The sequence below is a fragment of the Steroidobacter gossypii genome (assembly GCF_016801985.1).
GTDB classification, from domain to species: domain Bacteria; phylum Pseudomonadota; class Gammaproteobacteria; order Steroidobacterales; family Steroidobacteraceae; genus Steroidobacter; species Steroidobacter gossypii.
The window spans coordinates 1-55753 of record NZ_JAEVLS010000009.1; the positions used below are offsets into that span (position 1 = coordinate 1).

At 61.3% G+C, this 55753-nt stretch carries 57 protein-coding genes, 2 tRNA genes and 1 pseudogene (1 of these 60 cut by a window edge); 45 read left to right on the plus strand and 15 right to left on the minus strand.

The window, feature by feature from the left end; all coding sequences use genetic code 11:
* Positions 1 to 365: 365 nt before the first annotated feature.
* The 12 genes from mobC (at position 366) to JM946_RS28070 (ending at position 9918) form a co-directional block, all read left to right on the plus strand.
* On the plus strand, positions 366 to 917 hold the full coding sequence (gene mobC / locus JM946_RS28015; RefSeq protein ID WP_203170766.1) for a plasmid mobilization relaxosome protein MobC: 552 nt from the start codon (positions 366 to 368) through the stop codon (positions 915 to 917).
* A complete protein-coding gene (locus JM946_RS28020) occupies positions 898 to 1896 on the plus strand; it encodes a relaxase/mobilization nuclease domain-containing protein (RefSeq protein ID WP_203170767.1) in 999 nt (332 codons plus the stop codon). The genes mobC and JM946_RS28020 overlap by 20 nt, the downstream gene beginning before the upstream one ends.
* A gap of 299 nt (positions 1897 to 2195) precedes the next feature.
* Positions 2196 to 3851, plus strand: a complete 1656-nt coding sequence (locus tag JM946_RS28025) for a DUF262 domain-containing protein (protein WP_203170768.1) — start codon at positions 2196 to 2198, stop codon at positions 3849 to 3851.
* 370 nt (positions 3852 to 4221) lie between these two features.
* Positions 4222 to 4929 (plus strand): hypothetical protein, encoded by a 708-nt coding sequence (locus JM946_RS28030; protein WP_203170769.1) that lies wholly within the window; start codon positions 4222 to 4224, stop codon positions 4927 to 4929.
* A gap of 181 nt (positions 4930 to 5110) precedes the next feature.
* The gene (locus tag JM946_RS28035; protein ID WP_203170770.1) at positions 5111 to 5818 is read left to right on the plus strand and encodes a DUF2971 domain-containing protein; all 708 of its coding nucleotides are present in this window, start codon (positions 5111 to 5113) and stop codon (positions 5816 to 5818) included.
* Positions 5819 to 6341: 523 nt separating this feature from the next.
* Complete coding sequence (locus JM946_RS28040; protein ID WP_203170771.1) at positions 6342 to 6497, plus strand: hypothetical protein; 156 nt, start codon at positions 6342 to 6344, stop codon at positions 6495 to 6497.
* A gap of 48 nt (positions 6498 to 6545) precedes the next feature.
* Entirely contained in the window at positions 6546 to 6917 is a 372-nt protein-coding gene (gene tnpA, locus JM946_RS28045) for an IS66 family insertion sequence element accessory protein TnpA (RefSeq protein WP_203170772.1), read from the plus strand.
* Entirely contained in the window at positions 6914 to 7267 is a 354-nt protein-coding gene (gene tnpB, locus JM946_RS28050; protein WP_203168586.1) for an IS66 family insertion sequence element accessory protein TnpB, read from the plus strand. Before tnpA ends, tnpB begins: the two co-directional genes overlap by 4 nt.
* Before the next feature lie 92 nt (positions 7268 to 7359).
* Entirely contained in the window at positions 7360 to 8778 is a 1419-nt protein-coding gene (gene tnpC / locus JM946_RS28055) for an IS66 family transposase (RefSeq protein WP_203170773.1), read from the plus strand.
* A gap of 9 nt (positions 8779 to 8787) precedes the next feature.
* On the plus strand, positions 8788 to 8901 hold the full coding sequence (locus tag JM946_RS31845) for a transposase domain-containing protein (RefSeq protein WP_203170774.1): 114 nt from the start codon (positions 8788 to 8790) through the stop codon (positions 8899 to 8901).
* Between the two features lie 265 nt (positions 8902 to 9166).
* Positions 9167 to 9466, plus strand: a complete 300-nt coding sequence (locus tag JM946_RS28065) for a hypothetical protein (protein WP_203170775.1) — start codon at positions 9167 to 9169, stop codon at positions 9464 to 9466.
* A 26-nt stretch (positions 9467 to 9492) separates the two neighbouring features.
* Positions 9493 to 9918: a helix-turn-helix domain-containing protein gene (locus JM946_RS28070; RefSeq protein ID WP_269141140.1), complete on the plus strand. Its 426-nt coding sequence runs from the start codon at positions 9493 to 9495 to the stop codon at positions 9916 to 9918.
* A gap of 412 nt (positions 9919 to 10330) precedes the next feature.
* Here the strand turns inward: JM946_RS28070 and JM946_RS28075 are convergent, their stop codons facing one another.
* A complete protein-coding gene (locus JM946_RS28075; RefSeq protein WP_203170777.1) occupies positions 10331 to 12958 on the minus strand; it encodes an HD domain-containing protein in 2628 nt (875 codons plus the stop codon).
* Positions 12959 to 13192: 234 nt separating this feature from the next.
* Here JM946_RS28075 and JM946_RS28080 point away from each other — a divergent pair.
* The 3 genes from JM946_RS28080 to JM946_RS28090 all read left to right on the plus strand — a co-directional run bounded on the left by JM946_RS28080 (position 13193) and on the right by JM946_RS28090 (position 16240).
* Positions 13193 to 14358, plus strand: a protein-coding gene (locus tag JM946_RS28080) for an IS3 family transposase (RefSeq protein WP_203170778.1) whose coding sequence is annotated in 2 segments (ribosomal slippage) — positions 13193 to 13463 and positions 13463 to 14358 — 1167 coding nt in all. Because the reading frame shifts where the segments join, the coding sequence is not laid out codon by codon here.
* Positions 14359 to 14721: 363 nt separating this feature from the next.
* Positions 14722 to 15267, plus strand: coding sequence for a plasmid mobilization relaxosome protein MobC (locus JM946_RS28085; RefSeq protein ID WP_203170779.1), 546 nt, complete (start codon positions 14722 to 14724; stop codon positions 15265 to 15267).
* Positions 15254 to 16240: a relaxase/mobilization nuclease domain-containing protein gene (locus JM946_RS28090; RefSeq protein ID WP_203170780.1), complete on the plus strand. Its 987-nt coding sequence runs from the start codon at positions 15254 to 15256 to the stop codon at positions 16238 to 16240. The genes JM946_RS28085 and JM946_RS28090 overlap by 14 nt, the downstream gene beginning before the upstream one ends.
* A gap of 69 nt (positions 16241 to 16309) precedes the next feature.
* Here JM946_RS28090 and JM946_RS28095 read toward each other — a convergent pair whose 3' ends face one another.
* Entirely contained in the window at positions 16310 to 16621 is a 312-nt protein-coding gene (locus tag JM946_RS28095) for a helix-turn-helix domain-containing protein (RefSeq protein WP_203170781.1), read from the minus strand.
* Positions 16622 to 16687: 66 nt separating this feature from the next.
* Positions 16688 to 17011 carry a helix-turn-helix domain-containing protein gene (locus tag JM946_RS31440; RefSeq protein WP_203170782.1) on the minus strand — a complete coding sequence of 108 codons (324 nt, stop codon included), beginning with the start codon at positions 17009 to 17011 and terminating at the stop codon, positions 16688 to 16690.
* Between the two features lie 166 nt (positions 17012 to 17177).
* Between JM946_RS31440 and csrA the strand changes: the two genes are divergently transcribed.
* From csrA to JM946_RS28125, 5 genes are all read left to right on the plus strand, one after another.
* Positions 17178 to 17432 (plus strand): carbon storage regulator CsrA, encoded by a 255-nt coding sequence (csrA, locus tag JM946_RS31850; protein ID WP_203170783.1) that lies wholly within the window; start codon positions 17178 to 17180, stop codon positions 17430 to 17432.
* Positions 17429 to 17797: a helix-turn-helix domain-containing protein gene (locus tag JM946_RS28110; protein WP_203170784.1), complete on the plus strand. Its 369-nt coding sequence runs from the start codon at positions 17429 to 17431 to the stop codon at positions 17795 to 17797. The genes csrA and JM946_RS28110 overlap by 4 nt, the downstream gene beginning before the upstream one ends.
* Positions 17798 to 17879: 82 nt before the next feature.
* Entirely contained in the window at positions 17880 to 18206 is a 327-nt protein-coding gene (locus JM946_RS28115; RefSeq protein WP_203170785.1) for a hypothetical protein, read from the plus strand.
* A 335-nt stretch (positions 18207 to 18541) separates the two neighbouring features.
* Positions 18542 to 18874: a hypothetical protein gene (locus JM946_RS28120; RefSeq protein WP_203170786.1), complete on the plus strand. Its 333-nt coding sequence runs from the start codon at positions 18542 to 18544 to the stop codon at positions 18872 to 18874.
* 428 nt (positions 18875 to 19302) lie between these two features.
* Complete coding sequence (locus tag JM946_RS28125) at positions 19303 to 20952, plus strand: recombinase family protein (RefSeq protein WP_203170787.1); 1650 nt, start codon at positions 19303 to 19305, stop codon at positions 20950 to 20952.
* On the opposite strand, the gene JM946_RS28130 is transcribed toward JM946_RS28125, so the two are convergent.
* Positions 20931 to 21007: transfer RNA gene (locus tag JM946_RS28130), tRNA-Pro, on the minus strand. The genes JM946_RS28125 and JM946_RS28130 overlap by 22 nt on opposite strands.
* Positions 21008 to 21099: 92 nt before the next feature.
* Positions 21100 to 22068: an octaprenyl diphosphate synthase gene (gene ispB, locus JM946_RS28135; protein ID WP_203170788.1), complete on the minus strand. Its 969-nt coding sequence runs from the start codon at positions 22066 to 22068 to the stop codon at positions 21100 to 21102.
* Between the two features lie 365 nt (positions 22069 to 22433).
* On the opposite strand from ispB, the gene rplU reads away from it, so the two are divergent.
* The 3 genes from rplU to cgtA all read left to right on the plus strand — a co-directional run bounded on the left by rplU (position 22434) and on the right by cgtA (position 24196).
* Entirely contained in the window at positions 22434 to 22748 is a 315-nt protein-coding gene (gene rplU / locus JM946_RS28140; protein ID WP_203170789.1) for a 50S ribosomal protein L21, read from the plus strand.
* A 31-nt stretch (positions 22749 to 22779) separates the two neighbouring features.
* On the plus strand, positions 22780 to 23037 hold the full coding sequence (gene rpmA, locus JM946_RS28145; RefSeq protein WP_203170790.1) for a 50S ribosomal protein L27: 258 nt from the start codon (positions 22780 to 22782) through the stop codon (positions 23035 to 23037).
* Positions 23038 to 23158: 121 nt separating this feature from the next.
* Positions 23159 to 24196, plus strand: coding sequence for an Obg family GTPase CgtA (gene cgtA / locus JM946_RS28150; protein ID WP_203170791.1), 1038 nt, complete (start codon positions 23159 to 23161; stop codon positions 24194 to 24196).
* Between the two features lie 84 nt (positions 24197 to 24280).
* Here the strand turns inward: cgtA and rpsT are convergent, their stop codons facing one another.
* The gene (gene rpsT, locus JM946_RS30790) at positions 24281 to 24550 is read right to left on the minus strand and encodes a 30S ribosomal protein S20 (protein WP_203170792.1); all 270 of its coding nucleotides are present in this window, start codon (positions 24548 to 24550) and stop codon (positions 24281 to 24283) included.
* Between the two features lie 428 nt (positions 24551 to 24978).
* Between rpsT and murJ the strand changes: the two genes are divergently transcribed.
* From murJ to JM946_RS30795, 7 genes and pseudogenes are all read left to right on the plus strand, one after another.
* Positions 24979 to 26562, plus strand: a complete 1584-nt coding sequence (gene murJ, locus JM946_RS28160) for a murein biosynthesis integral membrane protein MurJ (RefSeq protein WP_203170793.1) — start codon at positions 24979 to 24981, stop codon at positions 26560 to 26562.
* A gap of 62 nt (positions 26563 to 26624) precedes the next feature.
* Positions 26625 to 27551 (plus strand): bifunctional riboflavin kinase/FAD synthetase, encoded by a 927-nt coding sequence (locus tag JM946_RS28165; protein ID WP_203170794.1) that lies wholly within the window; start codon positions 26625 to 26627, stop codon positions 27549 to 27551.
* 7 nt (positions 27552 to 27558) lie between these two features.
* On the plus strand, positions 27559 to 30366 hold the full coding sequence (gene ileS / locus JM946_RS28170; protein WP_203170795.1) for an isoleucine--tRNA ligase: 2808 nt from the start codon (positions 27559 to 27561) through the stop codon (positions 30364 to 30366).
* Between the two features lie 10 nt (positions 30367 to 30376).
* On the plus strand, positions 30377 to 30919 hold the full coding sequence (gene lspA, locus JM946_RS28175) for a signal peptidase II (RefSeq protein WP_203170796.1): 543 nt from the start codon (positions 30377 to 30379) through the stop codon (positions 30917 to 30919).
* Between the two features lie 2 nt (positions 30920 to 30921).
* Positions 30922 to 31899, plus strand: coding sequence for a 4-hydroxy-3-methylbut-2-enyl diphosphate reductase (ispH, locus tag JM946_RS28180; protein ID WP_203170797.1), 978 nt, complete (start codon positions 30922 to 30924; stop codon positions 31897 to 31899).
* A 159-nt stretch (positions 31900 to 32058) separates the two neighbouring features.
* Positions 32059 to 32517 (plus strand): annotated as a pseudogene (locus tag JM946_RS31855) (FkbM family methyltransferase); the annotation flags it as partial.
* A gap of 32 nt (positions 32518 to 32549) precedes the next feature.
* Positions 32550 to 32876: a hypothetical protein gene (locus tag JM946_RS30795; RefSeq protein ID WP_230980056.1), complete on the plus strand. Its 327-nt coding sequence runs from the start codon at positions 32550 to 32552 to the stop codon at positions 32874 to 32876.
* 21 nt (positions 32877 to 32897) lie between these two features.
* Here JM946_RS30795 and JM946_RS28195 read toward each other — a convergent pair whose 3' ends face one another.
* On the minus strand, positions 32898 to 33353 hold the full coding sequence (locus JM946_RS28195) for a type IV pilus modification PilV family protein (protein WP_203170800.1): 456 nt from the start codon (positions 33351 to 33353) through the stop codon (positions 32898 to 32900).
* 28 nt (positions 33354 to 33381) lie between these two features.
* Positions 33382 to 33933, minus strand: a complete 552-nt coding sequence (locus tag JM946_RS28200; protein WP_203170944.1) for a GspH/FimT family pseudopilin — start codon at positions 33931 to 33933, stop codon at positions 33382 to 33384.
* Between the two features lie 160 nt (positions 33934 to 34093).
* On the opposite strand from JM946_RS28200, the gene JM946_RS28205 reads away from it, so the two are divergent.
* The 4 genes from JM946_RS28205 (at position 34094) to JM946_RS31445 (ending at position 36748) form a co-directional block, all read left to right on the plus strand.
* The gene (locus tag JM946_RS28205; protein ID WP_203170801.1) at positions 34094 to 34588 is read left to right on the plus strand and encodes a Fur family transcriptional regulator; all 495 of its coding nucleotides are present in this window, start codon (positions 34094 to 34096) and stop codon (positions 34586 to 34588) included.
* Between the two features lie 95 nt (positions 34589 to 34683).
* A tRNA-Thr gene (locus JM946_RS28210) sits at positions 34684 to 34759 on the plus strand.
* A 64-nt stretch (positions 34760 to 34823) separates the two neighbouring features.
* Positions 34824 to 35957: a S1C family serine protease gene (locus JM946_RS28215; RefSeq protein ID WP_203170802.1), complete on the plus strand. Its 1134-nt coding sequence runs from the start codon at positions 34824 to 34826 to the stop codon at positions 35955 to 35957.
* A 59-nt stretch (positions 35958 to 36016) separates the two neighbouring features.
* Positions 36017 to 36748, plus strand: coding sequence for a lysophospholipid acyltransferase family protein (locus JM946_RS31445; RefSeq protein ID WP_203170803.1), 732 nt, complete (start codon positions 36017 to 36019; stop codon positions 36746 to 36748).
* Positions 36749 to 36795: 47 nt separating this feature from the next.
* Here JM946_RS31445 and JM946_RS28225 read toward each other — a convergent pair whose 3' ends face one another.
* Positions 36796 to 37887 (minus strand): cation diffusion facilitator family transporter, encoded by a 1092-nt coding sequence (locus JM946_RS28225; RefSeq protein WP_269141147.1) that lies wholly within the window; start codon positions 37885 to 37887, stop codon positions 36796 to 36798.
* A gap of 141 nt (positions 37888 to 38028) precedes the next feature.
* Here JM946_RS28225 and JM946_RS28230 point away from each other — a divergent pair, with 141 nt between their 5' ends.
* Complete coding sequence (locus tag JM946_RS28230) at positions 38029 to 38760, plus strand: glycosyltransferase family 2 protein (RefSeq protein WP_203170945.1); 732 nt, start codon at positions 38029 to 38031, stop codon at positions 38758 to 38760.
* A 449-nt stretch (positions 38761 to 39209) separates the two neighbouring features.
* On the plus strand, positions 39210 to 41870 hold the full coding sequence (locus tag JM946_RS28235; protein WP_203170805.1) for an EAL domain-containing protein: 2661 nt from the start codon (positions 39210 to 39212) through the stop codon (positions 41868 to 41870).
* A 131-nt stretch (positions 41871 to 42001) separates the two neighbouring features.
* Here JM946_RS28235 and nadC read toward each other — a convergent pair whose 3' ends face one another.
* Entirely contained in the window at positions 42002 to 42853 is an 852-nt protein-coding gene (nadC, locus tag JM946_RS28240) for a carboxylating nicotinate-nucleotide diphosphorylase (protein WP_203170806.1), read from the minus strand.
* Positions 42854 to 43049: 196 nt separating this feature from the next.
* The gene (locus JM946_RS28245; protein ID WP_203170807.1) at positions 43050 to 43664 is read right to left on the minus strand and encodes a urate hydroxylase PuuD; all 615 of its coding nucleotides are present in this window, start codon (positions 43662 to 43664) and stop codon (positions 43050 to 43052) included.
* 146 nt (positions 43665 to 43810) lie between these two features.
* On the opposite strand from JM946_RS28245, the gene JM946_RS31860 reads away from it, so the two are divergent.
* The 4 genes from JM946_RS31860 (at position 43811) to rnt (ending at position 46131) form a co-directional block, all read left to right on the plus strand.
* Positions 43811 to 43999, plus strand: a complete 189-nt coding sequence (locus JM946_RS31860; RefSeq protein WP_203170808.1) for a DUF1289 domain-containing protein — start codon at positions 43811 to 43813, stop codon at positions 43997 to 43999.
* Between the two features lie 29 nt (positions 44000 to 44028).
* Complete coding sequence (gene grxD, locus JM946_RS28255) at positions 44029 to 44352, plus strand: Grx4 family monothiol glutaredoxin (protein ID WP_203170809.1); 324 nt, start codon at positions 44029 to 44031, stop codon at positions 44350 to 44352.
* 100 nt (positions 44353 to 44452) lie between these two features.
* On the plus strand, positions 44453 to 45499 hold the full coding sequence (pyrC, locus tag JM946_RS28260; RefSeq protein ID WP_203170810.1) for a dihydroorotase: 1047 nt from the start codon (positions 44453 to 44455) through the stop codon (positions 45497 to 45499).
* Positions 45500 to 45537: 38 nt separating this feature from the next.
* Positions 45538 to 46131 carry a ribonuclease T gene (gene rnt / locus JM946_RS28265; RefSeq protein ID WP_203170946.1) on the plus strand — a complete coding sequence of 198 codons (594 nt, stop codon included), beginning with the start codon at positions 45538 to 45540 and terminating at the stop codon, positions 46129 to 46131.
* 82 nt (positions 46132 to 46213) lie between these two features.
* Here the strand turns inward: rnt and JM946_RS28270 are convergent, their stop codons facing one another.
* Positions 46214 to 46885, minus strand: a complete 672-nt coding sequence (locus JM946_RS28270; protein ID WP_407700612.1) for an alpha/beta hydrolase family protein — start codon at positions 46883 to 46885, stop codon at positions 46214 to 46216.
* A gap of 163 nt (positions 46886 to 47048) precedes the next feature.
* Here JM946_RS28270 and JM946_RS28275 point away from each other — a divergent pair, with 163 nt between their 5' ends.
* Positions 47049 to 47471 (plus strand): VOC family protein, encoded by a 423-nt coding sequence (locus tag JM946_RS28275; protein ID WP_203170812.1) that lies wholly within the window; start codon positions 47049 to 47051, stop codon positions 47469 to 47471.
* Between the two features lie 168 nt (positions 47472 to 47639).
* Here the strand turns inward: JM946_RS28275 and JM946_RS28280 are convergent, their stop codons facing one another.
* Entirely contained in the window at positions 47640 to 48341 is a 702-nt protein-coding gene (locus JM946_RS28280; RefSeq protein ID WP_203170813.1) for a glutathione S-transferase family protein, read from the minus strand.
* A 156-nt stretch (positions 48342 to 48497) separates the two neighbouring features.
* Here JM946_RS28280 and JM946_RS28285 point away from each other — a divergent pair, with 156 nt between their 5' ends.
* Entirely contained in the window at positions 48498 to 48845 is a 348-nt protein-coding gene (locus tag JM946_RS28285; RefSeq protein WP_203170814.1) for a winged helix-turn-helix transcriptional regulator, read from the plus strand.
* 33 nt (positions 48846 to 48878) lie between these two features.
* Here JM946_RS28285 and JM946_RS28290 read toward each other — a convergent pair whose 3' ends face one another.
* Together JM946_RS28290 and JM946_RS28295 are read right to left on the minus strand one after the other, a co-directional pair.
* A complete protein-coding gene (locus JM946_RS28290) occupies positions 48879 to 49283 on the minus strand; it encodes a GFA family protein (protein WP_203170815.1) in 405 nt (134 codons plus the stop codon).
* Between the two features lie 4 nt (positions 49284 to 49287).
* Positions 49288 to 50748, minus strand: a complete 1461-nt coding sequence (locus JM946_RS28295; RefSeq protein ID WP_203170816.1) for a M17 family metallopeptidase — start codon at positions 50746 to 50748, stop codon at positions 49288 to 49290.
* Between the two features lie 140 nt (positions 50749 to 50888).
* Between JM946_RS28295 and aceE the strand changes: the two genes are divergently transcribed.
* The 3 genes in view from aceE to lpdA are tightly spaced (at most 18 nt apart) and all read left to right on the plus strand, a layout consistent with a single transcriptional unit that may run on beyond the window.
* Positions 50889 to 53558, plus strand: coding sequence for a pyruvate dehydrogenase (acetyl-transferring), homodimeric type (gene aceE / locus JM946_RS28300; RefSeq protein ID WP_203170817.1), 2670 nt, complete (start codon positions 50889 to 50891; stop codon positions 53556 to 53558).
* Positions 53559 to 53576: 18 nt separating this feature from the next.
* Complete coding sequence (gene aceF, locus JM946_RS28305) at positions 53577 to 55334, plus strand: dihydrolipoyllysine-residue acetyltransferase (RefSeq protein ID WP_203170818.1); 1758 nt, start codon at positions 53577 to 53579, stop codon at positions 55332 to 55334.
* Positions 55331 to 55753 carry the beginning of a dihydrolipoyl dehydrogenase gene (gene lpdA / locus JM946_RS28310; protein ID WP_203170819.1) on the plus strand. The gene runs 1443 nt beyond the window's last position, so the window shows 423 of its 1866 coding nt (coding positions 1-423); its start codon is at positions 55331 to 55333; the stop codon falls past the right edge of the window. Before aceF ends, lpdA begins: the two co-directional genes overlap by 4 nt.

Consider the following 55753-nt stretch of genomic DNA (forward strand, 5'->3'; position numbering starts at 1 on the left):
AGAGCTACCGCGGCGTCAAGGCCCGGAAACTTGCCAGCAAGAAACACGGCGCGTAAGAATCGCCCACTTCTGCTCCGCCAGTGACCTCATCAGGTGGTCCCCAACTCGGGAAATCGGGTGGTCCTCACGGGGAAATCGCGCACTCATGCGCACCGAAATCTCAGTCTCACCATAAAACACACGCGCTCGAGGCCAAAGATCACCGGCCTCGAAAAATTAGCAAACATCGCCAACGGTCGAACTATCCCTCCTCGAACTACTACGCACTCCGCTGCAATCAGTGACTGCGAAAGTTTGAGTTTTGATCAAAAAAGCGGCTAAAGGCAGGATTGGCCTGCGGCTGCTTTTGTTTAACACTCTGGTCCATGGGCACCACGCACCTCATCGCTGCTCGCGTCTCGCCGGAGACGAAAGCACGGTTCCGCAGCCTCGCGGAACAGCAGCAGATGACGGAGTCGGCCTTGCTGAAACGGCTCGTCGATATGGCCGTACACACCGGCGGCGTGAACGATGCCGATGCTCTGAAGTCGCGAGAGCGACGCCTGCGAGGCGCTCGGCTGTGTGTCCGACTGCACCCGGATGATCAGTTGTTGCTGGCGGAAAGGGCGGCCGCTCGGCAGATGCCGGCGGCCACGTACGTCTCCGTCCTGGTGCGCGCCCATCTGCGGACGCTGTCGCCGCTTCCCAAGGCAGAGCTGATAGAGCTCAAGCGCTCTGTCGCCGAGCTCAGTGCGATCGGTAGAAACCTCAACCAGTTGGCTCGTCTGGCGCACCAGCGACCGGGCTCGGTCGCCCCCGGCGGCCAGGTTCTGCAAATGATGCTAAAGGTATGCGAAGCGATGCGCGCTCACATTAAGGGGCTGATCAAAGCCAACGTCCGGAGTTGGGAGGCAGGCCATGCGAACGATCAGACTTGAGACCGGTCGGCCGACCCTCGACATCATCAGCTATGGCCGTGCAGGTCCGGGCGCTCGGCTCACGCTGACGCCCGCTCAGATCGCACAGATCCACCGGACGGTCTCGCGAGCGCCTGAAGTGGCGGTCAAAGTGACGGGCGGTGGGGGTTCGACCACGGGCCGAGGCGTCCACGCACATTTCAGCTACATCGGCAGACGGGGCGAGTTGGAGACCGAGACCGACGATGGCCAGCGCCTGACCGGTCGGGGAGTAGCGCGGCATCTCATCGACGATTGGGACTTGGATCTAGAGGAGGATCGCAAGCGGCTCGACCTCTTCGCGACGAATCGGCGAAAGCCGCCGAAGCTTGTCCACAGGCTGATCTTCTCGATGCCGGCGGGCACGCCGCCACAGAAGGTACTAGCGGCTGTCCGCGACTTCGCTCGTGAGGAGTTCGGGCTCAAGCATCGCTACGCGATGGTGCTGCACACGGACGAGCTACACCCGCATGTGCATGTCGTGGTGAAGGCGCTCAGCGAAGATGGCGTGCGGCTCAACATTCGCAAGGCGATTCTGCGACATTGGCGGCAGGAGTTTGCACGTCAACTTCGGGCGCATGGCGTTGAGGCAAACGCCACGGAGCGCAGTGTGCGCGGGCAAAGTCGAGCTCCGAAGTTGGACTCAATTTTCAGGGCAGCTCAGAGGGGAGAGTCGACGCACATGGCCGCGCGAGTAAACGATGTCGTGCGTGAACTGAAGGCAGGGTCTCTAGATAGATCCGGTGCCGCTCAGCTCCGGCGAACCAGGATGGACGTCATGCGCGGATGGGAAGCGGTGCGAGATCTCTTGCTCATTGAGGGGCGGCATCAACTTGCCAACGATGTTGCGCGATTCGTCAATCAAATGCCGCCCGCGCGCACTGAGAAGGAGAGGTTGGCGCATGAGCTAATGGCGCTTGTGCGCCAGCAGCGCGAGAAAGATAGAACGCTCCTTCGATAGGTGAGAGCTTTGAATTAGGGCTAAATTTATGTTCCCAGGAATGGCGATGCGGAGCCGCCGGACCTGGCAGTTTGGGCTGACCGAGATCGATCAGCCGAGTTGGATGATTACGGCTTCAATCCATATCTTGTTGCCTGCGCACAGCCAACGAGTGACTCATGCTACGACGAACTCGTTCGCCATGCCGTCACTGGACACGTTACTACTGTGGAGGGCGCGGTATGATGCTGCCCGATGCAGGGCACACAGCTACCCAATGCAGACGATGGGATCAATGCTCGTAATACTAAGGAGCGATTATGTCGTACACGGGGATTTCGGTGCGAGAGGCGTTGGAGAGAATTAACTCTCCTATTGGCGGCTGGTATCTCCCCGAAGTACAGCGCCAGTATGTTTGGGGCTCTCGAGACGAATCGGAGGAGTACGTATGCTTGCTGTTGGACTCGCTGCTACGCAAGTACCCTATCGGAGGAATAGTGCTGTGGCAGACGAAAAGTGCCGTTCCATTCCGAGAGTTCGTCGGAGATTACGCTCCCGGTAACTTCGCGCTGCTCGTCGACCAAGGCCGATGGAGTATGGAGAAGTCTCTGGTGTATGACGGACAGCAGAGGCTGCAAACGCTGTTCTCCGTTCTGTACCACCGTTTCAAGGATCGGATTCTCCACTATGATTTGCTTTTCGATGCAAAGAAAGAGGAGCCGGATGAAACAGGGTTCGATTTCAGGGACGCTGACGCTCCTGAGAACCCAAGATTCTTGCGTATGACACGGCTTGTGAGCCTTTCGACAGATCAAGAGGAACGTATAAACCTTGAAAGTGAGGCAACACGTGCTCTTGGGCCAGATCACGAGTTAGTTATTAAAAGAAACATCGCGGCGCTCTGGGACGTATTTGTCGAGACGAACCAGAAGTCGATCGCATACTTCTCGGTTCGTGCCGACTCCGCCAGGGAAGTGAACGAAGTTTTCCGCCGTCTGAACACCGGCGGCGTCGCTCTAACTCAACTCGAGCTCATCTTGGGGCAAATCAAGGCAGTGCAGCCCACCTACGAGGAGAGTCTCTGGAAGCTGTCGAACCGGATCAAAGATTTGAGCGCTGGCTACGAATTTCTTTCGGCGGACGTACTTCAGTTCTTCCACCTTCTTGTAAAAGGCACTATTCGGATCGATGCTGAACGAGTAAATGCGGAGGACGTTGCGAGCTTCCGTGCGCGTATAGGCGAGGATGCGGACACGTTGATAGAGATGTTTCAAGGCTATTTGTATGGCCTCTTCCGAATAAACCATGCCTCAATCATTCCTCGGCCTCTCGCATTGCTGCCCATCGCCGCCTATCTCACTGCTCGCCGACGAGCTGGACACGAGTGGCGGATCCGTGGCCTGCCCGACGTCGAGCTCACGGCGATACATCAGTTCTTCCTGCTGTCGCAGTTCTGTGATTGGGCAACCCAGACGATGGTAAATGCCTTCGCGCGTTCTGCCATTGACGCAGGAGAGGTTGGAAAACCGTTCCCAATCGAGGAAGCTCGGAGAACCGCAATCCAGAAGAATCGTACGAGCTTCTTGCGAGATCAGCAGTTTCTAAGCCGGCCTTGGTTTGCCGCAAAAGTTTTGATGCCTCAGCGAGCGTACATATTTCATGAGCACAAGCCGCAGGTTGACCATATATTCCCGCTGAACCTTGCAGGCAGGGATGAGCAATACAAACGAGAGGTTGATGTACTCTGGAATTTCCAGCCAATGCCGGCAGAAGTCAATAACTACAAACGAGCCAAGCATCCCAGAGACTTTTTCCGGAGCGAGGAGGGCGGAAAGTATTGGGACCTTTATGATTTCATCCCTAGCCCGGATTCAGAGTTGTGGGACGATCATCAAGTGTTTCTTACTGTGCGCGAACAAAAGATGCGCGCCCGTCTCAACAAATTGTACGGAATCGTGCTCAAGCCTTCCCTTTAGAAGCTTGGCAGCTAGGACATCCCATCCATAGCGTCGCCCGCTCTTGCGCTTGATGCTCATGTACGCTCCTGGCCGAGAGGGGTCAGGGCTACTACTAAAAGGGACAGATCTACCGATTCTGAAGCGTGCAGAGATACGTCCCAGGGTCTATTTCGTTTTCGGAAGAGTTAAAGTCATCTCAGTGGGCGCCACTGGCTGGAGGCCACGTACGTGAAGCTCAGCAGTAAGAAATAAAACTGGCGATGATCGTCACTTAGGTAGGGCAAGCGAGAGGAATATGAGCAGAGGGATATGGATGCGGAGCATCGGGGCTTGGCTTTCCCCCTTGCGATGGTGTCGCGGCGCGCGACTGTCCGTTGAGAACCCTGACATGACCGATCGGGTCAACATCGACAACTGTCCATCGCGCGAGCAGTTGCTGACAATGCTCGCGAAGACGCGATTGGATGTTCCTGGCCGAACCGAAGGCAGATCGACCGAACATACGGAGCGATGGGTCATCTGTAGACTGTTGGCTACGGTAGCCGCATTGGATCGCCTTCGCTTTCCTCTGTCGGTGTCGCATGGAGACAAGCCGGATTTCTCGATCATATGGCCTGGCTTGAGCATCGGCATTGAAGTAACCGAGGCGATCTCGACGGACTACGCGCGATGCCTGGCGCTTGCCGAGCTCGAGAGGCCCGGCGCGATTATCGACATGTCTCTCTTTCGATGGGGAAGCAAATCGAAATCCCTTGAGGAACTCAGAGGGATCATCAAGGCGACCAGGTTGCAAGGCGATGGCTGGGTAGGTGACAGTGCCGAGATCGAGTGGTCGCGCTACATCGAGAGCATTATTGCCGCCAAGCGTCAAAAGCTCAGCGGCTATCTCGCTCGCGATCGGCAATGGCTTGCAATTTACGACAACTTACCACTTCCCCATGTGCACCTGGCGGGAGCGGCTGAAAAACTGCAGTCACTCCTTGAACCGTGGGCGGAGAAAGTTGGCTTTGATGCCCTCTTCATTGAGCGTGGACCAGTAATTCTCGAAATGACCGCGCATAGTATCTGCTTTCACCACCTAAATGATCTTTGGTGAGCCGTGCTCGCTCGGTGCCGCCGTCCAATCGCGATATGCATATGACGCGCCGGGATAATAGACTGGTTCGCGCAGAGTCATGCCTCAAGATCCTTGGGGAGGGGCGGCGCCTGACGCCGGCAGTGACTGGTGAGTTGTGGCCACTATTGCATTCTAACGTATCGAGCTAAGAGGCATTGCCATGCGGCTTTACTACATGACAGCGGCAAAGTGGGCGGAGGTGATTCTGAAGGAACGTCGCTTGAAACTATCCCGATTCTCTGAGGCTAATGACCCTTTCGAACTCAGGATCATCGACAGCCGGGACCGCGCGGTGCGCAAATACGCCGAGCTTATCTGCGAGTACTTCGAAAAGAATGTGGGATTTATTTGTTTTGGTGCGAGCTGGAGAAGTCCCGTGATGTGGGCTCACTACGCGGAAAAGCATAGTGGCGTTGCGCTAGGCTTCGAAGTGCCTGATGAACTCGCGACAAAGGTCGAGTACACGAACGACAAGATCCAGATACCTTTCGGGCCGCACCTCCCGAAGCATGGGCTGTCCGCGGATCTTTTAACCAAGGTCCGTAGGACAAAGGCGAGTGACTGGGCATATGAACGCGAGTATCGGGTCGAAGCGGAGCTCACCATCCAGGATCGCACTACGGGACTTTACTACACAGAGTTTGGGGCAAAGGTTGACCTGCGCGAAGTGATTATTGGCCATCGGTGTTCTTGGTCAATGGCGAAGACTCGTGAACTCGTGGGAAAGGTCGATCGACCTGTTCGGATATGCAGAGCCCGGCCGGCGTTCGGCCGATTTGAGATGGTAGAGCAGCGATTGGTCAGGTCGGCTGTTATCGGGGCAGACTTGAAGTCATCGGCACGTCGCACTCGCCAGGGTCCATTGTGAGAGCACCTGCCAGTGAGATTATGGGGGCGCCACGTTAGTGTCCGCTTCCGGCCGGTAGCGGGAGTTAACGTTGATCTCTAGAATTGTGGTTTATGCGGACATAGGGAGCAGCAACAACCTCCGCCCGGGTTGTCTTTTTGTTGCATGCATGTTCTGCGCCGTGCACTGACTCTGATTGTCTGGACTTCCAACACGATATCGGAATAGTGTCGTCCTGCGGCCAGTGATCCGCCCGAGGGCGGCCCCCGCCGGTGCTACCAACACCAACGAGGGCCTAACCACAACGCCTATAACGAGGCTGTTATGGCTACCTTCATTATGGCGCACCCGGCGCTTGCGCGGGTATGTGCGCGTGTATCTCACAGAACAAGCGGCGCTGCCGTGCTCCCCCGAACTTCATCGGGTAGGGCGCAGCCATGAACCGGCGGCGAGAATGCGTTCGCAACTACTCGCCGGTATCTTCTAACAATCGTTTAGGCCAGCTCAGTTCAAGCACCGGCGCATCTCGCGCGAGGTACGAGCCATGACCCGCGCCAGCCGCGAAGACATGGTCGTCCTCAGCATGGGTCTGAACACGCTGCTGGCCAGCGTGCGGCAGACCGAGGCATGGTGCCGATCCCAGGGTGATATGGCGTTACTCCGGCGTAAGCGCTCGATCTTCCGCAGCCTGCCCACCTGACCCCGGATCTGCTGGGGTGTGTCGTTTTCTCAACCAACGGAGAGCGACATGTCGAAGCAAGAAGCACGTGCGCAGCGGATCAACGAGTGGCTGGAGCACCTGCGCCGATGGAAGGCGACCGGCGGATCATTGGCGGCCTACGCGAAGGAACATGGGGTGGCGCTGTGGGTGCTGTATCACTGGCGCGGTGTCCTGATCCAAGAAGGCCGCTGGGAGCCAGCGCGGATGCCAAAGGTGAAGCCCGCTACGTCCCGCCTTGAAGCGGTCCCCTTGCAGTTTGCCCGCGTAGCGGTGACGGAGGCGCCCATGGCGCCGTGTATCGTTCGATTGCAGTTAGGCAATGGGCGTCGCGCCGAGATCGAGTTGCGTCAGGTGGAGCCGCTGTTGCAACTGATCGCGGCCATGGAGCGGCAGCCATGATGCGCCCGGGTTCGGAGATCACGGTGTATCTGTGCGTGGCGCCGGTGGATGGACGCAAGCAGGCGGCGAGCCTGGCCCTGCTGGTCGAGCAAAGCCTGGGCCACAACGTGTTCGAGCCGGCCTTGTATGTCTTTACGACGCGGCGACGTGATCGCGTGCGGATCTTGTACTGGGAGCGCAATGGCCTCTGCCTGTGGAGCAAGCGGCTGGAGCAACAGCAGTTCGTCTGGCCGCGCTCGGCGCCTGGCGAGACGGTGTTGATGAACGGGCGCACCTTGAACGCGCTGCTGGATGGATTCGATCTGTTCAGTCACGGACACCGTGAGCTCGAGATCCGCCGCGTGGGTTAGCGGTTGAGCGAGCATCGATTGTTTGTTTTCTCGGGTCGATTCTTCCTTCTCATTTGTTTCTTTGAACGCTCCGGCATGCGATACTCCAACGCATGCTGGAGCCCTCCTCGAGCACCGACGCCCAAGCGCAGATCGCGCAGCTCCAGGCATTGCTGTCGGAGCGTGAACGACGTATCCGAGTGTTGGAAGAAGCGCTGCGCCTGATGCGTGTCGAGAAGTACGGCGCGAGTCGCGAGAAGCTCGGCGAAGCACCCGGCCAGCGCGGGTTGTTCAACGAAGCCGAAGCCGCGGTCGAGATTCTGGAAGCCGCCGGCGTGGAAGCGACGTTGATCGCCACGCCGTTGCGCGACGATAAAGCTCCCGCAAAGTCTCCTGGCCGCAAAGCGCTGCCCGCCCATCTGCCACGCATCGAGGTACGGCACGAGCTGCCGGCAATCGAGCGTGTTTGCGGCTGTGGCGCGGCCCTCCAGGAGATCGGCGCGGAGACCTCCGAGCAGCTGGACATCATCCCGGCGAAGATCCACGTCATCCGCCACGTGCGACCGAAGTATGCGTGCGCCCACTGCCATGTCGGCGTGAAGATCGCGCCGGTGCCGGCGCAGATTCTGCCTCGGAGCAACGTGTCGTCCCGATTTCTGGCTCACCTGATCACCTCGAAGTTCGTCGATGGATTGCCGTTCTATCGACTGCAGACGGTGCTGGCGCGCCATGAGGTGGCGATGCCTCGCGGCACGCAGGCGGCGGTGACGATCAATGCGCACGCGCCGGTCGTGCCACTATTGAACTTGATGGATGAGCGGATGCGAGCCTCCGGCTACATTCGCATCGACGAAACGCCAGTACAGGTGTTGAAGAGCGAAGCCAACGGCACGCAACAATGGATGTGGGTCAGAGTCGCCGGCCCACCCGGACAACGATTGATCCTGTTTGATCATGATCCGAGCCGAAGCGCACAAGTGGCGGCGCGCTTGCTGGAGAGCGCGTCTGGCTATGTCCAAAGCGATGGCTACGCGGCGTACGACGCCGTAGCAGCCTCGTCACAACTGACGCACGTCGGCTGTTTTGCTCACGCGCGGCGTCGTTTCTTCGAAGCCGTGCAGGCGCTGCCCCGATCGGAGCAGAAGAGGAACACCGCCGCGCACGAGATCGTTCGTCGCATCGATGCGCTGTACGCGATCGAGCGCGAGATCAAGCATCTCTCCGACGAGGAGCGGCGTCACGCACGACAAACGCGCGCGGCCCCGCTACTCGATGCGTTACATACATTCACGAAGTCGCTGCAAGGCCAGACGCTGACCTCGGGCAAGCTCGGCGAGGCGCTCGCGTATCTCCACAAACAATGGGCCAAGTTGATTCGCTATGTCGACGATGGACGCATCGCCATCGACACGAACCTGGCGGAGAACGCGATTCGCCCGTTCGCTCGGGGCAGGCGCGCCTGGCTGTTCGCTGACAGCGTCAAAGGCGCGAAGGCCAGTGCGGCGTTCTTCAGCCTGGTCGAGACCGCCTAGGCCAACGGATTGGAGCCGTATGCCTATCTGTGCCGCCTGTTCGATCGGCTGCCGCACGCCAGGACGGTCGAAGACTTCGAAGCCTTGTTGCCCTTCAGCACATTCGACCTCTCGCCGCAATAACGGGGAAGAATTCGCGCTTACACTCCGGCGCACCCGCCTGCTGATACACGCGATCCTCATCACCCGCAGCAAGTTCTTCGCAAGCTCAGGCACTGGCGAAGCAGCGAACGACGACATCACCGAAGCGATCTTCGTCGCCGACGGCCTCCGCGACGCCGCCCAGCAATGTCACGAAGGGCAGGCGGCCCTCCACGAACGACTAATCGGTGGCGCAGAAGCCATCGAGCGGTTGTGTAGCTCACCGCTCCGCAAGAGGTAACAACTCATGGCGGAGAAGGAAACATACGAAGCACTTCCCGCCGGCCGCTCTCTCGAAGAACTCATCGAAGCGGAGCGCGCCAACCTCATGCAGGTTCAAGGGATGGCCAGGGTTCTGTACGACGTCTTGCTCTACTCCGACGACGATGACGGAACGATGCACGCCGACGTGGCCCACGTCATCGCGAGGTTGATTGCGGAGACGGTCGATGCGCTGGAGAAGATCGTAAGGCGCTTCAAGGCCGGCGAGTTCGGCCCGCCGCCCAACGAGCCAGCGGACGACGCTGACTCCGGACGTTCGACGTAGAAGGGCAGGGCGCGCACGTGAGCGACATGCAACCCGCCTCACCGAAGTCGCCGCAGATAAAAAAAGAAAGTCGAGCGTACTTCGCTGCGCTCGGAAAGCGCGTCACGCAACTGCGCAAGTCACGAGGTATGACGCAAGCGGAGCTCGCTCGCGCGCTCGGTGTTTCTCAGCAGGCGGTGTTTGCTTACGAAATCGGGGACAGGCGAATTTCCGTCCTCATTCTCGAACGGCTCGCGAGGCTGTTCCGCCTCAACATCGACCAGTTCCTCGGCTTCGCTCCAGAGCAGCCGGTCAGGAAGCGCCGGCTTTCGCCGAGAGCGATGCGACACGCCGAGCGCCTGCAGGCGCTATCTAAAACGCAGCAGCGCTTCGTCGTCCGGATCCTCGACGTGCTCGAGGAGCACAATAAGAACAGCGGTAAGGCCGGCGCTGCGCCGCAGGCGCGGCACTAACCAAAGCTGATCTGGTGGGGTCGAAGTTTGCGCAGATCGCGCGGAAACGCCAAACACCCCGCCCGCACCCCAAGCAGAATCCCGCCGGAACCCCGGCTTCAACGCGCGAAAAATCTTGAATGTTTTGAATGGTCGGGGTGACTCGATTTGTCGTGTACCTGCGGTCCCGCTCGATGCCCGGCTCAAATAGCGGGGCGACTTCCCGACGGCCTGCTTTGGTAGGGCGCCTGATGAAGGAGTTATTTTGAGTTTGGCGGGGAATCAGCGGTTGCGCTCTCTCATTTTCCGGATAAGCGATCGCAGACTCCGCGTAATTACTACCACAGTCCGTGAATTTTCCGGAGCCGTTCGCCCCATGGCATCCATCAGAACACGTGGCAGTCGGGGGACTCGACTGCGCTTGTAATGGGAGTTAGCTTGTGCGGGTGTATACATACGCCTCCCTGATAATGGGTTTCCCAGACACATGCGCGATTATCGTATCCACCTTCTCAGCCAAATTATATTTTCCCCAAGCGGAGAGTAGGCGGCACTCCAACATCTCTTTGTAATTTGGAGCGGGCACACTTGGACCTAGAGCCTTGGGTAGATTGTTCTCCAACGATGGAAAGAACCAAAGATCTCCCTGAAACTCTGGGATAACGCCACCAAAGCCGCGGTAGAGCCATTCTGGTGGGTCCCAAGCCATCGCGTGAAGCTCCCCAAACACCGCAACAACTTTGTCTCGGTTTCTCGCGAGCGCCTCGCACTGGCCAAAGTCTATCGGCTCCCGGTTCGCGACCAATATGACTGGCAGATCCAAATCGGGACAAACTGCATGCAGTAGTCTTAGTCGGTCGGTATCAAGTCTGGGAGATACCTGCAGCGTTGACTTGGCCCATGCCTTCCACGCTGTCGGACTAGCAAGGGTAACAGCCTCCTGCCGACGCAAGTCTAGAGGCCGCTGTGCGAGGGCGATTCCCGTGAATCTCTCCAGCTTGCCGCAACGCACGCCCCCGTATACCAGGGTCGCCTCGCCATGATGCGTGGCGAGACCCAGCCGACCGACGCAGGAGCCGTCCGGCTCGATAAGCGGAACTAAAGGAGTGCTTGCATGTATAAATAGACGCTGAAGAAGATTCGGGTCTTGGAGGGCGAGCCAATCCTGGGCGGTGACGGCACGTTGCTTCCTCGACCCACTGCGAACCTCAATGGTTACGTCGCTTGCCGGACAGAGCCACGCTACGAGCCGCGCCCAATGTGCAGCGGCGACATCACTATCCAGGTTGTGTTCGGTCATCTGCCATGGTTTTCCCCGCCTTTCTTCCCGCTCTGCTAGTAGTGCACGTCTTTGCTCGGGCTGCAAGCTAGGCGAGAACGCTAAATTGATGGTCAGATCTTGCTCAAACTGCTTTGTTCTCGAATGAAGCTGCTCCATTAGCTTTCTGCAAACATCAGTACGCATGCGGACCGAAATCTGCGTGCCAGGACGAGATAGGCGCTCAAGTGCAAGCGGCTCCCGTAACGTTGGTCGTCCGCGCACCCCAGAATGGAATGAGAGAGCCAAATGGTCTGATGTGTCCGATTCATGACGGGACTGGCGTCGAGTGCTGACCGTCACGCAATCGCCGAGCATAAAGACCGAGAAAAATCCTATTCCAAACTGACCCGCTGCATCGAACTTGAGAGACGCAAGCCCTGGCCACTCGTCTCGGAGCCGATCGCTCTTCCAAAGCGACTGGCCAAAATCCAAAAGAACAGTTGTAAGTACAGTCCGACTCATTCCGATGCCCGTATCAGTCACCTTGAGCCAAAACGATTCTGAGTCACAGGGATCCACAGAGACTATTACTTGGCCTTCACACTCCCCTAGTCCTCCCAGGGCTCGAAGGGCGCGGACAGCATCAATCGCGTTCTGAAGAAGTTCACGCAGTGCCATGGCAGGGTCTTCACCATAAAGCTTCGACCCTCCTAGCATCTCGATCACTCGTGGCACATCGTCGATACGTGCGGCGACGCCAACCGGTTGCCACCCAGCCGCCGGAACATGCCTCGCAAACGTCTCTGGACTTTGGACACCCTGCACCCCCGACACCGCGAATACAGCTCGACGTTCGTCCTGCATCAGTGCGCGGGCTGACCGGAGTTCGGCGTCAATCATCTTGGCACTGTCAAATGCCAACCACCACGCTTCGCGATCATCTATCGAGAAGGGACTTCCGCTAAGATTCAGTTCTCCCTCAGGAGTACTCACCGGCTGTCCTAACTTCGCCTGAAACTTCCAGTGATTTTGAGAAATCCCGTCGGGGCTGCGAAGAGCGAACAGAAACCACGGAGCCCGCTGCTCGTCAATATGTGCCGCGTCAGCCGTCCTAAGCAGAAACGCGACTTTCATCGCATCCACTTGCCATTCCGTAGGCAGAGAGGCAGGTGAAGTAACTATTCGGTCGCAGAACGTATTTGCAACGCGGTGTGGTGACCAATGATGGCTTGACGCAATTTGTCCTATGAGATCGCCGTAATGCTGACGAAGCTCGAAGTTCTCCAGCAAGAAGAGGGGATGATCTGTCCCTGGCGCGCGCCATTCGATGTGGGGCAGCCTGTGCGCTTGCTCCGCATGCAGATGGCGTAACGTCTGAAACAACGCTGACTTTTCGCCTTCCGACCCAGGGATGGGCTCCAATCCGTCGTAGCGCTGCGCGATTAGGTCTCTCCAATAAAGGGACTCTTTGATCTGCGCCAAGCCACCGGGGTAGGCCGCAAGAACATGAGCCGCATCGTGAAGCAGGAACGCGCCGCCGAGCACAAAGGCTTCCGCAGGGTTGATAGGATAGTCGCCACCGGCAATCTGGTCGGCGACACGCCATAGTGCGTCGAGGTGAGTGATGTCATGAACTGTTAGCCCAGGAAGTTCGGCCCCCAAAGTCGCCACCAGCCCCGCGACACGTTCGCGGAACCCTTTGAAGTGAGTCCGAAGATATGTTCTCGCCTCCTCATTGGGCCCTGAGGATGGGCCGAGTGTGCGAACCCAGAGAGGGCCTAGCTCGTAGTTTGTTGTCATGCCGCTCCTCATCTCCGAATAGCGATCATCTTGGTGTTCTCAAGGAGTAGCTTAGTGATCTTGCCCGTGATTTAGAACATTCATAGCGTCCCAGTTCTCGAAAGTGTGGTCTGATCTCGGCTTGTCATCGCGGCCAAGCGTCTCGTCGGCGGCGCGGAATCCGTCATCGCTATGCAGTGATCCTCCCCCGATTTCGTGGACACCCCAAGAAGGTGGACAATACGAGGTCGGAGGATGGAAGTGTCAGAGAAGCAGACGAGAAGGCAGTACAGCGACGAGTACAAGTCCGAGGCGGTGCGCTTGGTCCGAGAGTCCGGCAAGCCGCTGTCGCAGGTCGCGCGTGAGCTGGGAATCAACGACAACATGCTGCATCGTTGGTCGCGGGAAGAGCGTGATGCGCAGGCAGCGGGTAAATCGCGGAGTGAGGTCAAGACCGATCAGGAGGAGCTGGCTCGATTGCGTCGAGAGCTGGCGCGGGTGACCGCGGAACGCGATTTTTTAAAGCGAGCGGCGGCGTTCTTCGCGAAGGACGTGAAATGAAGTTCCGTGCCATCCGGGACAGCATTGGCCGCTTCACCGTGAGCTTGATGTGCGCAGCGCTGGGTGTATCGACATCGGGCTATTACGCTTGGCGGGATCGGCGGCCGAGCCCACGGACGCAGGCCAATGTTCGACTGCTGAATCAAATTCGCGAGGCGCACCAGCGTTCGCGCTGCACGTATGGCAGCCCGCGGATTACACACGAGTTGCGGGCCCAAGGCCATCGAGTCGGTGAGAACCGGGTCGCTGAGCTGATGAGAACGGCACAGATACGCGCCAGGAGCGCTCGCAAGTGGAAAGCCACGACGCAGTCAGCTCACCGCTTGCCAGTGGCCGAGAATACGCTGGGTCGAGCCTTCAGCGTCGCTCAGCCGAACCGCGTGTGGGCTGGAGACATCAGCTACGTGTGGACGGCGCAAGGCTGGTTGTATCTGGCCGTGGTGCTCGATCTGTACTCGCGAGCCGTGATCGGCTGGGCGATGGGCGAACGGCTAACGGCAGAGTTGGCGACACAGGCACTGACGATGGCCCTGTGGCGGCGCAAGCCGCATCGCGGCCTGCTGCATCACTCTGACCGTGGAATCCAATATGCGGCTGGAGATTATCAGCGGCTGCTGGCCACGCACGGCATCGACTGCTCGATGAGCCGCAAGGGCAACTGCTGGGACAATGCGGTGGTCGAAAGCTTCTTTCACACGCTGAAAGTTGAACTCGTGCATCATCGTCGCTATCTCACGCGCGATGAAGCACGCCAGGACATCTTCGAATGGATCGAGGTGTTCTACAATCGGCAACGTCGTCACTCTACACTCGGCTACCGTTCACCGGCCGAGTTCGAGGCGACGGGCAAAGTCGCTTAGCGATGTGTCCGCGATCTCGGGGGAAGATCACAGCCTATCTTCAAGGGTGGCATCGAGTAATGAGGAGACCCTGACACTCCTTATCCCCTCTGGAACGTAGCTTGGTGCCGATCCCTCGTGCTTGGGCTCGCTTGATGGGGCCATCCGTGCGATAGCCATTCCGGCTCTCGACATGCTGGGATCTCCCTCGATTGATCGTCTCGGCTTCACTGAGGAGGCAATGGTGACGGCTGTCAGAGGTCGGTAAGCATACCGATCCGTCCATCCATACGTCCGGGTTTGGCTTGCAAAAAGGGAGAAACGCCGAATTTTCCACAAAACGCAGGATAGGCCTGCGGCGGCTCTTGTTGAACAATGTGGTTCATGGGCACCACACAATTCATCGCCGCACGCTTCTCGCCGGAGACGAAAGCTCGGTTTCGCAATCTCGCGGAACGGCGGCAGATGTCCGAGTCGGCGTTACTGAAGGTGCTCGTTGATTCGGCCGTGCGTGGCGTTGGCGAGGTCGATGCCGACGTTCTGGAGCCCCCGGGGCGTCGATTGCGAGGTGCGCGCACCTCCGTCCGGCTGCATCCGGACGACAAGCTATTGCTGCGCGAGCGGGCGGCGTCTCGGCAGATGGCGGTAGCGACGTATATATCGGTTCTTGTACGTGCCCACTTGCGAAACCTTGCTCCGCTGCCCAAGGCCGAGTTGATGGCGCTTAAACAGTCGGTTGCCGAAGTCAGTGCGATTGGCCGCAACCTCAACCAGCTGACGCGACTGGCTCATCAGGGGGCGGGCGGACCCACCCGTGGGGATCTGCTCGCGATCCTCAAGGTCTGCGAGGCGCTGCGCGATCACACAAAGGATTTGATGAAAGCCAACGCGCGCTCATGGACGAGAGGGGATGAGAATGTTTCGCCTTGATCGCGACGAGCCGCTTTTTGAGATCGCGAGCTACGGACGGGCAGGCCCGGGCCGCCGGCTGTCGCTGGGTCTCATGGAGCAGATCCGTCGAACGGTAACGCGCACGCCCGAAGTGATGGTCAAGGTGTCGGGCGGCAGCGGCTCGAGCTCGAGCCGCGGCGTGGCTGCCCACTTCAACTACATCAGCCGGAAGGGTGATCTGGACATCGAGACCGACGACGGCGAGCGGTTGATCGGCAAGGAGGCAGGTCAGCAACTCATCAGGGATTGGAACTTGGATCTGGACGAGGATCGTCAGCGTCCCGATTTGTTCGCGGTCAATCGGCGAGCCCCGCCCAAGCTCGTGCATAGGATCATCTTCTCCATGCCGGCCGGCACACCGCCGCAGAAGGTGTTCGGGGCGGTCCGCGATTTCGCGCGCGAGGAATTCGGGAGCAAGCACCGATACGCGATGGTGCTGCACACGGACGAGCCGCATCCCCACGTGCATGTCGTGGTGAAGGCGGTCAGTGAGCAAGGCGTGCGGCTCAACATTCGTAAGGAGACGCTGCGGCGTTGGCGGCAGGAGTTTGCCCGTCAACTTCGAGCGCGGGGCGTGGAAGCGAATGCCACAGACCGACGCGTTCGTGGTCAGAGTCGGGCGCCGAAGTTGGATTCCATCTTCAGAGCCGCGCAGAGAGGAGAGTCCTCGCACATGACCGCGCGTGTCCGCGACGTGGTGCGCGAACTGAAGGCCGGCTCCCTGGGTCGATCCGGTGCCGCCAGGCTGCAGCGAACCCGAATGGAGGTTGTGCGAGGGTGGCAGGCGGTGCGAGATCGTCTACTCGCCGAGGGTAAGCATCAGCTCGCCGATCAAGTGTCGAGATTCGTGAGTCAGATGCCGCCGCCGCGCACAGAGAAGCAATGGTTGGCGGCTGAACTGATTGAGCGAGCGCGTCCGTCCCGTACGAGGGACGATCCGTTTGTTCGCTAACGCCTCCACGCGAGGTCGTAGCATGAAATCTGCGACGGTCGCTCGGGTCGTCCCTTACTCAGTTGGCCATTATAGGTGTCGAGGGTCAACTCCGGCCTCTTCCAAGATACTGCGCCGAGTGGACACGGGGATCTTGGCGTAAGCGAGAATCCAGGCGGCCAAACCGTCATCCACGGCGTAAAAATACGCTGCAGGAATCTTTAGGGCTTTGGCCAATTGCTCAGCAACCGCAAACCCTGGCACGTGCACGTTGCGTTCGTATTGGTTGATGCGCGCGCTCGCGACCGATTGGTCCAGGCCAGCATTGATACCCACTTGCGCTTGGCTCAGTCCCGTCCGCAGACGCGCTTCCTTCAGTCTCTTCCCCAGCACTGACGACATCGAGCCTCCACTGTTTCGTGCGAGGCCACTAGGGTCTTGATTCGCAGGATCGTCGCCTACTAAGACTTACTTAGCAGGAGGGTGGGACTCCGCTTTCGCTTCGTGCAGGACGGCATCCCGAAGTGCCGGCCCGACGGTTGTATAAGCCAAGATCCAGGCCGCAAGCTGATCGCTTTCGGCATAGAAGTACGGCGCAGGTATGGACAAGCAGGACGCGATACGTTCGACCGTTCCCAATCCCGGTCGGTGCTTGCCACGTTCGTATTGATTGATCCGAGTGCTGGCTACCGAGGCGTCAATGCCGGCGCGCAAACCGAGCAACGCCTGACTGAGTCCGGCGCGCTGCCGGGCTTCGCGCAACCTCCTCGCAACGACTGATTCCTCTCGCATCCTTCCTGGCCAATCATCCTCTCGGTCCTAAGACTTTCTTAGTTTTCGGTTTGACTGGCTACTAAGACTTACTTAGTATCAGGTCATCGCTACTAAGACTTCCTTAGTTGTGGTGACGGCGGATCGTGATTGGCGGCGTGCCGCCGCCCAGACAGGAGGTTCGACCATGTTGGTCCTGATGAGACGGGCGGGAGAGACCCTGATGATCGGCGACGACATCAGGGTAACCATCCTTGGCGTGAAAGGCGCTCAGGTGCGTATTGGTGTCGGCGCACCCAAGAAGGTGCGGGTCTACCGGGAAGAGATTTTCGAGCGGGTCAAGCTCGAAGAAGCGAACGCCGAAAGGGATGGGCTTTCTGCCGAGACTCCCGGTTGCGAGGCAAAGGATCCGGAACTCGGTGCCGGTGGAGTCGTTCCGTGAGCCGGTCAGCGGAAACGCCGTTTGTTCGCGCAGTCAAACGGGCGTTTGCGGACGCTTTGCTGGCGGAAATAGGTCGCACCCAATTGCGTCGCAACGAGACCGCCACATCGGGCCACGTCAGCCGCTCTTACCTGCAATATCTGCTCAAGGCGCAGCGTCACGCGACCATTGGGACGGTGATATCGCTGGCAGAAGGGTTGGGCGTGCGGCCCGAGGATCTGATGGCGAGGGTCATGGAGCACCTCTGCCGCATCCGTGGCCACATCACGCCTCCCAGAGACGGCGTCGGCTCCAGCGTTCACGACGACGGGGCAGTTATGAACGCAGCCCGGGGCGACGGCGAGCAAAAGGCACCAAGCACGTGACAGCGCACGCAAGCAGCAGCAGAACGCCACCGCCGCTCCGCTGCCGACCAACCTAATTCAGCCGATTTTTCGGAGTAACAAGATGGAACAACAACCGGGGGACCAAATGAGCGTCACTGAGGCCACGGCGCTGCCGGAAAGCGCGGTCATCGTCGACGCAGTGAAAAAGCTAAGTGCCACGGTCGTAGATATCGACCAAGTTGCTAGCTATCTCATCACGGGCATGAACGCGCTCCGGTTTGGGGATGGGGACGGCGCAGCCATAATTGACGATGCTCTGGTGGTGATGGGCGACGCATATTGTAAGTTGATCGATGATGTTTGTTCGGACATCAGAACAGTCCTCGATGAAATGGATCCGGCCGACGCGGAGAGGCGTCGCGAGTTGCGCAAAATGAGATTGCCATGAGCGCACGCAAGGGCAAGGCCAATGCGCGGCGGAAAGGCGCATCGTTGAAGACCCTCAATCCCATCCTCCACGAACTGGGCATGGCGAGAGCGACGGCGCACTCCGTGGAACGTTCCGCCATTCATGGACTCATTGAGATCGGCTGCGCTGCCGATGGGGCAGCGGCGGTTGTCGCTTGCATCGATCGAGCCCTCGACCTGCTCGACCAAGTTGAGTGGCGCGCCGTGAAACAGCGATCAGCTGGCGAGCGGCGTGCGGGTCACGCAGGGCCGCTTAGCCGAGATTCGGTTCAGACGGCTGTTCGGGGTGAGTAACATGCCTGTGCCTGAGTTGTCATGAGCGCGGCCAAGGACGCCAAGGGCAGGCCGAGACGCAGTTCCCACAAGGCGCACAAGCAACTCAAGAGACTACAGGACACCGTCGCCGAGACGGTGAAAAGCCTGATCCTCACGGCGGAGGACCTCGACAAGGTTGACAGATACTTCGCCACGTCCATGGAAGCGCTGCGGCTTTCAGATGACGAATGCATGATGCGCGATGCCTTGGTGGTGATGCACGACGGCTGGGAAAAGCTGCTCGAAACGTCTCGTTACCTTAACCGCGCCATCGATGCACTCGACCCGGACGGCGCGGACGCGCGTCTCAAGGAGCGGCAACAGCGGGGATGAGCGCGCTCGTAAAAGAAAGCATGTTGGATATTCATCCATACCGGTCGCTTTCAGGCAATGTAGCCGCGTCGTGCAATTTCACCGCTTTTTCCGTGAAACTCGCCCCTGACGTTTGCATCGAGATGAGCGACACTCGTACTCGTGACAGTTCGCCTCTAGCTCACGGGAACCACAGTAACGCCCATCATGATCGACTCAAGGATCGAGTCACGCGATTTGCAGCCACCTCAGCTTTCTGCGCATTTATTGGACGAACTCGCGCGCGTTTACGCGCGTGCGGCTGCGAGAGCGTATTTCGCCGAATGTATGCAACGAGAGTTGCAGAATCGAGAGAGCAGCGCCGACTCGATGACCTCGTCAACGGATCCGAAACCGAAGGCAGAGCTTCGAGCATAGGCGGGCGAGCCTAACGATTGAGGAGAGATGCTGTGGTTGCAGTTCGATCCGTCATATCTGCACCCAAGGTCGCGCTTTATGCGCGGTATAGCTCCGATCAGCAGCGCGCCGCGAGCATTGAAGATCAATTTAGAAACTGTCGCCGCAAGGCGGACGCTGAGAACTGGTGTATCGCTGAGACCTACGCCGATGAGGCAATGAGCGGTGCGGATAGTAACCGTCCTCAGTATCAAGCCATGCTCGCGGCTGCGAATCGTCGCGAGTTCGATGTTCTGCTGATAGATGATTTGAGTCGGCTGTCGCGCGATCAAGTTGAAAGCGAGCGCGTCATCCGACGGCTCGAATTTCTAGGAATTCGCATCGTCGCTGTCACGGATGGATACGACTCCGAGACGAAGTCGGCGACACGCAAGATCCAGCGAGGCGTGAAGAATCTCATCAATGAGATGCGACTCGATGAGTTGCGAGAGCAGGTGCATCGTGGGCTCACCGGTCAGGCGATGAAGAATTACTGGTGCGGCGGGCGGCCCTATGGTTACCGTCTCAAGCCAATTCTGGATCCAACCCAGAAAGATGCATATGGAGAGTCCGCGCGAATCGGGACAGTTCTAGAGATCGACAGTGATCAGGCGGCGGTCATCTCTGAAATCTTCGAGAGCTACGCGCGGGGCATATCCTATTTCTCAATCGCGCGTTCGTTAAACGAGCGGGGAGTCGCCAGTCCAGGCTCGACGTGGAAGCGTAAGGTGCGTCGCTGTCGTGGATGGGTGGCCTCTGCTGTTCGGGTGATCCTCCGAAATCCACTCTACACGGGACTCGTTCGTTGGAACGTTTCTCAGTTCGTTCGGGATCCAGACACAGGCAAGCACAAGCGGTGTCGACGCTCGGAAAAGGAGTGGGTGAGGCATCGCGACGAGTCGCTGAGAATCGTTAGCGATGATCTCTTTGAACGAGTGCGCGAAGGAATGGAAAGGCATGCGAGCAATGACAAGCGGCTGAAGTCGGGCGGCAAGTCTAAGTTCTTGCTGAGCGGCCTGCTGTATTGCGCAACCTGCGGAGCTAACTATGTGATGGGCGATGGGTACAAGTATGCGTGCTCCAGTTACTTGCACGGGCGCGCTTGTTCCAACGCGGTTCGCGTTCGACGGGACAAAGCGGAAGCGGTGATCCTTGGCGGGATTCACGAGCAATTGCGCGACCCAGACCGCGTCACTTTGATGGTCGCCGAAATGCAGAAACATCTCACGCAGCTGTTACGAGAGCACGCCGCGCGATCCCACGAAGCCCCGCAGGAGTTGAAAGAGCTTGAAGCGAGGCTTGATCGGCTTCGGCGGCGTCTGAAGGACGGCGACCCGGACATGACTACGGATGAACTCCAAGCCGCGATTGAGCGGGCGGAGGCAAAGCACCGGCAGCTGCAGCGCGGACTTCAGGGAGGAGATGTTGGTCGCGTGCTTGAGGCGGTTCCACGTGCAGCGGAACTGTGCGACGAGCGGATCACACTTGGCCTGTCTGGGGATGCCAAGGCTTCCGAAGAGGCGCGACTCGTTCTACGAGAACTGATTCCGGATCGGATTCGGCTTTCGCCCAAACCCGACGGAAGTCTGTGGGCGCACTCTGCGATACATCCAGCGGCGCTATTGCTAGCCGCAGGATATCGTGGTCGGGGTGACAGGATTTGAACCTGCGACCTATACGTCCCGAACGTAGCGCTCTACCAGGCTGAGCTACACCCCGAAGAAGGACTCGAACGAAGCGGAAGGGCCATCTCCGATCGGCTCCAGCCGACTCGGCCAGACGCCGACTCAGCCTATCGCCGATCCAGCAGGTCAGTACGACCGCCCCACCGAAAACTCCGCCAGCTCGCGCAACGCCTGCTTGTACGGCGACTCTGGCAATACACCGATTGCCTCGATGGCGAGAGAGGCCTCCTGCCGCGCGAGCCGCGCAGTGTACGCAAGGCCCCCAGTAGATTCAATTGCGGCGGTGATCTCGGTGAGGCGGTCGATGCTGCCTTCCTCGATGCTGTGGCGGATGAGGGAGCGCTGTTCCTCGGTCCCGGTGCGCAGGGCATATATAAGAGGAAGGGTGGGCTTGCCCTCGGCGAGGTCGTCGCCCAGATTTTTGCCGAGGTCGGCGCTGTTTGACTGGTAATCCAGTACATCGTCGATAAGTTGGAAGGCGGTGCCCAGATGGCGGCCGTAGGCGGCCATCGAGGCTTCCACCTCGGCGGAGGCGCCGGACAGGATGGCCGCGATTTGCGAGCCGGCCTCGAACAGCTTCGCCGTCTTCCGATAAATGACCTCGAAATACCGATCCTCGGTCGTGTCCGGGTCGTTCGCGTTCAGCAGCTGCAGCACCTCGCCCTCGGCGATCTTGTTGGTGGCGCCAGCCATCACGTCCATGATCCGCATGCTTTCCAGCGACACCATCATCTCGAACGAGCGCGAGTAGACGTAATCGCCCACCAGCACGCTCGCCTCGTTGCCCCACACCTCGTTCGCCGTGTCGCGACCACGGCGCATTTTTGAGCCGTCGACCACGTCGTCGTGGAGCAGGGTGGCGGTGTGGATGAATTCGATGATCGCCGCGGCCTCCGAGTGCCGCTGGCCCTGATAGCCGCAGGCACGAGCGACCATCACCACCAGCAGGGGCCGAAGGCGTTTGCCGCCGCTGCCGACGATGTATTCGGCGATCTGGTTCACCAGCACGACATCGCTGGCGAGGCGTTTGCGGATGACCGCATCGACCTGTCGCAGGTCGTCTTCGACCAGCGCTTTGACGGACTCGAAGCTCATGGATTCCAAGGAGAAAACAGCGAGTGCGAATGGTAGCCCATCGGGGGCGAAAGCTGTCGCATGTCAGAGACTTCGTTCGCTTCGCAAGCTGGAGAAATCCACGAAAACTTTCGTTCGGGACGAGCAGGCGGATGCCCGAGCGCGATCCAACAACTCTTTGAGATCGAGGTAAACAACGAAATGTAGTAGACTCGATCAGGTAAGTCATTGGCGGACAAGAATTTCCAGCGCGAATGACTGTTCAAAGGATCACGGAACCGAGCCCCAGAATCCACAACGAGAAGTTGTAATTGGGCCTGCTGCTCCGTACACTTCACGCCCTTTTCAGCCGGGGTGTCTCCCGGCCCCCGGAGCTTTGCAAGGTCATGTACGCCGTCATTTCCACGGGTGGTAAGCAGTATCGCGTGAGCGAAGGCCAGGTGCTGCGCGTCGAGAAGCTGGAAGCCGAAGCCGGCGCCGATGTCGAGTTCGACAAGGTGCTGCTGGTCGGCTCGGGCGATCAGGTCAAGATCGGCTCGCCGTTTTTGAGCGGCGGCAAGGTCACCGCGACCGTGCAGAGCCACGGCAAGGGCGACAAGAAAGTCATCGTCAAATTCCGTCGCCGCAAGCACTACCTGCGCCAGGGCACGCATCGCCAGCCCTTCACGGAAGTGAAGGTCACCGGCATCGTCGGCGGCTAACCTCATTCATTGATTTCGGAGAGCACACGCCATGGCACATAAAAAGGCAGGCGGCAGTACCAAGAACGGCCGCGAATCGGAAAGCAAACGACTCGGCATCAAGAAGTTTGGTGGCGAGCGCGTGATTCCGGGCAACATCATCGTCCGTCAGCGCGGCACGCAGTATCGCGCCGGCGACAACGTCGGTTGCGGCACGGATTACACCCTGTTCGCGACGGCCGAAGGCCGCGTGGTGTTCCGCAAGCGCGGGCTCGAGCAGAAGACTTTCGTGAGCGTCGTCAGCGAGTAATCGCTCTCGCGCTCTACGCAGATCGAAGGAGCCCCGGCCCGCGCGCCGGGGCTCTTTTTTTCGGGCTCCGCGATACCCAAACTAGCGTTGCTCATTCAGCGCCAACTCACACTCAACCACCATGCGTTTCGTCGACGAAGCCACCATCAAAGTTCAAGCCGGCAACGGCGGCCGCGGGGCCGTGAGCTTTCGTCGCGAGAAGTTCATCCCGTTCGGCGGCCCGGACGGCGGTGACGGCGGCAAGGGCGCGGACATCTATCTGGTGGGCAAAGCGGGCATCAATACGCTCGCCGACTTCCGCTACAACCGCAGCTTCCGCGCCCAGCATGGCACGGCCGGCTCGGGCAACGACTGCACCGGCGCAGGCGGCACGGACCTCGTGGTTGAGGTGCCGATTGGCACGTCGGTCGTCGATGTCGAGACCGAAGAGGAGCTGGGCGACATCACCGAGGCGGGGCAGCGTCTGTTGGTGGCCAAGGGCGGCAAGGGCGGCTGGGGGAATACGCGCTTCAAGAGCAGCACCAATCGCACGCCGCGCAAGGCCATGCCGGGGCTGCCGGGCGAGAAGCGGGATCTGCGGCTCGAATTGAAGGTGATGGCCGATATCGGCCTGCTCGGTCTGCCCAACGCCGGTAAATCGACGCTCATCCGCGCGGTCTCGGCGGCGAAGCCGAAAGTGGCGGACTATCCGTTCACCACGCTCCACCCGAACCTGGGCGTCGTGCGGGTCGGCGTTCACCGCAGCTTCGTGATGGCGGACATCCCGGGTCTGATCGAAGGCGCCGCCGAAGGCGCCGGGCTCGGCATTCAGTTCCTGAAGCACCTTCAGCGTACGCGCGTGTTGCTGCACCTCATCGATGTGTCGCCGCCGGATCCGGACGCCGATCCGGTGAAGGATGCGCGCGCGATCGTGGCGGAATTGAAGAAGTTCAGCGCGGACCTGGCGGCGAAAGAGCGCTGGTTGGTGCTGAACAAAGTGGACCTGCTGCCGCCGGATGAGGCGGACAAGCTCTGCAAGGACATCGTGCGCCGGCTGCGCTGGAAGGGGCCGGTGTTTCGGATCTCGGGCCTTGCGCGTCAGGGCACCGAGGAGCTGTGCGAGACCATCATGCGGCGGCTGGAGGAGATCGACGCGCCGCGCGAGACCGAAGCCGTCTGAGGCACACCAACTGACCCCACCAAATGAAAAAGCCGGGCTTGAAGCCCGGCTTTTTCGCATTCACGAGGCGTGCAGGCGGCGGATTTAGCCGACCGACAGCTCCTTCACGCGGGCATTCAAGGCGCTCTTGTGGCGGGAGGCCTTGTTGCGATGGATCAGGCCCTTGTTCACGGCCGAGTCGATGATCGGGCCGGCGGCCTTCAGCTTGGCGACGGCGGTTTCCTTGTCGCCGGCTTCCACTGCGTTCACCACGCTCTTGATGGCGGTGCGCAGCTTCGAGCGGCCGGCCATGTTACGCGCACGGCGTTTGACGGTCTGGCGAGCGCGCTTTTCGGCGGACTTGATATTGGCCACGGTCGTGAAGGCTCCAAAAAATAGGCCGCGAATTCTGCCGATCACACCGCCGTAAGGCAAGGGCAAAGTGGGTATTTGCCAGGAATTTTCGCCAGGTTTCGGCCGATGCCGGCTTCGAAGGCGCGAATTCGTAAGGCGTCGGCTCGCAAGGGATCGCCGGGACGCGCTGTACGCGGTGGCGCCGCGCATTCGAAATGCGCCGGTCTCCTGCCGAACCAGCAGCGCGCCAAGAGTGGCCGGGGCGAAGACAAGCCAGCCGACGCGCACTGGCGCCGGGGCAGGCGAGCAACTTGCCTGCATTCCGCCACATTCCTCCGCAACCATCCTGGACGGCTGTCCCGAAGTGCCTGAGCACGTCGTCCGCTTCTTCACTACCATTGCCGCCCCATGTTCCGCCCAACCACCACCACCTTCGAGCCCGGCCAGTCATGAGCCGCGGCTTCTTTCGCAGCACCGCCATCGTCGGAATGACCACGCTGCTGTCGCGGATCACGGGGCTGATCCGCGACATCGTGCAGATCTACATGATCCCTTCGGTGTTTCTGGAGGTGTACGTCCTTGCCAATCAGATCCCCAATCTGTTGCGGCGGTTGTTCGCCGAAGGCGCGTTCTCGCAGGCCTTCGTGCCGGTGGTGGCGGAGTACAAGACCAAGCGCACCAAAGAGGACGTGCGCGAGCTGGTCGACTCCGTGGCCGGCACGTTGGGCGGCTTCCTTGCAATCGTCTCGCTCGTGGGCGTGATCGCCGCGCCGGTGGTCGTCACGATCTTCGCGCCGGGGTTCACCACGAAGGAGGTCGGGCAGTTCGACCTCGCCGTGGAGATGCTTCGCTGGACCTTCCCTTACCTGCTGTTCGTCTCGCTGACCGCGCTCGCCGGCGGCGTGCTCAACAGTTATCAGCAGTTCGCGCTGCCGGCGTTCACCTCGGTGGTGCTGAACCTCGTGCTGATCGTGTTCGCAGGGCTCGTGTCGCCGTATTTCGAGCAACCGGCCATGGCGCTCGCCGTAGGTGTGTTCGTCGGCGGTCTGTTGCAGGTCTTCATCCAGTTGCCGGCGTTGATCAAGCTCGGGGTGATCCGCCGCCCGCATTGGAATCTGCAGCACGAGGCCGTGCGCCGGATCGCAAAGCTCATGGGGCCGGCGATCATCGGCTCATCGATGGGGCAGTTGAGCATCATGATCAGCACGGGCATCGCCTCCCTGCTCGCCGACGGCAGCATGGCCTGGCTGTATTACGCGGACCGGCTGGTCGAATTCCCGCTCGGCGTATTCAGCATTGCGCTTGCGACCGTGATCCTGCCGAGCCTGTCGTCACAGCACGCCAAGGAATCGCCGGATGAGTTCTCGGCGACGCTCGCCTGGGCCGTGCGCCTGGTGTGTCTCATCGTGATTCCCGCGTCAGTGGCGTTGTTTGCGATGTCCGGGCCGCTCACCGTCGCGCTTCTGCACTATGGCGAGTATCGGGACATCGACGTCGAAATGACACGCATGGCGCTGATGGCGTTTTCGCTCGCGCTGTTGGGCTGGAGCATGATCAAGGTGCTCGCGACCGGTTACTACGCCCAGCAGAACACCAAGGCGCCGGTGAAGATTGCGATGCGCGCGCTCGGCGTCACCATGGCCCTGAACGCCGTCGTGGTGCTCGGCCTGTGGCTCACGGATCATCTGAAGACGCCCGGTGCGCACACCTTGCTCGCGCTCACCAACGGGGTGGGCGCCATCATGAATGCAGCGTTCCTTTATCTGGGGCTGTTGCGCTCTCAGGTGCTGCGGCGGGGTCAGGCCCTGCGGGGCCTGCTGATCAGGATCGTCGTGGCGAGCGCGCTCATGGCCGCATTCCTGTGGTGGTTCGGTGGGGACATCGGAACGTGGCTTGCCACCGGGAAGATCGAGCGCATCGTCTGGCTGGCGGGCCTGGTGGCGGGCGGAATCGCCATTTATTTCGGGGCCTTGTGGGCAATGGGCGTACGCGCCGGCCAGTTCCGACTGCAGCCGCCCGCGACTTCCCTATAATGCAGGGCTTCCGGTGGACGATCTCACCCTAATCTTTGGACTGGTGGAGCACGAGGGCCGCGGTGGAGCTCATTCGGGGCCTGTATAACCTGCGTGCGCGGCAGCGCGGTTGCGTGCTGACGATCGGGGCATTCGACGGCATCCACCTGGGTCATCAGGAGATGATCCGCGTGCTGCGCGAACGGGCGGCACAGCACGGACTGCCGGCGGCGCTGTTGTCGTTCGAGCCGACGCCGCGCGAGTTTTTCGCCAAGGGCGCGCCGCCGGCCCGGTTGACCCGCTTTCGAGAGAAGTTCGAAGCGCTCGAGCGCTACGGGGTCGATCGTTTCGTCTGTCTGCGGTTCGACGATCGCATGCGCTGCCTCGGCCGCGAGGAGTTCGTGCACGAGGTACTGGTAAAAGCGCTCGGCGTCCGCCACATCGTGGTAGGGCATGACTTCCGGTTCGGCCGCAACAACCAGGGCGATGTCGGCTGCCTGCGCACGCTCGGTACGGCGGCGGGGTTCGAGGTGACCGAAGTGCCGCCGTTCGAGGTCGATGGCGAGCGCGTCAGCAGCTCCTCGATCCGTGAGGCGCTGGCCGTGGGTGACATGGCGCGCGCGGCGAAATTGCTGGGCCGTCCGTATCGGATGACCGGTAAGGTGATTCATGGCGAGAAGCTCGGGCGCAAGCTCGGCTTCCCCACGGCGAATCTGAGATTGCACCGGCGCGCCACGCCGCTCGCCGGAATATTTGCAATTCGCGTGTCGGGCGGCGCGCTGAAGGATGCGCCAGGGGTTGCAAACCTCGGCACGCGACCGGCGGTGAACGGCAAGGAGCTGTTGCTCGAAGCGCACGTGTTTGACTTCGCGGGCGACTTGTATCGCCAGTGGCTGCACGTGGATTTCATCGCCTACCTGCGCGAGGAGCGCTGGTTCGCCGACATGGACGCACTGATCGAGCAGATGAATCGGGACGCCGCGCAAGCGCGCGAGATATTGGCTTCGTGAATTGAGTATGGACTATAAGCACACCATCAACCTGCCCCAGACCGACTTCCCGATGAAGGCGGATCTGGCCCGTCGCGAGCCGGACACTCTCAAGCGTTGGGAGGAAAGCCAGACGTACGCGAAGCTGCGCGAGATCGCGAAGGGGCGGCCGAAGTTCATTCTCCAGGACGGCCCGCCGTACGCGAACGGCGCGATTCACCTCGGCCATGCCATCAACAAGGTGTTGAAGGACATCGTCGTCAAGTCGCGCTCGATGGATGGCTTCGATGCGCCTTATGTGCCGGGCTGGGATTGTCACGGCCTGCCGATCGAGCACCAGATCGAAAAGACCCGAGGCAAGGAAGTGAAGGCGCTTGCGCCTCGCGAATTCCGTCAGGCGTGCCGCGAGTACGCGATGTCACAAATCAATGGCCAGCGCGAGGACTTCAAGCGTCTGGGTGTCATGGGCGATTGGGATCGTCCGTACATCACCATGGCGCCGAAGTACGAGGCCGAGCAGTTGCGCGCGTTCGCGCAGATCCTGCGCAACGGCCATGTCTATAAAGGCTTGAAGCCGGTGCACTGGTGTCTGGACTGCCGCTCGGCGCTCGCCGAGGCGGAAGTCGAGTACGAGGACAAGGTGTCGCCCGCGCTCGATGTGCGCTTTGCGGTGAAGGATCCTCAGGATCTCGCGAAGCGCTTCGGCGTGTCCGCGTTGAAGTCGCCCGCCAGCGTGATCATCTGGACCACGACGCCCTGGACGCTGCCTGCCAACCAGGCCGTGGCACTCGGTCCCGAGTTCCGTTATTCGCTGGTGGACACCGGCAGCGAATTGCTGATCCTCGCAAGCTCGCTGGTCGAGCCGGTGCTCAAGCGCGCCGGCGTGGAAACATCGACGCGCATCGCGGAAGTCGAAGGCGCGAAGCTCGAAGGGCTGAAGTTGCAACATCCGTTCTACGAGCGGGTGGTGCCGGTGATCCTGGGCGATCACGTCACGATCGAGGATGGCACCGGCGCCGTGCACACCGCGCCCGGCCACGGCGTGGAAGACTTCGAGATCGGTCAGAAGTACAAGCTCGAGGTCTACAACCCCGTGGGTAGCGACGGCCGCTTCGTCACTGGCACGCCGTTGTTCGAAGGCGAGCGCGTGTTCGATGCGAACAAGCATGTGAGCGAGGTGCTCAAAGAGCGCGGCACGCTCTTGCATGAGACCAAGCTCACCCACCGCTATGCCCATTGCTGGCGTCACAAGACGCCGGTGATCTATCGCGCGACCGCGCAATGGTTCATCAGCATGGAGCAGGCGGGTCTGCGCAAAGGCGCGCTGCGCGAGATCGCCAAGGTGAAGTGGGTGCCCGGCTGGGGTGAAAATCGCATCGCCAGCATGATGGCCGAGCGACCCGATTGGTGTATCTCACGCCAGCGCGTGTGGGGCGTGCCGCTGCCGTTGTTTACTCACAAAGCGACGGGCGAGCTGCATCCGCGCACTGTCGAGCTGATCGAAGCGGTCGCAAGGCTCGTGGAAGAGGGCGGCATCGATGCGTGGTTCGATCTCGATCCGGCGGAGTTGCTCAGCCAGGAAGCGAGCGAGTACGAGAAGGTCAACGACATCATGGATGTCTGGTTCGACTCGGGGTCGGCGCATCACTGCGTGCCGCAGATGCATGAGGATGTCACCGCGCCTGCGGATTTGTATCTCGAAGGCTCGGACCAGCATCGTGGCTGGTTCCACAGCTCGCTGCTCACCTCGGTCGCTCAACACGATCGCGCGCCGTACAAGGCGGTGCTGACGCACGGCTTTACGATCGATGAGAAGGGACGAAAGATGTCCAAGTCCCTGGGCAACGTCGTGGTCCCGCAGAAAGTCATCGGCACGCTCGGCGCCGATGTGCTGCGCCTGTGGATCGCAGCGACCGACTACGCCAACGAAATGGCGCTCTCGGATGAGATATTGAAGCGCGTCGCGGAGTCCTATCGGCGCATTCGCAACACCGCGCGCTTCCTGCTCGGCAATCTCGATGGCTTCGACCCGGCGACCGATAAAGTGCCGGCGTCGGAGATGGTCGAAGTCGATCGCTGGGCGGTGTGGCGCACTCAGCAACTGCAGGAAGAGGTGATCGCGGCGTATCGCAGCTATCAGTTCCACCTCATCTATCAGAAGGTGCACAACTTCTGCAGCGTCGATCTGGGTGGCTTCTATCTGGATATCACCAAGGATCGCGTCTACACCACCGGCAAGAAGAGTCTGCCACGCCGCTCGGCGCAGACGGCGATGTTTTATATCGCCGAAGCGCTGGTGCGTTGGCTGGCGCCGATTCTGTCGTTCACGGCGGAGGAGATCTGGCGTTACATGCCGGGCGCGCGCTCCGAGTCGGTGTTCTTCAATACGTGGGCCGAGCTGCCGAGAGAGATGACGCATCAGCCGTCGATCAACTGGCCGGCGATCCTCAATCTGCGCAGCGCCGTCGCGCGTGAGTTGGAGAAGCTGCGCAATGCGGGCTCGATCGGTGCGCCGCTGGATGCGGAGGTGGATCTCTACCTGAGCTCGTCCTCGCTGTTGAGCGTGCTGCAATCGTTTGGCGAGGAGCTGCGGTTCGTCTTCATCACGTCCGCGGCACGTGTGCATCCGGCGGACACTCGTCCCGCGGACGCGGTGGCGGCGGAGGAAGCGGAAGGCAACGGCGCCTGGATCGTGGTCAAGCCGACCACGTCGGTGAAGTGCGTGCGCTGCTGGCACAAGCGTCCCGATGTCGGTCACGATGCACGGCATCCGGAGCTGTGCGGCCGCTGCGTGACCAACGTGGAAGGCCCGGGCGAACAGCGGCGGTTTACCTGAGGTTGATGCAATGACCAACCCCCTGGCGAAAGTTTGGTTCACGCCCACGCGCGGCGGCAGCAACTGGCTTTGGCTGTCCTTTTTCGTGGTGATCCTCGATCAGGCGACCAAAGCCTTGGTCATCAGCACCGTGAAGTTTCAGGACAGTATCGCGTTGCTGCCCATTCTCGATATCGTCTATCTGGAGAATACAGGCGCGGCGTTCAGTATTCTGGCGCAGGCCTCGGGATGGCAGCGCTGGTTCTTCATTGCGCTCGCGGTAGTGGTGAGCGTGACGTTGATGATCTGGCTGCGGCGCATCCGCTCGGATCAAACCATCCTCGCGATCGGCTTGTCGCTGGTGCTGGGGGGCGCGCTCGGCAACGTGATCGATCGGGTGATGCACGGCTACGTGGTCGACTTCATCTACTTCAACTGGCGCACCTGGGACTTTCCGGCGTTCAACATCGCCGATACGGCCATCTCCATCGGCGCCGCCTGTCTGCTGATCGATGCCTTCCTCGAAAGCGGCCAGGATCGCCGCCCCGCCGACGGCACGACTCCGAGCAAGTGACCATGCAAATCCTCCTCGCCAATCCTCGCGGTTTCTGTGCGGGCGTCGATCGGGCCATCGACATCGTCGAGCGCGCGGTGGAGTTGTTTGGCGCGCCCATCTATGTGCGACATGAGGTCGTTCACAATCGTTACGTCGTCGAGCGCTTGCGCAGCCTGGGCGCTGTGTTCGTCGAGGAACTGGACGAAGTGCCGGACGATGCGACCGTGATCTTCAGCGCGCACGGTGTGGCGCGGTCGGTTCAGGAAGAAGCGCGTCGTCGCGATCTGAAGGTATTCGATGCGACCTGTCCGTTGGTCACCAAAGTCCACATGGAGGTGTCGCGCTATGCGCGCGAGGCTCGCGAGGTGATCCTGATCGGGCACGAGGGTCATCCGGAAGTCGAAGGCACGATGGGCCAGTTCGATACTCAGTACGGCGGTCGCATCCTGCTGGTCGAGACACCCGAAGATGTGGAGAGGCTCGAGATCAAAGATCCCTCGCGCCTTGCGTTCGTGACGCAGACGACCTTGTCCGTCGACGATACTCAAAGAGTGGTCGATGCCTTGCGCGCCCGCTTCCCGACGCTTACGACGCCGCGCAAAGAAGATATCTGTTATGCCACGCAGAACCGGCAGGATGCGGTGAAGCGGCTCGTCGAACGCTGCGACATCATCCTGGTGGTCGGCTCACCCTCCAGCTCCAATTCGAATCGCCTGCGAGAGATCGCTGAGAAGGCCGGCATCCCTGGCTATCTGATCGACGGTCCCGAGGATATGAAGCGCGAATGGTTCGATGGCAAGCGCGTGGTCGGCGTGACGGCCGGCGCCTCAGCGCCCGAAGTGCTGGTCGAGCGCGTCGTCGCGAAACTCAAAGATTGGGGCGGACAGGCGCCGGAGAGTTTGCAAGGCCAGGTCGAGAACGTCGTTTTCAGCCTGCCCCGCGAGCTTCGCGTGCCGCTTCCGCGTGCTGAGGCGCGCGCAGGGACACTACAAAAATAACAATCGATGCGTCGATTGCTGAGAGCCGCGCTCTGATGCTCGCGAGCAATCGGCATGCTAACATCTGCGCTCCAATGAGTCCTTGGCCGATTGCACGGATATAGGGTGGCCCTAGCACCCCAGCTCATTCGGGCCCTGCCCGGTCTTCCACTCAAGCGCATGTTATGGAGCCTCGTACGTCGTCGAGAGTTCCACTATGAGACTGTCACGCCGCGAGGCTGGCGCATCAGCGGCCACACACGCGACTGGATCCAACGCACGCTCTACTACTTCGGATTGTGGGAGCCCAACCTCACTGCGTGGATCGAAAGCAGGCTGAAGCGCGGCGACGCGTTCATCGATGTCGGCGCAAACGTCGGATACTTCACGCTGCTCGCGTCTCGCTGCGTCGGAACGGATGGAAACGTGGTGGCGATCGAAGCGATGCCCGCGATATGCGAGCATCTGGCCAGACACGTTCGCGATAACGGAATCAGCAACACACGCGTGGTGAACAAGGCTGCGGTCGGCCCGGACGCGCCGAGCGAAGTCCGCTTGTTCTGGGGAGAGGCCGGCAATCTCGGATCTACGGGGATGTTGCAGCAGGACAGCGCTTCGCCTTCCATTTGCGTTCCGGCCAGCACACTCGCGGATATTCTCACTGACGCGGAGTGCCGTCGCGCCCGACTGATGAAGGTGATGTCGAAGGCGTGGAGGACGAGGTCATCCGTGGGCTGCAATCGGAAAGCGGACGTTTCAACGACTCGCTGGAGCTCATCGTTGAAGTCGCCTGCGAGCCCGCTCGCGAGCAGCGCCGCACGTGGCTGATGAACCATCTGAACCGGCTGGGCTTCTTCCCGTATGTACTGCCGGAGTCGCACAACTTCCGAGATTACGCGTACCCGAAGCAAACGTTGCCGCGGCCGCGGCGGCTTCGAGAGCCGCTCACACGCATGCACAATGTGATTTTCTCAAGGATCGATGGCGAGACGCTGTAGCCGGCGTATCCGGGAACGATCCTAGTTTCGGATCTCCACTCTCGTCACATACGACGCGGCGCCCGAGCCGGGCGCGGACCAGCTGACGGCGACGACGAAGCTCGCGGGCGTCATGGACGTATCTCGTGAGATCGAGCCGAGGCCGCTGGGCAGCGCCTTCTCCACTTCGTCTTCCCAGCAGGCCGCGATCTGTGCGGCCTGGTCCTGGGGCAGCTTGATCTTCGCGTTCGGGTCGCAGATCACACCCACGGTGGTGGCGAAGCCGTCGCGGCCTTCGCTGGTGTTTCGAATGCGCTCGGCCATCTGTTCAGCGAGCTCGGCGGCGCGCAGCGGCAGGCGGGCGTCCGCGGGGATGTGAGTCTGGTCGGAGTAGAGCGCAGCGATACCGATGATGGCGACAGCCATCACCAACAAGGCGGCAAGCACTTCGACGAAGTTGAAACCGCGCGAGCGATGAACGCTGCGCAGGGTCGGCATTGGTCCTCCCATACAGGAGCCATCATGGCTATCCGCCGGGACAGCGTAAAGGGCGATTGTCACTGTCTCGTCTCGAGACACGTGGCCGACCCACGGCGCTGATGATGACCGCCCTCGCTTCGGTTGGCCCGCGGTGGTCGCAGAAGACGAGCGTGCCGTTCACCACGCCATGATGATGCGGTCTGAACGTGTAGCTGCGCCGGTTCGAGGTGATCGTCCCGCCGCTCCACCGGTGCTGAACGGCAAGCACAGTCTCGTTCGCATCCCGGACGGGCGGCTCGTCCCGATCCGCGTTCTCGAACACCATCCAGCCGTGCTGCCAGTCGATCGTCTGGTGGGTGCAGGTCAGCCCGTCGGTGGAGCGGCAGATGCTCACCGCCTTGTTCCGGGTCAGCGCGGTGCTTCGCGCCAGAAAAATGGCATGGACGAAGCCGTTCACCGCCGCGGTTCGCTGTGAATCTCGCAACAGGGTGTCGAGCGATGGGATGGCCAGTCCCACCGCGATGGCCAGGATGGTCATGGCGATCAGCAGCTCGAACAGGGTGAGGCCCCGGGGCCGGGGATGAAGGGCGTCAGACATGTGCGTTGCCTCGCTTCGACGCCGGCCAACATAGGGGTGTCGGCGTGCCCCGTAACGTCGATTTAGCGGCTTTTTCGCCTGATTTCTCGCCTCCGGCCGGTCGCCGATGTATGCTCGGCCATAGAGTATTTGCCCGGATTTATCAGTGGCGGGTTCTTACGTGAGCTCCGAGTACAGCGCCCAGCATCGCCCCGACGTCGACCCCAGCGCCGACCCCTCCAGCAACCAGGGTACCCCGACCCGAGATCGGATCGCCCAGCAGCTGCATCTGCATGGGCTGAAACCGACGCACCAGCGCGTGCGGGTGGCCGAGATCCTGATGGCGGCGCCCACCCACATGACTGCCGAGCAGATCCTGGCGCAGATCCGCAAGGGCGGCGAGCGCGTCTCCAAGGCCACGGTCTACAACACCCTGAAGGTGCTGGCCCAGCGCGGCCTGGTGCGGCAGATCCACCTGGATCCGGAGCGCTCGGTGTACGACTCGACCATCGTGCCCCACCACCATTTCCACGACCTGGAAACCGGCGAGCTCAAGGACATCGACCCGAACGACATCGCGTTCAGTCGATTCCCGACATTGCCGGAGGGCATGGAGGCCGAAGTGGTGGAGGTGGTAATCCGTCTGCGCCGGAAACGTGCCGCCGACGGCGCCTGAGTCGATGGCGGGCGGCCTGTTCCCCCGCAACTTCTTCCCCTATACTTCGCACCCCCGCCGCACCGGCCCCGCCGGTGCCGCTTCGGCTCATCGGTGCCGACTTAGCTCAGCTGGTAGAGCAACGCATTCGTAATGCGTGGGTCCGCGGTTCGATTCCGCGAGTCGGCACCATTTACTTCGAGCCGTACCAAGGTAGAGCCGCTCGAAGTCCTCGCCAACCGGAGGCCGAAGAACAATGAATCCCCCCGGACCCAATCGCTGGCGGAACGTGTCCCGTTTGATCGTGCTCGCGCTGGCCGCATACGGGGCCTGGTATTTGAGCACCGACACCTGGCGCAAGGTCGCGGTCGACGCCGCGCCGCGCCCGGTGGTGCCGCGCCGGGAGCTGATGCAGGACGAGCAGGCCGTCATCGGCTTGTTCGAGGCCGCGAAGGGCTCGGTCGTGTACATCTCGACCCAAGAGCGCGTCATGGATTTCTGGACGCGCAATGTGATGACGGTGCCGCGTGGCACGGGCTCGGGATTCATCTGGGACGAGCAGGGTCACATCATCACCAACCTGCACGTGGTCCAGGGCAGCAGTCGGGCGATCGTGAAGCTCGCCGACGGTCGCGACTTCGAAGCGACTTTCATCGGCGGCAGCGCGGCTCACGACATCGCGGTGCTGCGAATCCAGGCGCCCGATGCGCCCACGCCGATTCCGGTCGGCACCAGCAACGATGTGCAGGTGGGCCAGAAGGTATTCGCCATCGGCAATCCGTTCGGTCTCGACTGGACCTTGACCACTGGCATCGTGTCCGCGCTCGATCGTTCGCTCGACGGCGAAGACGGCCGCGTCATTCAACATCTCATCCAGACCGATGCGGCGATCAATCCGGGCAATTCGGGCGGGCCGCTGTTGGACAGTTCGGGTCGATTGATTGGCATGAACACCGCCATCTTCAGTCCGTCCGGCGCGAGCGCCGGCATCGGGTTCGCGGTGCCGGTGGACACCATCAATCGCGTCGCGCCGGAGCTGATCGCTACCGGCCGCTATGCGCCGCCGAGCTTGGGGATCGAAGTCGATGAAGTGCTGAGCCGCGCGATCGCGCGCCAGCTCGGCGTCAGCGGTGCAGCCATCCTTCGCGTGCAGCAGGGCGGCACGGGCGATCGTGCGGGCCTGCGCGGCGCCCGCATCGGCCGGCGCAATTCCATCATCCCTGGTGATGTCATCCTCGCGATCGACGGTGAGGAAGTCGACAGCGGTGCACTGCTGTCCGCGCGGCTCGATGATTACAAGCCGGGCGATACCGTGCGCCTGAGAGTCTGGCGCGAAGGCAAGGAGATCGAGCTGACCGCCGAGCTGCAGCAGGGCGACCAGGCGCGTTAAACTTCGGGCGAACGCCGCGCTTCGCGCGGCGTTTGCGTGATCAGCATCAGGAGCAAGGAGTGTCAGGAGAAACTGCGCAGCCGACGCGGCCTGCGCGTACCAAATCGCAGCGCCGATTGACGCCGGCGCGCATGTTCGCCTATCGGCTGGCCGTGTACCTGGGCGCCTTCATTCTCGAAGTGCTCTGGCGCACCAGTCGCTTGAAGCTCGTCGGCCTGGAGCGTCTGGAAGCCTTGTTGAAAGAACAAGGTGCAGTGGTGCCCGTGTTCTGGCATCAGCATCTGCTCATGGCCGCGCGATTCATGTGCTCCAATCGCATCGAGGGCATGAAGCCTGGCTTCATGATTTCTCCTTCGGTCGATGGCCAGGCGCCGACCATGCTGGCGGAGTTGTACGGCGCGCATGTCGTTCGTGGCTCAGGCTCCTACACCGGCGTGCGGGCGGTGCGCGGCGTTTATACCGCGATCGTGAAGGAGGGCATCTCGCCCACCATCACGCCCGATGGTCCGCGCGGGCCACGTTTCAAGATGAAACCCGGCGCCATCTTCACAGCGCAGATCAGCGGCAAGGCGGTGGTGCCGATCGCCTACGCGGCGAGTCCCGCCAGGCTGTTGAGCACCTGGGATAAGTTCGTCATTCCCTGGCCGTTTGCGCGCCTGCGCATCGCCATCGGCGAGCCTTACTTTCCGCCGAAGCGGATGAGTGACGAAGAGATGGTCGCAGCTCAGGAAGAGCTCGAGCGCCGCCTGCACGAGACGTTCAAGATCGCCGAGCGCGCGCTGGCGGAATAGAAGTGACTGATGACTGGTGACTACTGACTGGTCAGAAGGCGAAATCGTCACCCTCGCGCGGTGCGGTCTCGCTTGAGCGGCGGTTGCTCGCAGTCCTTGTCGACGCAATCTTCCACTTCGATTTGAATGGTCGCGTGCGTGATGCCGAAGCGCTCGGCCAGCAGCGCCTTGGTGTCTTTCAACACCACTGCTTGATCGGCCGAGACGCTCACCAGCGCGTGCATGGTCAGGAGCGTCTCGTGCGGCCCCACCGACCAGGTGTGCACATGATGCACATCTCGAATGGCAGGAATCCGCTGCTCGAGCGTCCGGCGCAACTCGACCTGATCGAGCCACTCCGGCGATCCTTCCATGAGTATGTGCGCCGACCGGCGCACCAGTGAAACGGCGCTTTTCACGATCAGCGCGCACACCAAGAGCGACAGCAAGGGATCGATGGGCAGCCAGCCGGTCCACAAAATCACCAGCGCCGCCACGATCGCCGCCGCCGAGCCCAGCAGATCGCCGAGCACGTGGAGCGCTGCGGCCGAGACGTTCATGTCATCGTGCGCGTGGCCGCGGCTCAACATGGTGAACACGATCAGGTTCACAGCCAGACCGATCGAGCCGATCCAGAGGATCACGCTTGCGTTGACGGGCACGGGATTGAGCAACCGCTCGATGGCTTCGAACGAAATCCACGTGACGATGAACAGCAAGGCGCAACCGTTCACGAATGTCGCCAGCACGCGCAGGCGTTGATAACCGAAGGAACGTTTGGCGTCGGCAGGCCGGGCGGCGATGCGCACAGCGGCCCAGGCGAGCGCCAATGCAGCGGCGTCGGTCAGCATGTGGCCTGCATCGGCGAACAGCGCGAGCGATCTCGCCAGCAGTCCGCCTGCGAACTCGACGAACATGAACAGCGCGGTCAGCGCAAAGGCGATGCCCAGCACCCGGCCGCTGGCGCCGGCGGTATGGTCGTGATCGTGCCCACGGGAAGCGTGCGCGACGGAGCCATGGTCATGGTGATGATCGCCACATGCACCCGCCGAATGGCTGTGGCCTGCGTGATCGTGGGCGAAGTGGGCACCGCTGCCGCCGGCTTCCTGCCGGTGCTCGCCGTGGTGGTGTCCCCCGGCCCGGTGCCGGTGGTCGTTCATGAAGCGAGCATAAGGCGATTGGTTTTCCCCGGCCAGACGTCTCCTCTGATCGGAAGTGGCCGAGGCCGCTTCGACACGTCCGACAAAAGGCGCGACTTTTGCCGGACGACCCACAACCCTGACCCTATAATTTGGGTGCGCATGAAGCTTTCCGTCGTCATTCCGGTCTGTAATGAAGCTGAGAATGTCGGGCCGCTGGCCCGTGAAATAAAGGCCGCCCTGGTCGATCACCAGCCCTTCGAGATCATCTTTGTCGATGACGGCAGCACCGACGGCACGGTCGAGGCCGTTCAGGCCGCCCGCGCCACGGGAATCCCGGAGATCCGGCTGCTCGAGCACTCGCAGCGCTGTGGACAGAGCAGGGCAGTGTGTACCGGCGTGGAGGCGGCGCGCGCCGAATGGGTCGCGACCTTGGACGGCGATGGTCAGAACGATCCGGCAGATATTCCAGCGCTGATCAAAGCGCTCGTCGCCGGCGACGAGTCGCTCAAACTCGTGATGGGCAATCGCACCACACGCAAAGACACGTGGTTGCGCCGGTTTTCTTCACGTGTTGCCAATCGTGTGCGCGGCGGGCTGCTTCGCGACGGCACGCCCGACACCGGCTGTGGCATCAAGCTCATGCATCGAGCCACCTTCATGCGACTGCCCTGGTTCAACCACATGCACCGCTTTTTGCCGGCTTTATATCAACGAGACGGGGCGCGCGTGGTGTCCGTGCCGGTCAGTCATCGGCCGCGTACGCGCGGCGTTTCCAAGTACGGGCTGAACAATCGGCTCTGGGGCGGCATCGTCGATCTGTTCGGCGTGCGCTGGCTGATCCTCCGAAGTCCGCCGCAGACTCGCATCCGGGAAACCCTGCAAGGCGAATGAGTCAAGGATCTGACGGGGGAAGCGTCGGATCGCGTACGGCCTGCGCGGAGCAATGTCGCTGTTTGGCGTCTGGGGTCGAATGAAACACTTGGCACCGCGCTTTCCATCGCATATTTTGCTGTGCCACAATCGGTCGATCGCCACACTGCTATTCATATTCGCTCAGCGTCGAAACGGTTTACGCCGCTTTCGAACCAGATGCAGTGACGGCGCGAGAGTTTCGATTCGGGAGGGTGCCCTGAATGACTGTCTCAGCCTGCTTGGCGAACCAGTCAGCGGCGCCTGGGGTTCGCAAGGATTCCCGGCTCCGCGATAAGAACTGTAACAACGATTCGGGCGCGGCGAACAGAATGGATCGCTGCCCTTCGCTGAGTCCGCAACTACGCGGCTCGGCTTCGACGACTCACTGACGCGCTCCCCAAGTGGCAAGCAACCCGACAGAGCATGCGATGCTGAGTGCACCGAGCGGCGACACGTTGTTCACCGCGCGCCCGCGCCGCAAGTCCAACGCGGGTTTGGACGTACTGCTCACCAAGGCGTCCATCGATTTTCAGAACCTGACCAGCGAGCGCGACGATCCGCTGCTCAAACATAATCTCGAGGCGCTGCGGGAGGCGGCCGGGCTCGACGCCATCGTCATCGCGACCTTCGATGAGGAGCACAAGAGCATCGAGCATGTGGTTGCAGCGAGCGGCCTGTTCGCGACCTTCAATCCCATCGTGTTTCATGGCGAGCCGCTCGAACGCTTGCCATATCTTCGTAACAAGCTCGGTCACCTGCGCATCGTCGAGATCCGCGACACCGCGCATCCGCGGCGTGAGCTGATCGCAGAAGGCGCTCGATTCGCATCGTTGCACATTGGCGCGGCGCTCGTGGTGGGCGTGGCCATTCAAGGGCGCGTTCAGGCGTTTATCGCGCTGTGCTCGACCCTGCCGCGCGATTCCTGGGACGCCAACCTGCACTTGATGCTCAAGCTGCTCGGCTCGAGTTATTCGAGTGGCGTAGAAAGGTTGCGCTACCAAAAACACTTTCATGCGCTGGAAGAGCGCAACGAGCTCGCCCTGCATGGCGCAAACGACGGCTTGTGGGACTTCGAAGTCGACACTCAGAAGACTTGGTTCTCGCCGCGTTGGAAGGCCATGCTCGGTTACACGGACGATGACGTCGAGCCGCTCACCGACTGGCAACAATTGTTACATCCGGATGACACGGTTCGCGTCAGTACGGCGCTGCGCGATCACTTGTCCGGCAAGGAGCCGCTGTTCGAAAGCGTGCACCGTCTGCGGCATCGCGATGGCGTGTGGCTGTGGGTGGAGAGTCGCGCCAAGGCCCGAGTCGATGAGCACGGGCGCGCCCGTCGCATCGTTGGCGTCGATCTCGATGTCACCGAGCGCAAGCTGTATGAAGAGGCGCTGTTCAAAGAGAAAGAAAGCGCGCAGATCACGTTGCAGTCCATCGGCGATGGCGTAATCACCACCGATTCGAAGTGCCGGATCGAATATCTCAATCCGGTCGCCGAGCAGCTCACCGGCTGGCGGCTGGAGCATGCGCAAGGCCGCGTGATCGACGAGATCTTCCGCAGCTTCCACGAGGAGACCTGCGAGCCGCTGGAGAATCCGCTCGCGGTCGCGATCCGTCGCACTCGCGCGATCAAATCGGTCCGTCCGACGCTGCTGATCCGTCGCGACGGCAACGAGCTTTACATCGAAAGTTGCGCCTCGCCGATTCGCGACGGCGCGGGCAATGTCTCCGGCGGCGTGCTCGTGTTTCATGATGTGAGCGAGAGCCGTGAGTTGAATCGCAAGCTTTCGTATCACGCGAGCCATGACATTCTCACCGGCCTGGTGAACCGCCGGGAATTCGAGTCGAGACTGGAGCGGGCGCTGAAGAGCGCCAAGGCGCGTGAGGCGTCGTACGCTCTTTGTCACATCGATCTCGATCAGTTCAAGATCATCAACGACAACTGCGGTCACAGCGCGGGCGATGCGCTGCTCGGTCAGGTCGGCGCGTTGCTCAAGTCGAAGATCCGGTGGCGCGACACGGTGTCGCGTCTGGGCGGCGATGAGTTCGGCGTGCTGCTCGAGAGCTGTTCGCTGGAAGAAGCCGTGCGCAATGCCGAGATGCTTCGCGAGGCGATCCGCAACTACAAGTTCGTGTGGGAAGAGCGCACTTTCCGGCTTGGCGCCAGCATCGGCGTGGTACCGCTATCGCCCGAGAACGAGGATGTCGCCTCGCTGATCTCGGCGGCTGACAGCGCGTGCGCCGCCGCCAAGGAAAGCGGCCGCAATCGCATCTACAGCTTCCAGGAAAACGACATCGACCTGATGCGTCGGCGTCGCGAGATGCAATGGGCGGCGCGCATCAACAACGCGCTGGAAGACAATCGCTTCGAGATCTTCCGCCAGGTCATTCAGCCGCTGCAGCACAAGGACGCGCGCGGGCTGCACTACGAGCTGTTGCTACGCATGCGCGATGAGGCGGGCAAGATCGTCGCGCCGGATCAATTCATCGTCGCCGCCGAGCGCTACGGGCTCACACCGAACATCGATCGCTGGATGATCGAACACGCGCTGCGCTGGCTGGTGTCCGAGGCGGATGAGCGCGAGAAGCTCGAGTTGTGCTCCATCAATCTGTCAGGCCAGAGCCTGGGGGACGACAAATTCCTGCCGTTCGTGATCGATCATTTCCATCGCAGCGGCATCGATGCCTCGAAGATTTGCTTCGAGATCACCGAGACCGCGGCCATCGCCAGCTTCTCGCAGGCGAACCGGTTCATCCATGCGCTGAAGGATCTGGGGTGCCGGTTTGCGCTCGATGACTTCGGCACCGGTCTGTCCTCATTCGGTTACCTGAAGCACTTCCCGGTCGACTTCCTGAAGATCGACGGCAGCTTCGTCAAAGAAATCCTGCACGACCCCATCGACCGCGAGATGGTGCGCTCGATCAACGAAATCGGTCATCTCACCGGCAAGCAAACCATCGCCGAGTTCGCCGAGAACGTCGAGATCATCGAGATGCTCCGCAGCCTGGGCGTCGACTACGCCCAAGGCTACGGCATCGCCACCCCTCAGCGCGTGATGAAGCTCGCCTCGGGCAGCGAAGCGTTCTAACCAGCTAGCGCCGGCTCTGCCGGCGCAACCCGATCCTGCCTCTGTGCCGGCCGCAGGCCAAACTCACCGCGGCCGATATGGATGAGCCCCCTTCCGTGCCGGCCAGGCCGAAAAGAAAAATTGCGGCGGCGTTATGCGAAGCGCATCGACAGGTCCAGCGCCCTCACGTGCTTCGTGAGGCCGCCGACCGACACGAAATCGACGCCGGTCTCGGCCACCGTGCGCAACGTTTCCAGCGACATGTTTCCTGACGCTTCCAGCTCGATGCCCTTGTTCTGATGCGAGCGCGTGATGTGCACCGCGGCCTTCAAGTCTTCATGCGAGAAGTTGTCGAGCAGAATCCGATCGACCTTCGCAGCCAGCGCCTGCTGCAACTCATCGAGATTCTCCACCTCGACTTCCACCATCACCTTGCTGTTGACGAGGCGCGCCTCCGCCACCGCCGCAGCGATCGACCCCGCCGCCGCGATGTGATTTTCTTTGACCAGGATGGCGTCGAACAAACCGATGCGATGGTTCGTGCCGCCCCCACAGCGCACCGCATATTTCTGCGCGAGCCGCAGCCCAGGAATCGTCTTGCGCGTATCGAGCACCCGGCACTGAGTGCCTTTCAGTGCCTCGGCGTACCGACTGGTCTCCGTCGTCGTCCCCGACAGTAACTGCAGGAAGTTAAGCGCCGTCCGCTCGCCCGTGAGCAACGCTCTCGAAGGTCCGGTGAGCTCGCATAGCAACTGATTGGCGCGAACACGCTCGCCGTCCTGCGCCTTCCAGGCAATCTGCACCCGGGTGTCGATCTGACGAAACACCTCATCGAACCAGGCTCGCCCACACAGTGTCGCGTCCTCACGCGTGATCACGGTGGCCTTTGAGGTGCGATCTGCAGGAATCAGTTGCGCGGTCAGATCGCCGGTCGCGACATCCTCCTCGATCGCAAGGGCCACGGAACGGCTGATGTACTCGGGGCTGGGCAGGTCAATCGACATGATTCGTCCTCGAACGCGAGAAACGAAAGATACGCTGGATTGGCCGAACCCCCAAAACGGAAGAACCCACCGGAGGGCTCCGATGAGCCGCCCCGGGTGCAGGACATGCCCGCCGCCGCAGGCGGCGAGCGAGAGGCAAGAGTCACGCGTTTTGCCGGGGGTGGCAGGAGCCCGATCCCGAGTATGGAATAGCAGTCTAGAACGGCAGTCCGTGGCTCTGCCCACCCATGCACATCAGCATCGGCACCGACAGAATGAAGTTCACCCGCGACGCATACAGCGCCACCTTGCGCGCTTTGGCTTTCTCCTCATCGGTGGCCGGTTTGATGCCGAGCACTTTTTTCTGGTTCGGCCAGATCAGGCCCCAGACATTGAGCAGCATGATGGTGCCCAGCCAGGCGCCGACCCCGATCACCACGAAGCCCTCCTGCAGCAGAAAGGCCTTGTGCAGGGCCATGGGCGATCCATAGCCGAACAGCAGGAAGTAGGCGCCGGTGAGCCAGGTCAGCACCGCGGCCCAACGGAACCACCACAGCGCCCTGGGGGCGACGTATTTGGTGATGCCGCCGCCGCCCGGGCCGCCTTTGTCCGCCGTCGCATCCGCCAGCGCTGGCAGCTGAACGACGTTGAAGTAGTAGAGCAAGCCGATCCACATCACCCCGGAGACAATGTGCAGCCAGCGGTCGACCTGCGCATGGTGGAAGCCGATGCCGTCGGCGCCGATTACGGTGGTGGTGAGGATCAAGGATAGGACGATCGCCAGCACGAACGCGGAAATGATGGCCCCGCGCACTGTCGTCAGTGGATGCATGACCCTACTCCTCGCTAAACCGTTGTTCTGTAGTTCTGGCCGAGGCAGGGCTTCCTTGCAGTACCCGGACTACGGCTTATGTCAGCAAAAAGCGTTTGAAGAATAGGGTAGCCATCCCCATAATTCAATTGTCAGCTCCGTCCGTCATGACCTTCCCACCCGCCCCACTTCCCGTTGCGTCGCCCTGTATCAAGGTCTGTGTACTCGATGCGCGGAATGTGTGCGTCGGCTGCGGCCGCACCATTGACGAAATCACTCAATGGTCGCGCCTGACGGAAGAGCAGCAGCGCCAGGTCGTGGACCGGGCGCGGCAGCGGCGTGAAGCCGCATCTTGAACCAGTTTGCCTTTACTTCCGAGGTTTCAATGGACGTCATCGAACGCATCAAGTCGCAGCTGTCCTCCAGCCCGGTCGTGCTGTACATGAAGGGTACCCCCGACTTTCCTCAGTGCGGATTCTCGGCGGCGGCTGTGCGTGCGCTCGGCGCTGTCGGCGCAGAGTTTCAGCACGTCAACATCTTCGAGGATCCGGAGCTGCGCGAGGCGCTGAAGCAGTACTCGAACTGGCCGACCTATCCGCAGCTATACGTCAATGGCGAGCTGATCGGCGGCTCGGACATCATCATCGAGATGTACAAGAGTGGCGAGCTGCAGAAGCTGATCGGCGAAGCCGCTCGCGCGGCGGGCTGATTCAAGCGCTCCAAATCTCCCGGCAATCGCACCCTCTTCCGAAAAGGGCGAAGGTGCATCGGGGCGAGCCTTCTGCGTCGCCGTCCCTTAGACTCTCCGCATGACTCAGCTGACTCTGCTTCGTCCCGACGACTGGCACTTGCACGTGCGCGACGGCGCCCAACTCACGAGCGTCGTTCCTTTCACCGCCCGGCAGTTCGCTCGCGCGGTCATCATGCCGAATTTGAAGCCGCCGGTGACCACGGTCGCAGCGGCGGCTCACTATCGTGAGCGCATCCTGCAGGCGGTGCCTGCGGGCCTGCGATTCGAGCCGCTGATGACGCTCTATCTCACCGACACCACCTCGCCGAAGGAAATCCATGCCGCGAAGGCAAGTGGTTTCGTGGTGGGCTGCAAGCTGTACCCGTCGGGTGCGACCACCAACTCGGATGCGGGCGTGACGGCGATTGAAGAAATCTTCCCGGTGCTCGAAGCCATGCAGGAAGTGGATCTGGTCTTTCAGGTGCACGGGGAGGTGACGGAGTCATCCGTCGATGTGTTCGATCGCGAGAAGGTTTTCATCGATCGCATCATGTCGCGCATCGTCGAAAAGTTTCCGAAGCTGCGCGTGGTGTTCGAACATGTGACCACCCGCGAAGGCGTGCAATTCGTGAAGAGCGCTCGCGCCGGCGTCGGTGCCACCATCACTCCGCAACACCTGCTGTTGAATCGGAACGCGATATTTCAGGGCGGCATTCGTCCTCACAACTACTGCCTGCCGGTGCTCAAGCGCGAGCATGATCGCCAGGCGCTGGTCGAGGCGGCCACGAGCGACGATCCTCGTTTCTTCCTCGGCACCGACAGCGCGCCGCATGCTCGTCACACCAAAGAGAATGCGTGCGGCTGCGCCGGCGTGTTCTCAGCGCATGCTGCGATCGAGCTGTACGCCGAGGCGTTCGAAGCCGCCGGACGCCTGGACCGTCTGCAGGCGTTCGCATCCGAGCGCGGCCCTGACTTTTATGGCCTGCCGCGCAATACCACCAAGATCACATTGAACCGCACCGCGTGGACGCCGCCGGCCGTGTATCGTTTCGGTAACGATGAGCTCACGCCATTTCGCGCCGGCGAAAGCATCGCCTGGCAGCTGGCCGAGGAAAACCTGTCTTGAACGAAGCAGTGACTGTCGAGGTTGAAGGCAAGCTGCCCATGGCTCGCCGCTTTCGCGGCTTTCTGCCGGTAGTGATCGACGTGGAGTGCGGCGGCTTCAATCCGAACACCGACGCGCTGCTCGAAATCGCCGCGGTGCTGCTCGAGATTCAGGGCGACGGCACGTTGCTGCCGGGGGAGAGCTGGCGGTATCACGTTCAACCCTTCCCGGGCGCGAACCTCGAGCCTGCCTCGCTTGCGGTCACCGGCATCGATCCGTTTCATCCGCTGCGGCCGGCGATTCCGGAGAAGGAAGCGCTCACTCGTTTGTTCAAGGAGATTCGCCGTGCGATGAAGGAGAATGATTGCACGCGCGCCATCCTGGTCGGGCACAACGCATACTTCGATCTGAACTTCATCAACGCGGCAATCGCGCGCACGGATATCAAACGGAATCCGTTTCACCCGTTCTCGAGCTTCGATACCGCTACGCTCGCGGGCGTGGCTTACGGTCAGACGGTGCTTGGAAAGGCGCTGCAGGCCGCCGGGATCGAGTGGGATTCTGGGGCGGCGCATTCGGCTGCGTATGATGCGCAGAAGACGGCGGAGTTGTTCTGCAAGATTTGTAATGCGATGAAGGTGGCGGTGGGGTAGGGCTGCAGTACCTTGGCCGCTTGCGTCAGCTGCCGGCTGATCTCTTTTCGACTGGCGCTCGCTCTGCTCAAGGCCGCTGCCGTTAACTAATTCCGGTCGCCCAAGCTGCGATCGTATCGGCAAGCTCTTCCATTACCTCCCGATCGTTGCGCCCCGATCGCGCCAGCACGTGGAACGAATGATCCGCGCCTTCGATGCGCTTCAACGTCGCGCGCTTTCCGAGCTTCTGAACGATCGGTTCAAGCAGTGTGAGGTCCGCGAGGTCATCTCGCGTTCCCTGCAGAAACAGCATCGGAATGTTCACCTGCGCCAGATGATCCGCCCGCCCGACCGACGGCTTCTTCGCAGGATGCAACGGGAACCCCACAAACGCCAAGCCTTGCACATCCGGTAACAGCTTCGCGGCCTGCGCCTGCGAAGTCATCCTGCCTCCAAACGATTTCCCACCCGCAATCAGCGGCACCCCAGGCACCCGCTTCCGCGCTTCCTGCACTGCCGCTCGCACGGTGGCGTGACAAAGCGCCGGCGGATCAGGACGCTTCGAGCCATTCTCCATATACGGAAACTGATATCGGAGCGTGCCTATCTCGCGGGCTTCGAGTGCATTCGCAATGTCGGCCATGAAGGAGTGGTTCATCCCCGCGCCGGCTCCGTGCCCGAGGACGAAGCACGCTTTAGCGGACTCAGGCATCTGCAGCAGCGCCGAAATCTGGACGTTCTGTTTGACTTCGATGCTGAGGAGGGCAGGCTTCATGAGATGAGTATGGCCGGTTCGATTCGGTCCGCCAACTTCAATCCTCGGCGGGGTTGCGAGCGCCTCCGTTGAGTCGCTGTTTCGCCGGGCTAAAGCTGACATGCGCGGACGTTTTTTGCTTTTATGCTTTGCGGATCGGCAAGCGGCGCCATCGGAGATGGACATGAAACCACGCATCACCCTGATCACCCTCGGCGTCGACGATCTGGAACGCGCCGTTTATTTTTATCGCGACGGCCTCGGCTTGGAAACCGACGGCATCGTCGGCAAAGAATTCGAGCACGGCGCGGTTGCGTTCTTCCAGCTCGAAGGAGGCCTGCGACTGGCATTGTGGCCGAGAAAGAGTCTCGCGCACGACAGCGGCTTACCGGTGACCGCGTCCAGTCCAACGGATTTCTGTCTCGCGCACAATGTGATTTCAAAGTCTGAAGTGGATAGCGTGATGACTCAGGCTCGGAACGCCGGTGCGACCATCGTCAAGGCCGCGCACGATACGTTCTACGGCGGTTATGCCGGCTACTTCCAGGATCCGGATCGGCACCTGTGGGAAGTGGCGTGGAATCCGCAGATGCTGCCGCGGGAGTAGCGCCGAGGTCACGCGGTTCGATGGCGGACCAACTCCAATTTTACATTCGACGTTTCTGCAGAAAGGCGCCCAAACGTGTGACCGCGAAGTGCGAGGCCGCAGCCTAGGCTGTTTGAAACAGGTTTGCGCCCGAGAACACCTCGGGCGCAAGCCTTTGCGCGGTAACACTCAGGCGGCCAATCGCGGAAGCAGTTCTTCCAAAGAGACATGTCCGCGGAAGCCGCCGCTGCTCGCAGCGGGACGCTCATCTTCGATCGCATGAGCGAAGATCACGGCCGGATCTGCTTCGAGGCGATCGATGAATCGCTGCACGCGTGGATAGGCGCCGGGCTCGACGACGCGATGATACGTGCCCCAGCGAGCGAGCCCGATGAAGTACGCATCCGCCGGTGTGCGTCGCGGTCCGGCGAGCCAGTCGCTGCCGGCGAGCATGGACTCGAGTTTCAGATGCGCGTCCGCCACCCATTCCCGGCCCGTCTCGCGTAACACTTCCTGCGCGCGCGGATTGCCTTCCATCATGTAGGCGTGCCACAGCGGGCCGAACGAGGCGAAGAATGTCGTGGTCAGAAACGCGAGGCGTTGATTGAAAAAATCGAACTCGCGCGTGCCTTGCGCGAAACCCAGGCCGGACTCGATGCCGCGAGCCGCGATGTGTTGCAGGATCGCGGCGCTTTCGGTGAGCACCCGGCCGTCCTCGAGCAGCAGCGCTGGCGTCTTGCCATGAGGATTGATCTTGGCGTAACGATCGGATCGTGAGTCCTCCGTCATCCTGATCCGGCACAGCCGATACGGCTGGCCCAGCCATTCCAGCGCGACGATCGATCCGAACGAGCATCCCTGCGGGACGCCATAAAGCAATACGGGCTCCATAGTGAACTCCAATCGAGGTGTCAGCAGATGTCCAAGGGAGCCCTATGTTATTGAGCACGTCCTGGCTGTAAATTACGAACAATTATGTGACTGCCCCATGCGATGAATCCCAGGGGAGCGCCGCAGTAGGAACATTTTTGTTACTGACACACCGCCATGAAGACCACCATTTCCGGTTGCCCGATCGAAGACGCCATGCGCCTGTTGAGCGGTCGCTGGCGCACGTTGCTGGTGTATTACCTGATCGATGGCAAGAAGCGCTTCGCCCAGCTGCGTCGTGACAATCCGAAAATTTCACATCGCATCCTGACGCACGAGTTGCGCGCGCTGGAGTCCGCCGGCGTGATCACGCGCACCGTCATTCCTGGAAAGATCGCGCACGTGGAGTACGAGCTGACGGAAGCGGGGCACAAGCTCGTGCCGCTGATCAACGCGCTGGGCGACTGGTATGAGGATCTGCAGCGACGACGCCAGGCCGAAGCGCCCCAGCTGACTGCTTCGTGACGGCTGCTGAGCGTCAGCAGTGTGCCGCGGCGCTCAGTCCGGATCCTTCGCGTGAACCCTGATGCCGTCCGGCAACTGCACCCACGAGTGCCGCCGGCAGTCATAGACAGAAACCTGCGGCGACGGGAAATCAGGATCGGCGAACGCGCCGACCGCGACGCTCACGATGCCGCTCACGCCCTCTTCGGTGTGAAATACAGTCGAGCCACACACCGGGCAGAAGCGAAACCTGAACTGGGCGCCCTGATCGCCCGTGCGCACGTATTCCGTCGCCTCGCCGGTCACCTTGAATGGGCCGGAGAAGCCCGCCAGCGCCGCGAACACACTGCCGGTGCGCTGCTGGCAAGCGAGGCAGTGACAAACGCCGACGCCGTCCGGCTCGCCCGAGACTTCGATCTTCAGCTGTCCACAGCAACAAGACGCGGTGCGCGTCGTCATGAACTCACTCCTTGCGAGCGCGCTTGAATCGACCCGCGCTCAACACATCCTGTTCCAACAGCAACTGTGCCATGAATCGCACGCCGAAGCCGGTGAAGTCGGTCGGAATGTGAGCAAGTCCGCCCGATCGGTTGCTCGGCGCGAGATCCAGATGGATCCAGGGAATCTCCGCCGGCACGAATCGGTTCAGGAAACGCGCGGCGAGAATGTGATCGCCCTTGCTATCCGGCGTGCAGTGAAGGACGTCGGCGATGGAAGACTCGAGATCGCTGTCGTAATCCTCATCCATGGGGAAGGGCCACACGCGCTCGCCGCTTTCACGACCGGCCGCCTCGATCACTGAATGAAACTCGGGACGATTGGTGAATGCGCCGGCGTAGCGTTCGGTGAGCGCAGTGACGCACGAGCCCGTCAGCGTCGCGAAGTCGACGATCAAATCCGGTTGTTCGCGAGAGGCGATGGCAAGCGTATCGGCTAGCACCATACGACCCTCCGCGTCACTGTGCGCCACCTGAATTGTGACGCCGTTGGCGGCGCGCACCACTTCCTGAGGACGAAACGCATTCGGGCCGATCTGATTTTCCGTGATGGCGAGCCAGCAATCGACGTCATAAGGCACTTTCAGGCGCGTGAGTGCGAGCAGCGTGCCTACAGCGACGGCGCTGCCCTGCATGTCTTCGTGCATCTGATACATGCTCTTGTGCGGCTTCAGGTTGATGCCGCCGGTATCGAAACAGATTCCCTTGCCAACCAGCGTCAGCTTTTTGCGCGCGCCTTCGCCGCTGCCGCGATAGCGAAGCCGCACGATGCCGGCGTCGCGATGCTCATTCGCGCGTGTGACGGCCAGAAATGCACCCGCGTTCAAGCGCTTCAACGCGCCCTCGTCTAGAAATGAGAAGGCCCAGCCTTCGCGTTTGGCGAGGGCACGCAACGCTTTTCGATAACTCGCGGTGTGAAGCACGTTCGGCGGCAGCGTGGTGAGCCAGCGCGCGAGGTGATTGCCGCGATCGATCGCAATCGCCAGCGCCGCATCGATGTCCGGACCGTCGCCATTCAAAGTCAGCTGTGGCGGCTCAGGAGCCTTGGCAGGCTTCGATTTGATCACTGGCATGGGCGCGGTGGCGGCCAGTGCGGCAGCCGTCAGCGCTTCGAGCATGGCGGCGCTGTGTGGCTCATCCAGACCCTGGGTGGATATCAGCACTTTCGCGCCGGGCGCAGGCGATAGCTCCTTCCAGATGCGTCCAGCGAGCGAGAGCCGCTCGAATGCCGAGCTTGAAGCCTTTGCAAGCGCCACCACCATCGGTAGTGCATCGGCAGTGAGCCGGGCACTGAGGATAGATACAGGTCCTCGTGCCTTCGCTTCGCGATACAAGCGCTGCCAGATCGCACCGAACGGCAGTTTGACGAGCCGGCTTTCCGCCTGCTGGTGATCGCAAATGACGATGGAGGCATCGTGTTTTTTCATTGAGCTTTCGCTCAATGCGGCGCGCCCCTGGAAAATGCGGATGTCGCGCTCTGCGGGAAGCAATTCCACCACAGCGGGTTCCTTGACCGAAAATTCTCAAACTCCGATGATACGCGGCCTACTTTTGCAGCACACCCGACATGTCCGATCCCTCCAGGTTTGATGATCTCGATCCCGAAGAAACCCGGGAATGGCTTGAATCGATCGACTCGGTGATCAAGGCGCAAGGCGCCGGCCGGGCCCACTTTCTGCTCGAAAGGTTGATCGACTTTACGCGCCGCAGTGGCGGGTACCTGCCGTTCAAGCCCAATACCGCCTATGTAAATACAATTTCACCTGGGCAGGAGCAGGAGTACCCGGGCGATCGCAGCATCGAGCGGCGCATCGAGGCGTTCATTCGCTGGAACGCCATGGCCATGGTGGTGCACACCAATCGGCGCAGCTCCGAGTACGGCGGACACATCGCAAGTTATGCCTCGTCGGCGACCATGTACGAAGTGGGCTTCAACCACTTCTGGCGTGCGCCCTCCGAGAAGCATCCCGGCGACATGATCTACATCCAGGGTCACGTCTCGCCCGGCATCTACGCGCGTGCGTATCTAGAAGGCCGCTTGACCGAAGAGCACCTGCGTTACTTCCGACAGGAAGTGGCGAGCCCCGAGAAGGGCCTGAGCTCGTATCCGCATCCGTGGCTGATGCCGGACTTCTGGCAGTTCCCGACCGTGTCCATGGGCCTCGGCCCGATGATGGCCATCTATCAGGCGCGCTTCCAGCGCTACATGGAAAGTCGCGGCATCGTGCCGGAGACCGACCGCAAGGTGTGGGCGTTCCTGGGCGACGGCGAAATGGACGAGCCCGAATCGATGGGCGCGATCACCATGCCGGTGCGCGAGAAGCTCGACAACCTGGTGTTCGTGATCAACTGCAATCTGCAGCGTCTCGACGGCCCGGTGCGCGGCAACGGCAAGATCATTCAAGAGCTCGAAGCGGCGTTTCTGGGCGCCGGCTGGAATGTCATCAAAGTCATCTGGGGCTCGCGCTGGGATCCGCTGCTCGCGAAAGACACCAAGGGCCTGCTGCGCCGTGTGATGGAAGAGTGCGTCGACGGCGAATATCAGAACTTCAAGGCCAAGGGCGGCGCGTACACGCGCGAGAACTTCTTCGGCAAGTATCCCGAGCTGAAGGAAATGGTCGCCAACATGTCCGACGACGACATCTGGCGCCTGAACCGCGGCGGCCACGACTACAAGAAAGTCTGGAACGCCTATAACGCGGCCGTGAATCACAAGGGCGCGCCCACCGTGATTCTGTGCAAGACGGTCAAGGGCTTCATGATGGGCAAGTGGGGCGAGAGCCAGAACATCACCCACCAGCAGAAGAAGCTCGACGACGAGGCGCTCAAGGAATTCCGCAAGCGCGTCCACATCGACATTCCGGAAGAGCAGCTCGCGAAGTCGCCCTTCCAGCGCCTGCCGGAAGACAGCGAAGAGATGAAATATCTGCGCGAGAAGCGCGAGCGGCTCGGCGGCTATCTGCCGCAGCGTCGCGCCAATGCGCCTTCGCTGGTCGTGCCTTCACTCGAGGCGTTCGACTCGCTGCTGCAGTCCTCGGGCGACCGTGAGTTCTCCACCACGATGGCGTTCGTGCGCATCCTGCAGATGCTGGTGAAGGACAAGAACATCGGCAAGAACGTCGTACCCATCGTGCCGGACGAGGCGCGCACCTTCGGTATGGAAGGCATGTTCCGCCAGGTCGGCATCTATTCGTCGGCGGGCCAGCTGTACACGCCGCAGGACGCCGACCAGCTGATGTTCTACAAGGAAGACAAGAAAGGTCAGATTCTGAACGAGGGCATCAACGAAGGCGGCGCGCTCGCCTCGTTCATCGCGGCAGGCACCGCGTACGCCAACCACGGGGTCAATATGATCCCGTTCTACATCTATTACTCCATGTTCGGCTTCCAGCGCGTGGGCGATTTCATCTGGGCGGCGGGCGACAGCCAGGCGCGCGGCTTCTTGCTCGGCGGCACCTCCGGTCGCACGACGCTCGCGGGCGAAGGTCTGCAGCACCAGGACGGCCACAGCCATCTGGCGGCGAGCACGATTCCGAACTGCGTCGCTTACGATCCGACGTTTGCTTATGAGCTCGCGGTCATCATTCAGGACGGCATGCGCCGCATGTTCGCCGAGCAGGAGGATGTTTTCTATTACCTCTCGGTGATGAACGAGAACTACGCGCACCCGGCCATGCCGAAGGGCGCGGAGGCGGGCATCCTCAAAGGCATGTACCTGCTGCAGGCCGGCGGCAAGGGCAAGGTGCGCGTCAACCTGATGGGTTCGGGCACGATTCTGCGCGAGGTCATTAAGGCCGCCGAGATTCTCGAGAAGGATTACGGTGTGCCGGCCGATGTGTTCAGCGCGCCGAGCTTCTCCGAGCTGCGACGCGAAGCGCTCGATATCGAGCGCAAGAACATGCTGAACCCGGATGCGCCGCAGGCGGTGCCGTACGTTCGCCAGTGTCTCGGCGATCGCACCGGTCCATTCATCGCGGCCACCGACTACATGCGCATCGTTCCCGATCAGATTCGTCAGTGGGTCCCCGGACGTTACGTCGTGCTCGGCACCGACGGTTACGGCCGCAGCGACTCGCGCGCCGAACTGCGTCGGCACTTCGAAGTGGACGCGCCTCACATCGTGGTGGCTTCGCTGCGCGCGCTCGCCGATGAGGGCAAGCTCGACATGGCGACCGTCAAGGCCGCGATCAAGAAGTTCAACATCGACCCGGATAAACCGAATCCGGTCACGCAGTAAGCCTTAGGTCTTCAAAGCATGCCGACAGATATCAAAGTCCCGGACCTGGGCGACTTCAAGGACGTCGAAGTCATCGATGTGCTGGTCAAGCCCGGCGATCAGATCGACATCGATACGCCGCTGCTGACGTTGGAAACGGAGAAGGCGACCATGGACGTGCCGTCCACGGAAGCCGGCGTGCTCACCGCGCTCGCCGTGAAAAAAGGCGATCGCGTTTCCAAAGGCAGTGTGATCGGACAGATCGACGCCAAAGGCGGCGTCGCGGCGCCATCCACGCCGGCCAAGAAGAGCGGCACGGCGGAGGAACCTGTCTCTACGCACTCCCTCAGCCTCGAGCAATCCGAGGGCAACGCGGGCGCCACTGGCGGCAAGTCAGAAGCCGCCAGCAGCGCTGCGCCTGCCAAGCCTGCCGCAAGCGGTGGTGCTACCGGTGGCGGTGAGGTTCGCGTTCCCGACCTTGGCGACTTCAAAGACGTGGAAGTCATCGACGTGCTGGTCAAGCCCGGCGATCGCGTCGACGTCGACACGCCGCTGCTGACGCTCGAAACCGAGAAGGCGACGATGGATGTTCCTTCCACGGTCGCCGGTGTCGTGAAGTCGCTTGCCTTGAAGAAGGGCGATCGTGTTTCCAAGGGCAGCCTGATCGGCTTGCTCGAAGGCGGCGCTGCGAGCCAAGGCGCGCCGGAAGAGCCTGTCTCGACACCGAGCAAAGCGCAGCCCGCGGAGAAAGCGGCGGCTGCGCCCAAAGCGGCTCCTGCGCCTGCAAAGAGCGCAGCGCCTGCTCCGACTCCCGCGCCGTCAGCGCCAGCGAAAGCGCCCGCCTCCCTGCCGCCGATCGACGAAGCTGGCTTCGCGCGCGCGTATGCGAGCCCGTCCGTTCGCAAGTTTGCTCGTGAGCTCGGCGTCGATCTGAGTCGGATCAAAGGCACCGGTCCGAAAGCGCGCATCACGCCGGACGACGTAAAGGCGTTCGTCAAACAAGCGCTGTCCTCTGGCGCGCCCGCGACGGCCGCTGCAGGCGGCGGTGGCGGCGCGCTGCCGAAGGTTCCGGAAATCGATTTCTCCAAGTTCGGCGAGATCGAGGTCAAGCCGCTCAGCCGCATCCAGAAGATCTCCGGTCCGCATCTGCAGGCCAGCTGGTTGAACATCCCGCACGTCTGGCAGATGGACGAAGCGGACATCACCGAGCTGGAAGACACCCGCAAGAAATTGAAGGGCGCGGCCGAGAAGGAAGGCATCAAGCTCACGCCGCTCGCGTTCGTACTGCGGGCGTGCGTCAAGGCGCTGCAGGAATTCCCGAACGTCAACAGCTCGCTGGAGTCTTCGGGCAAGAACCTGATCCTGAAAAAGTATATCAATCTTGGCTTCGCGGCCGACACGCCGGGCGGCCTGGTCGTGCCGGTGATCAAGGACGCGGACAAGAAAGATATCTACGAGATCGCTCGCGAACTGGCGGTGCTCTCGGAGAAGGCGCGCGCCGGCAAGCTCACGATTGCCGAAATGCAAGGCGCGACCTTTACGGTGTCGAGCCTCGGCGGCATCGGTGGCGTGGGCTTTACGCCCATCATCAATGCGCCCGAAGTGGCGATCCTCGGCGTGGCCAAGTCGAGCATCAAGCCCGTGTTCAAGGACGGTCAGTTCGTGCCGCGGCTGATGCTGCCGTTCACGCTCGCTTATGACCACCGCGTGATCGACGGCGCCGCCGGCGTGCGCTTCACCACCTTCCTGGCGGAAAAGCTCGCCGACGTTCGTGGACTCATCGAGGCTGTGCCGTGACCCAAGTCAATGTCCCCGATATCGGTGACTTCAAAGATGTGGAAGTCATCGACGTGCTGGTCAAGCCCGGCGATAGCGTCGAATTGGAAACACCGCTGGTCACGCTCGAGACCGAGAAGGCGACCATGGATGTGCCTTCGTCCGCCGCGGGCGTGGTGAAGTCGGTCGCGTTGAAGAAGGGCGATCGTGTCTCCAAAGGCAGCCTGATTCTCGAGGTCGAAGCTGCCGGTGCTGGCGCCTCGTCGTCTGCGCCCGCTGCTTCGAAAGAAACGGCGGCTCCGAAAGAAGCAAAAGCTCCGGCGGCTGCGGCCGCCAAAGACGATGCTTCCAGTGCGGACACCATGGTTCGCGAGAAGCCGGCGATCCAGGCTCCGGCTGAAGATACGTCTGGTGGTTCCTACGATTACGACATGGTCGTG

Coding starts and splice junctions, on each gene's coding strand:
- mobC (WP_203170766.1), top strand. CDS start 366: ATGGGCACCACGCACCTCATCGCTGCTCGCGTCTCGCCGGAGACGAAA.
- JM946_RS28020 (WP_203170767.1), top strand. CDS start 898: ATGCGAACGATCAGACTTGAGACCGGTCGGCCGACCCTCGACATCATC.
- JM946_RS28025 (WP_203170768.1), top strand. CDS start 2,196: ATGTCGTACACGGGGATTTCGGTGCGAGAGGCGTTGGAGAGAATTAAC.
- JM946_RS28030 (WP_203170769.1), top strand. CDS start 4,222: ATGACCGATCGGGTCAACATCGACAACTGTCCATCGCGCGAGCAGTTG.
- JM946_RS28035 (WP_203170770.1), top strand. CDS start 5,111: ATGCGGCTTTACTACATGACAGCGGCAAAGTGGGCGGAGGTGATTCTG.
- JM946_RS28040 (WP_203170771.1), top strand. CDS start 6,342: ATGACCCGCGCCAGCCGCGAAGACATGGTCGTCCTCAGCATGGGTCTG.
- tnpA (WP_203170772.1), top strand. CDS start 6,546: ATGTCGAAGCAAGAAGCACGTGCGCAGCGGATCAACGAGTGGCTGGAG.
- tnpB (WP_203168586.1), top strand. CDS start 6,914: ATGATGCGCCCGGGTTCGGAGATCACGGTGTATCTGTGCGTGGCGCCG.
- tnpC (WP_203170773.1), top strand. CDS start 7,360: ATGCTGGAGCCCTCCTCGAGCACCGACGCCCAAGCGCAGATCGCGCAG.
- JM946_RS28065 (WP_203170775.1), top strand. CDS start 9,167: ATGGCGGAGAAGGAAACATACGAAGCACTTCCCGCCGGCCGCTCTCTC.
- JM946_RS28070 (WP_269141140.1), top strand. CDS start 9,493: ATGCAACCCGCCTCACCGAAGTCGCCGCAGATAAAAAAAGAAAGTCGA.
- JM946_RS28075 (WP_203170777.1), bottom strand. CDS start 12,958: ATGACAACAAACTACGAGCTAGGCCCTCTCTGGGTTCGCACACTCGGC.
- JM946_RS28085 (WP_203170779.1), top strand. CDS start 14,722: ATGGGCACCACACAATTCATCGCCGCACGCTTCTCGCCGGAGACGAAA.
- JM946_RS28090 (WP_203170780.1), top strand. CDS start 15,254: ATGTTTCGCCTTGATCGCGACGAGCCGCTTTTTGAGATCGCGAGCTAC.
- JM946_RS28095 (WP_203170781.1), bottom strand. CDS start 16,621: ATGTCGTCAGTGCTGGGGAAGAGACTGAAGGAAGCGCGTCTGCGGACG.
- JM946_RS31440 (WP_203170782.1), bottom strand. CDS start 17,011: ATGCGAGAGGAATCAGTCGTTGCGAGGAGGTTGCGCGAAGCCCGGCAG.
- csrA (WP_203170783.1), top strand. CDS start 17,178: ATGTTGGTCCTGATGAGACGGGCGGGAGAGACCCTGATGATCGGCGAC.
- JM946_RS28115 (WP_203170785.1), top strand. CDS start 17,880: ATGGAACAACAACCGGGGGACCAAATGAGCGTCACTGAGGCCACGGCG.
- JM946_RS28120 (WP_203170786.1), top strand. CDS start 18,542: ATGAGCGCGGCCAAGGACGCCAAGGGCAGGCCGAGACGCAGTTCCCAC.
- ispB (WP_203170788.1), bottom strand. CDS start 22,068: ATGAGCTTCGAGTCCGTCAAAGCGCTGGTCGAAGACGACCTGCGACAG.
- rplU (WP_203170789.1), top strand. CDS start 22,434: ATGTACGCCGTCATTTCCACGGGTGGTAAGCAGTATCGCGTGAGCGAA.
- rpmA (WP_203170790.1), top strand. CDS start 22,780: ATGGCACATAAAAAGGCAGGCGGCAGTACCAAGAACGGCCGCGAATCG.
- cgtA (WP_203170791.1), top strand. CDS start 23,159: ATGCGTTTCGTCGACGAAGCCACCATCAAAGTTCAAGCCGGCAACGGC.
- murJ (WP_203170793.1), top strand. CDS start 24,979: ATGAGCCGCGGCTTCTTTCGCAGCACCGCCATCGTCGGAATGACCACG.
- ileS (WP_203170795.1), top strand. CDS start 27,559: ATGGACTATAAGCACACCATCAACCTGCCCCAGACCGACTTCCCGATG.
- lspA (WP_203170796.1), top strand. CDS start 30,377: ATGACCAACCCCCTGGCGAAAGTTTGGTTCACGCCCACGCGCGGCGGC.
- ispH (WP_203170797.1), top strand. CDS start 30,922: ATGCAAATCCTCCTCGCCAATCCTCGCGGTTTCTGTGCGGGCGTCGAT.
- JM946_RS28195 (WP_203170800.1), bottom strand. CDS start 33,353: ATGCCGACCCTGCGCAGCGTTCATCGCTCGCGCGGTTTCAACTTCGTC.
- JM946_RS28200 (WP_203170944.1), bottom strand. CDS start 33,933: ATGTCTGACGCCCTTCATCCCCGGCCCCGGGGCCTCACCCTGTTCGAG.
- JM946_RS28215 (WP_203170802.1), top strand. CDS start 34,824: ATGAATCCCCCCGGACCCAATCGCTGGCGGAACGTGTCCCGTTTGATC.
- JM946_RS28225 (WP_269141147.1), bottom strand. CDS start 37,887: ATGAACGACCACCGGCACCGGGCCGGGGGACACCACCACGGCGAGCAC.
- JM946_RS28230 (WP_203170945.1), top strand. CDS start 38,029: ATGAAGCTTTCCGTCGTCATTCCGGTCTGTAATGAAGCTGAGAATGTC.
- JM946_RS28235 (WP_203170805.1), top strand. CDS start 39,210: ATGCTGAGTGCACCGAGCGGCGACACGTTGTTCACCGCGCGCCCGCGC.
- nadC (WP_203170806.1), bottom strand. CDS start 42,853: ATGTCGATTGACCTGCCCAGCCCCGAGTACATCAGCCGTTCCGTGGCC.
- JM946_RS28245 (WP_203170807.1), bottom strand. CDS start 43,664: ATGCATCCACTGACGACAGTGCGCGGGGCCATCATTTCCGCGTTCGTG.
- JM946_RS31860 (WP_203170808.1), top strand. CDS start 43,811: ATGACCTTCCCACCCGCCCCACTTCCCGTTGCGTCGCCCTGTATCAAG.
- grxD (WP_203170809.1), top strand. CDS start 44,029: ATGGACGTCATCGAACGCATCAAGTCGCAGCTGTCCTCCAGCCCGGTC.
- pyrC (WP_203170810.1), top strand. CDS start 44,453: ATGACTCAGCTGACTCTGCTTCGTCCCGACGACTGGCACTTGCACGTG.
- rnt (WP_203170946.1), top strand. CDS start 45,538: ATGGCTCGCCGCTTTCGCGGCTTTCTGCCGGTAGTGATCGACGTGGAG.
- JM946_RS28270 (WP_407700612.1), bottom strand. CDS start 46,885: ATGAAGCCTGCCCTCCTCAGCATCGAAGTCAAACAGAACGTCCAGATT.
- JM946_RS28275 (WP_203170812.1), top strand. CDS start 47,049: ATGAAACCACGCATCACCCTGATCACCCTCGGCGTCGACGATCTGGAA.
- JM946_RS28280 (WP_203170813.1), bottom strand. CDS start 48,341: ATGGAGCCCGTATTGCTTTATGGCGTCCCGCAGGGATGCTCGTTCGGA.
- JM946_RS28285 (WP_203170814.1), top strand. CDS start 48,498: ATGAAGACCACCATTTCCGGTTGCCCGATCGAAGACGCCATGCGCCTG.
- JM946_RS28290 (WP_203170815.1), bottom strand. CDS start 49,283: ATGACGACGCGCACCGCGTCTTGTTGCTGTGGACAGCTGAAGATCGAA.
- JM946_RS28295 (WP_203170816.1), bottom strand. CDS start 50,748: ATGAAAAAACACGATGCCTCCATCGTCATTTGCGATCACCAGCAGGCG.
- aceE (WP_203170817.1), top strand. CDS start 50,889: ATGTCCGATCCCTCCAGGTTTGATGATCTCGATCCCGAAGAAACCCGG.
- aceF (WP_203170818.1), top strand. CDS start 53,577: ATGCCGACAGATATCAAAGTCCCGGACCTGGGCGACTTCAAGGACGTC.